The sequence below is a fragment of the Oceanisphaera ostreae genome, from assembly GCF_042676125.1.
In the GTDB taxonomy this organism is placed as follows: Bacteria; Pseudomonadota; Gammaproteobacteria; order Enterobacterales; family Aeromonadaceae; genus Oceanimonas; species Oceanimonas ostreae.
In genome coordinates this window covers 1-57,671 of record NZ_JBHTJS010000010.1, presented here as the reverse complement: position 1 = coordinate 57,671, position 57,671 = coordinate 1, and the positions used below count along the sequence as shown (strand labels likewise).

Genomic DNA, 57,671 nt, shown 5'->3' with positions numbered 1-57,671 from the left:
CGATCCGCCATATCGCATTTAACTTACTGAATTCCGATACTAGTTTTAAAGCCGGCCTTAAACGTAAGCAAAAACGGGCGGGGAGAAATAGTGACTACCTAACGCGAGTCCTTATGGGGCAAGGGGTTTCGTAATCTTGCCCTAGGGTACAAGGCTAGTCGCTACAAGAAGATAATTCAACTATCTACCAGCACAACATTCTTTTAGTTTTTTTATCCTACGTCCTACTTTTCGTACAGCTTGGAAAGAGTCCAAACGGCTAGCGTAGATACATGCCTTAAACAACAAACTTAAACTACAAGTTATTTTGATTGCGTTAAGAATATGACTATAAGAGCATTTAGAATCGGCAGCTCGAGTCATAAGCAGATAAGCAATACAGTGATTCTCCAACCGCTTACTGATGTGCCAACGTTCCTTGGAGGTCAGGCCGTTCATTTCGTATAATTGTAGAGTGGTTTGCATACAGCTCAATGCACCGTTTACATGTTTAGCATTGGGGGTCATTGTCATCGTAGAGCCTTCACGGTTTCTTCTCAGAAAAAACACCTCATCTACCACTACAAAGGTACGGCAAGCAAACAGCAAAGAGTAAAAAAGTGCTTCATCTTCCAAAAAATTTGGCCCAAATGCCAACCCTTTCGGCCCCCAAAAAGATTTTTTGGTCACATACAAACACGGCGAACAGAACAAACCTTTTGACCTGAACCCGGCGTCCAAGAATTCAGTGCGATTATTAAAAACCCCTGAAAACCCGCGCGAATAATCCATCCAACGGTTACCTTGGTAGCCATTATCGTTGAATGACTCCCCGGAAAATAGAATGATATCCTGATGCTGATTGACACAGATCTGTTCTTTTATTGATTTGATAAAATTAATAGTTAGGATGTCATCCGAATCAAAAAAATATACATACTCGGATGAGGCTAAATTCACACCAACATTCCTGGCATTTCCTTGCCCGCCATTCTTAATTGAGACGACTTGATAAGGAATTGGAAAGTAGTAAGCCTCTGCAATTTCCTTGGTCCGATCGGTACTACCATCATCAATCAAGATCACTTCATCCGGAAGCTCATCCTGCTCCTTAATTGATGTTAGTGCGGCCTCCAAGTATTTTTCTACATTGTAGGCAGGAATGATTATTGAAATTGAAGCTCTAGAGCTACCCATTTATAACCTCGAGGGGAATGCATCAAGTAATATTCCTTTATCTTCTGTGAATTTTGCAACCTTTGCTCGACTTAGCAAGTCCTTAATTATGTTAGCATCACACTCTTTTTCTCTTAAATCAATCGGCGAAGCTTCTTTCAAATCAGTAGTACTATAGTAATCCAAAAATTTAAAATCTCCTCCTATTACTTCATCGGAAAACCTCACCCAAACATTAGGTATATTGTAAGAATCAGACAATATCAAACCATGGAGCGAAGATGAAAGAATAACATCACACTCCGCCAAAGAGTCCAAGAAATCCTCAACAGGGAGCTCGACATCTATGAGCTTAGCTTTTGATTTTAAAAGAAAGTTCTTAAACGCTTCCGTTTCCTTATCCACATAATGAGGAACTATTCCTATAGAATAATATTTTTTATTTTTTGGAGTATAAAACAACGGCATTAACACTGCAGGGTCACCCATTGGACACGTAAGTTTCCCTCCAATTACTTCGCCTATTATATCTTTAGTTTTCTTTCCTCTCACTGCTGAAAAAGACATCTTCTTCAGTGTTGAATTATTGGGTATTCTTTTTGACTCAATAATACCTGTTCCCCAGGCCACACTATTCGCAGTTCCCAAATGCATAATACTTCCAATCCCTAGAACATGTTGCAACATGCCAGACTTAACTTCAAAGATTTTTCGGCCTGAAATTTTTTGGATAATATATATATTAAGAGCATCCCCGACGTTAGGTCTTGCATTAAAAAACCTAACAGGTACAACCTTCCCTCTAACAGCCGCAAGCATTACGACTTCGTAAATAAAATAAAAAAAAATCAAAATTCTCTTTACCATTATCTTAACTTTACGCACTATCACTCCAAGAAATCAAAAAAATTAAACATTCAAGATGATAAAGTATATCTCTAGAACACCAAGTCATTAAAACTTACCTAGAGTTTGTTAGTCTAAAAATAAACTTGAGGAAAGAGACAGCCTTAAACCTAACACCTAACATAACAACCATATAGAAAATTCTTAATTTCGACGCGAACCTCTCTCCTTTTAAAACATTATTTAAAACTAAAAAAAACAGACGAACTGAGCTGACTCGTGTGAACATTAATACTTGTTTAGCAAGAAGGCTATCAAATGCGGAGGTATATTTCTTACTATACATTTTCTTTAAGTGCTTTATACTTGCAACTCTTTTAAAAGTTGTACTAAACTTCTTATCAATATCTCCTAGCATTATTTCCGTTGTCGAACCGGGGACATCTACTCTATAAGCCAACATCACATCCGGTAAAATCACTACCCCCCCCCTCAACGCTCCTAACATTTGAATGCCAGAATGAAACATTACTGGTGGCATATTAGCGATCATATCCTGCTTAGACTCATTAGAAATCATTATTGAACCAAACGGTAGCATGTTACCATTATTTTTAATCAACTCTCTCGCATCAAATTTTGAAACTTGATCCACAACTAATCCTGTTAGACGGCCTAGTTCATTATTGGCCACATCAACTTCCTTAGCTGGATGACCCGATATGCTGGCTCCATACTCTTTCATTACCGAAACTTGCTTAGCAAGCTTTTCCTTATCAAACCAAAAGTCATCTCCGTGGCATAAAGCTAGATAATGACCTTTAGCACTCCTGAAGTTATAATTATTAACTACTTTCCCTTTAGAGAACTGATTCTCAGATTGATAAATTGACTTAATCAGTTTTGGATATTTTACCTCATACTCTCGGATAATGCTGGCAGTACGATCTGTGGATGCATCATCGTGAATGAGGATTTCGAACGGGAAATCGGTCTCTTGAATAAGGAAGCCTTTAAGTGCTTCTGCGATATAAGATTCATGATTATAGGTAGTACAGCAGATACTAACCACTGGCTTGTTAACATCTCCTTTCCAGTTGGAAAGTATTTCTTTTTCGTCTCTTAAGTTTCTCATGAAATTCCTTTTGGTTTTACTGATTTATTCTGTAGCAGCTCACACATCAACTCAAAGATGTATAATATCAATGATTGCCGACAATGAAATAAAATCAAATATACCGTCTCATTAAAAATTTCTCTTTAAATTTATTAAGAAAGAACTTCAAGCCTTCAGCTTTAAACAAAAAAGTAGCTAATATATAAACCGATCCCCCTAGCAGAGATCCACACATCAATCCCCAAAACGCGGATAAATGGCTTACACTGTACAAGTAGCCGACAAGCAGTGCAGCTAAAAGAGCCGACATCACCGGTATTATCGCGTCTGTCAATTGGGTTAGCAGGTTGTAATTTACTAGTCTCGCTGAAAAGTAGGTATTGGGTATTAATGCCAATACGCTGCCAATAAGCTGGCTGAGAACAATTCCAAAAACACCGTAAGGAATGGCCAAAAACAATAAGGTAAGGTTAACAGACTTTTTCAAAAGGCCCACTTTTAGTACTAGATCGGAACGGCCTTTAACATTAAGAAGACTTATATTTAAGGCATGAATTGGATAAAGCATACCAATCATACAAAGCACCTGTAGATAAGGTATTGCCCCCAGCCATTTCTCTCCAAAAAGAACATTAATGAGAGGGTGAGCCAACCCCGCCAACAACCCCATTATAGGGGCGATAATAAACATGATCAGTTGCATGATCTGCCGATATTTATGTAGCAAAGCCACATTATCATCCTGCAGTGTGGCCAGTGCCGGAAAGGTAGCTCGTTGCACAGCACCGGTAAGTTGCTGAGCAATAAGATTGCTGACTTTCCTGGCAAAGAAGTAAAGGCCTGTTATTTCGGTACTGAAAAGTCGACCTATTACCATTACATAGGAATTTTGAAACAGTACCTCAAGACTCCTTTCTATCAGCAGGTTTCGCCCAAAGCGGAACAGGCGAGTAAAGGACTCTGTACTGAACTGCCACCTTGGCCGCCAGCTGCTGGTCAGCCACAAGATAATGGCTGAAACAAATGCGGAGCTGAGCATTTGCACTACCAAGCTCCACACTCCCCAACCGGCAAAGGCAGCTGCCACCGCCAGCACGCCCGAAGCAACTACTCCAAGGGTATTGGCCTTCATCTGTGCTCTGAAGTTCATATTTCTGGTCAATACAGCGGTCTGTACCACCGTGCTGGCATTGATAAATACCACCAAGCCCATTACCTGTATAAGTGCGGCCAACTCAGTTTGTTCGTAAAAGTCCGCCACGATTGGAGCCGCTAAAAACAAAGCGATATAAACAACACCGCTTAATACCAGGTTACTTAAAAACACGGTATTCAAATCTGCCCTGGACACGGCCTTACTTCGTACCAGCGCCGTCTCTAATCCCGAGTTAACAAAGGTATTGGACAGTTCGAACACTACAGTAACCATGGCAATCAAACCAAAGGCTTCTGGTGTCAGCAAGCGAGCAAGAAATAGCATAAAGAGGGTACTGGCCCCCCTGCTCATAAACATACTGGCAAGATTCCAGAGAACACCACTACCTATTTTTTTATTTAAAGTAGCCATTTAATAATGTGATTTTCCTTTACATAAAAAAGGTTCACTGCTGAATTTTAATATATCTACTCAGCATCTGTCTGACTGTACTCTTCCAGCCGCTAACAGCTTGTATTCGAAATGATTGCTCCTCCTCATTCTACAGGAGTACTCTCCTCGCTCAGAACACCTTACTCTGCCAGATGAATAACTTCGTTATACTAGCACTCAGGATGTTGACAAAAATATTCGCACTGACTTATCAGCTTTTATGGTCAGACAAGTTAGCAATATTTTTCTATACCGAATGTTCGATAGCCGTTACTTACTTGATAAAGGTTGCAGTAGATAATGACTCTCCAAATATTTTTATTTTGAAAGCGTTCTATATAATAATATTTACTTGAGCATCCACATATAAATGCTCAAGTGTCTTACCTAAGAAGATATGAACTCAACAATTTTTTTCGGTGTATCCAGCCCATCGGCCTGATCATCCGAAATTGTTACTTCTGCTGCTTCGGCCACATCCATGATCAACAACATCAGCTCTAAGGAATCAACACCTAAGTCGGCTAGTTTTTGATCCATTTTACTTTCGGTCATCTCCAGTCCTAAAACATTTTTCTCCAGTTTAGAGTAGACAATTTTTATAGCGTCTTCACGATTCATAATTTCACCTCTTATTTAACACACTTATAAATTGCTGTGGCCCAAGACAACCCCACGCCAAACCCTGACATAAGAATAACTCCTGGCAAATTATCAATCTCTTTTTCCAATAACAACGGGATAGATGAAGAAATTGTGTTACCTGTTTCAGATAATTTTATAGGAGCTCTTTCAGTAGGGATTCCTGCGCGCTTGATAGTATTCTCAAGCATAAAACGACTCCCCTGGTGCAGAAGAAAAAGATCAATATGATCAACCGTCAACTCTGCACTTTCCAGCACCTTCTTAATTTGTTTAGGTACATCTTGCAAAGCAAAATTAAAAACAGCTCTACCATTCATTTCAAGAAGGTTATCATTTTTCTTTAGTGCCTCACTACCTGCTCCTTTGGTAGAAAACTTGGCGCTAGATAAAATATAGCGCGGCGTATCACTGACCAGTGTCACTGAAGCCGCATCGCCAAAGAGCAAGCAAGTGTTTTTATCTTCCGGGTTCAGAATTCTGGAGTAAGGATCACAGGTGAAAAACAGACCTTTTTTCATGCCATTTGCAGCCATGAAAGACTGGATCACACTCAAGCCATACACATACCCGGAACAACCTAGACCTATGTCGAAACAAGCACAGTCTTCAGACAAACCAAGCTCCGCATGAACCAGGGCAGAGTTATGGGGCAATCCACCTTCATCTGGATTTTGGGTACATAGCACCACACATTCGATCTCGGCTAGATCAAAGTTTTCTTTTTCACATAATCTCTTGAAAGCTGCCACGCTTGCACTGACGACTGAATCCTCAGCCTCAAATCTTGGCAGTGTGGAGACACCAATTTTCTGTTCCACGAATTCACGTTCTGTCTCAAATTGATCCGCTTGCAGTAAATTGTCAATCCGTCCCTTCGGAAGGTAACTAGCGACAGACTGGATTCCTAGCGTAGCTGTTTCTCTGGGTTCTGAGTTTGTCATGAGAAGTACATATCTCCAATTTTCTTGTCATTAACCAGTACATCGCTGCATGTCAGGCGAGTCCCTACCTGTTTAGTAATACGAAGTTCTACCTTATGCGGAGATGGGATGGGGAACTGGCCATCATATCGAGAGAAAACCCATTTTTTTGTATCGTCAATAAATGCCTGATGCATTTTTTTGCAGAGTGATACCAGCAGTTCAATTCGATCCTGATGATGAGGGTTTTCTTGCACAATACTATTTTCCCCTAACACGGCCCCCCTGCAAACTTCTGGCTCATCAAACTCTTGCCGAACAGTTATCCCCACGTCTGCCGCTTCATTAATACATAACGCAATAATAACTCCATCACTGCTGATGATTTTCGCAGCTACAGAGTCATCTGTGTTTGGCATTCGTTCCTCTAAGGTACAGAGAGGGTTGTGAATCATCTTTTTAAAAGAAACATTGATCTTTCCCTCAGGCAGGCCTCGTTGTTCTGCCGCGTGTTCCAGTGCATTAAACAGGCTGGTGCCATGGACATAATTTCTACTGCCTTTAAAAACAAACTTCAGCACTTCAGACATCACAACTCCTAAACTATCGCTTTGGGCCGGTTTTCAAGCCAATCATTCGCTTGGCAGGGTTCCCGAACATCGCGTGGCCTGCATCGACACTCTTGACCACGACACATCCCATGCCCAGCGAGGCTTTCTCTCCAATCACCAGGTTATCACGAACAGTCACCCCCATAGCGATAGTGGCACCGGCATGAACTTTGGTATGGCCGCCCAGTAACGTACCTACCGATATCCAAACTCCGTCTTCTACCATTGCGCCGTGACCAATGTTACACAGGTTTCCAATAACAGCCTCTTTACCGATAAAGGTTGGGCTCAGGATCCCCCCAGCAACCACACTATTGGCCCCGATTTCGCTATTGTCGCCGATAGACACTCCCGCTACGTGTGGAAATTTCAGCAGCCTACCATCTTTAGCCCGGTAGACAGTGACACCGTCACTACCGATCACCACATTTTCCCGAATAACAGTATTTTCTCCAATTCGGGTGCCTGCTTTTAACACAACACCGGCACAAATTATGCTGCCAGCTCCGACTTCCACACCCTGCTCAATAACTGCGCTGCTTGCCACCTGAACATTATTGGATATAGCTGCAGTTTTAGTGAAACCACGTCGATGGGCGTCCAAACCTTCAGACTCTATCAGCCATTCCAGAATATCCATAAACGCTGCTCTTGGATCAGACACCTTGCAAAATTGATTGTTTCCCTGAAGTGATTCATCAGGCATTTCGTCAATTATGACTAGCGACTCGCTCAATGGCTTGGTCTTATAAAATTCATCCCTGTTAGAGAAAACCAATTGCCGATGACCACCGTTACGAGAATCGCAGGTACCTTCTAATAAAACATCTGAAAAACCGGCAATCATTAATTTGCAATTATATTTTTCTTCCAGAAAAGAAATAATCTGGGTAGAGAGAACTTGACTGCTGAAAAAGGCTCCAAATGATGAATTACTCACTGACATACATCCATTATTTTTCTTGAGATATCGACAACATCTTCGTCACTCAGCCCATAATACACCGGCAGACATAATATCCGGCTGGCAATATCTTTTGAAATAGTAGGCTTTTCTTGCATACTCCCCAAGAAGTCCACAGACTCCAGCGATGGATAAAAGTACCGTCTGGCCAGCACATCATGCTCTTTGAGTGTTGCTGCCACCCGCACGGCTTGTTCTTCGGTGTTAAACATCACCGGAAAATAGGCATGGTTATAATCCAGCGCATCAGGCTTGCCCTGCAGCTGTACACTGTTTGCCAGTGCCTGCTCATAGCGATGCCATACATTGGCACGTGCAGCCAGGTTTTCTTCCATTTCGTCCAGCACACACAGGCCCATGGCCGCCTGCAGCTCGTTCATTTTGGCGTTAATACCCAGTTCTTCAATGGTTTCTGGTCCGTTAATACCAAAGTTGATCATTTTTCTAGCCCGTTCCAGGTCTTCCTTTCGCTTGAACACAATCGCCCCGCCTTCACCGGTGTGGAAAAGCTTGGTGGCATGAAAGCTGAGAGTGGCGGCATCGCCGTGTTTGAGCAGGCTTTCGCCCTTGTATTTCACACCAAAGGCGTGGGCAGCATCGTAGATAACTTTCAGGTTGTACCTTTGAGCAATATCGTCGATGGCCTCCACCTCGCAGGCGTTGCCAAACACATGCACGGGCACTATGGCTTTGGTATTGGGAGTAATGGCTGCTTCAATATTGGCCGGGTCCATGCACCAGGTGTCTGGATCTATGTCTACAAATACCGGCTCTACCCCTTCCCACTTCAATGAGCTGGCGGTGGCAATAAAGGTAAAGGGGGTAGTAATGGCTTCGGGTTGTTGTACTGCAACCTGGTCCCGTAGTCCGAGGGTATGGTAGGCAACCTGCAGTGCCAGCGTACCGTTGGAGACCAGCAAAAGGTTTTCTACCCCAAGGTAGCTTTCAAGCCGGCGGGTAAGTTCCTGTACCAGCTCACCATTGTTGGTCAGCCACTGACGCTCATAGATGCCGTCTATATATTTATTCAGTTTTTCCCGGCTGGGAAAATAGGGCTTGGTAACAGGGATCATACTTGCTCTCCGGCCAGCTCCAATAGATATTGTCCATAACCATTCTTTTTAAGGTGCTCTGCCTGTTCGAGTAGCTGTTCTTTAGTCAACCAGCCATGATTGAACGCTATTTCCTCGAGGCAGGCAACTTTGTAACCCTGCCGCATTTCAATAGTTTCTACAAACGAAGCCGCTTGTAGCAGGCTTTCGTGAGTGCCGGTGTCTAACCAAGCAAAACCTCGGCCCAATAGCTCTACATTCAAATCGCCACGTTCAAGGTACGCCTGGTTAATGCTGGTGATTTCCAGCTCGCCACGCTCGGAAGGCTGAACATCTTTGGCAATACGAATAACGTCATTATCGTAAAAATACAGACCGGTTACTGCATAGTGAGATTTTGGCTTGGCGGGCTTTTCTTCAATCGAGACGGCACGTTTATTTTCGTCGAACTCAACCACGCCAAACCGTTCGGGATCTTTTACCTGATAACCAAAAACAGTCGCGCCGCTGGTGCGGGCTGCTGCTTCTCTCAGCTTGGGGGTAAAACCCTGGCCATAGAAGATATTGTCACCCAACACCAGGCAAACATGACTGTCACCAATAAAGTCTTCACCAATAATAAAGGCTTGCGCCAGACCGTCTGGGCTTGGCTGCTCTGCGTAAGTCAGTTCAATACCAAACTGACTGCCATCACCCAGCAATCGTTCAAAACCATTTTTGTCTTCCGGAGTGGTGATAATAAGCACTTCACGAATACCGGCTAGCATCAGTACCGAAAGCGGATAATAAATCATTGGCTTATCGTAAATCGGCAGCAACTGCTTGGAGATACCCATGGTTATTGGATACAGTCGAGTACCACTCCCTCCTGCTAATATAATCCCTTTAGTATTGTGATTCACTCTGTTACTCCTAAACGTTCACGCTGATAACTGCCATCTTGCACTCGCTGGCACCACTCCTGGTTATCCAAGTACCACTGCACGGTTTTACGGATGCCGGATTCGAAGGTTTCTTGCGGCTTCCAGCCCAGTGCCCGCTCTATCTTACTGGCATCAATGGCATAGCGGCGGTCGTGGCCGGGTCGGTCACTTACGTGAGTTATAAGCTCTTTATAATGTTGAATTGGAAACAGATCGTCTAGAATTTGGCAGATGGTTTGTACTACTTCTAGGTTGGTTTTTTCGTTGTGGCCGCCGATGTTGTAGGTTTCGCCTACTTTACCTTCGGTGACTACTTTGTAGAGTGCTCGGGCGTGGTCTTCTACGTAGAGCCAATCGCGAATTTGATCACCTTTACCGTAGACTGGTAACGGCTTGCCTTCTAATGCATTTAAGATCACTAACGGAATTAACTTTTCAGGGAAGTGATAAGGCCCGTAGTTGTTTGAGCAGTTAGTAATCAACGTCGGGAAGCCATAAGTGCGTAGCCAAGCTCGTACCAAATGATCAGAACTGGCTTTGCTAGCAGAATACGGGCTACTGGGAGCATAGGCAGTGGTCTCAGTGAACAGCGGAAGCGGAGCTTTCACAGTGTTGAGTGGCTGTACAGTGTTGAGTGTTGAGTGTTGAGTTTTAAGTGTTTTATCTTCTAACTCATCACTCACCACTAAACACTCAACATTATTTTCACACTCACCACTAAACATTGAGCACTCAACACTTTCTTTCAACTCATCACTCATCACTAAACACTCAACACTCCCATCCGCAGGATGGGGAAGGTCGCCGTAGACTTCGTCGGTGCTGATGTGGTGAAAGCGAAACGCTGCCTTGCGCTTGCTGTCTAACTTGTTCCAATAGGTTCGAGCGGCTTCCAGTAGATTATAAGTGCCGACGATGTTGGTTTGAATAAACTCCGCAGGGTCGTCGATGGATCTGTCTACATGGCTTTCTGCCGCCAGGTGCATGATGGCATCGGGCTGGTGTTCGGAAAATACACGCTGCAGTTCTGTCACATCACAAATATCGACTTGCTCGAAGGCATAACGGTCGCTGTCACTTACTTCTAACAGGCTTTCCAGATTACCGGCATAGGTGAGCTTATCCAGATTAATCACGATGTCTTGGGTGTTAGTAATGATATGGCGAATAACGGCCGAGCCGATAAAACCGGCGCCACCGGTAACAAGAATTCTCATAAATCAGTCACTTCCAAATAAATCGCGGGTATACACTTTGCCCTCTACATCCTGCAGTTCTGCAGATGGCCGGTTGGCTACTATTACATCCGCCAATTTCTTAAATTCCGCCAGGTTATTGACTACACGGGAGTGAAAGAACTCGTCCTGTTCCAGTACCGGTTCATACACAACTACTTCTATACCCTTGGCCTTGATGCGCTTCATCACCCCCTGAATGGCAGAGGCGCGGAAGTTGTCGGATCCGGACTTCATTACCAGGCGGTAGATGCCCACCACAGGAGAGTGTTGAGTGTTGAGTTTTGAGTGCTGAATATTCAACCGCTTTAAAATACTGTCGGCGATAAAGTCCTTGCGGGTACGGTTGGCGTCCACTATGGCCTGAATGATGTTGTTGGGTACTTCGTTATAGTTGACCAGCAGTTGTTTGGTGTCTTTTGGCAGACAGTAACCGCCGTAGCCAAAGCTTGGATTGTTATAGTGGCTGCCAATGCGCGGGTCCAGCCCCACCCCTTCTATTATCTGGCGACTATCTAGGCCATGTGTTTCGGCGTAGCTATCCAGTTCGTTGAAGTAGGCCACACGCATGGCGAGATAGGTGTTGGAGAACAGCTTTACCGCCTCTGCTTCTGTGCTATTGGTATAAAGCACCGGCACGTCTTTTTTAATGGCGCCTTGCAACAGCAAGTTGGCGAAGGTTTCTGCTCGTACAGACTGTTCGCCTACAATAATACGGGAAGGATACAGATTGTCGTACAAGGCTTTGCCTTCACGCAGAAACTCAGGGCTAAAGATAATGTTGAGTGTTGAATGTTGGGTGTTGAGTTGTTTAGTAAAACCTACCGGTACAGTAGATTTAATAATCACTGTGGTTTGTGGATTAATAGCGGCAACATCTTGTACGACGGCTTCGACACTGCTTGTATTAAAATAATTTGTTTCTGGATCGTAGTCTGTCGGGGTGGCGATCACTACAAAGTCGGCATTGGTGTAGGCTTCTTCCTTGCTCAACGTAGCACGAAAGTTGATTTCCCTATTTTGCAGAAAATCGCTTATATCCACATCCACAATAGTGGATTGGCGATCATTCAGCATTTTTACTTTTTCGGCAACAATATCGATGGCAACAACTTCGTTGTGCTGCGCAAGTAGCATAGCGTTAGAGAGACCAACGTAGCCGGTTCCGGCAATAGCTATTTTCATAAGTTTATTTTCTTTCAAGAGGCTTGTATCTGGTCGATTGAAGTCGACCCTATGTAGTTCTGTCAATACAGGGGGAAAACCTGACCGAGTTTGAGTGGCGCGAGCATATTCAATATTGGCCTGCATTTAGCTGATCGAATGTGATATAGTGTAATTTTTAATGCGCGGCAGCTCGAATCACCTTGAAAGAATCACCTTGAAAGCTCGGTAATATCACGACCTTTTTTGTATTTCAACCTGCACCAATATCACTTGTTCTGCAACATTGAAGGCTCTCAGCTATAAACTCAATAACAAATCATTTAAACCAGCAGCAAACTTTTTCCTTTCTAAGGACAGTTCATCTTCTGAGCAAGTAAAGCTATTTAATGTCTGTATAATTTCTGGTAGTTCTCTCACGAGCTCTGACACTGAAAAAAAGGTAGGAATGGAATATATTTTTGATATTGCATTGGCACTATCCACTTGGTGGTTATTTCTATGCTCTCCATACTTAGATAACCGAGGAAACATAACAAATGGCTTCCCTTTTTCTAAACAAGTTATAACATTCCCCATTCCAGCATGAGTAATAACCAAATCTGCACTATCAAAATAAAACCTGAAGTCATCCGATGTAAATAAGTCACTAACCTTATGTAAAGGTAGTTTAGATAGTACTTCAACATTACTATCTGGACCTGACTGATAAGTAACAGACCAGTCTGGATGGATAGTTACTAATGCATTAACAACTTCGTCTAATCTTGAAAATGGAAATTGTGTGCCTGCAGTAACAAAAACATTCATAGCAAGCGCCCTAAGTATTGCACTCGACCCCTGGCTAGCTCAGGCCACTGAGTTAGCACCCGGCTAGAAAACAAACAAGAAATTCTACCAGAAAGAGAAAGCCGCTTACTATTAGCTATGCTATCGATCCATATCGTTTTTTTTCCCAGTATAAATGCCGCAAACAATAACAACACCCCAGGTGCAGCTCCCGTGCTGATCACTACATCAGGCTGGGTTTTTTTAATAATTTTAAGAGCCTTGGGGAATTGAATAAGACCTTTATAAAATTCACGAACACTAAAGTCACCAATCGAGTGCGCACTACCTTGAACCAGATTGTTTGATGTAGTGACATATGTTTTTTCATGTCCGTCAAGCAACTCAGATATACGTTTCAGTTGAACCCAGTGCCCACCGAAAGATGCCACCAACAATAGTTTCAAAATAATATCACTTTGTAAAATTCAAAAATTATAAAAATAACAGCAACACTGTCATTAATTAAATCTTGCCTTAACCTTAATGTATTTAAACAACTTAAATAACTTTATATATCCCCACACAAAAACAGCAAAAACCTTTTCTTTAAAACTCATATCTGGCCTGCGCAATAAAGAGGCAAGATCATTTATTGCAACATCAACAACTTGACGAAACCGTGCTAGCTTGTCTGTTTTCTTGTTGATCGCGACGCTACCAAGAGCTACTCGATTCGCTTTTTTTAACAATTCAGATAATGAATTTCTTGCAGGGTGCCTCACAATAGCTGCCGAAGAATAAACAATAGAAGAACCAGCAACGGAAGCTCGTCGATTCCATTCAAAATCTCCACCAGAAAGCAAAGAGTCATCAAACATTCCATACTGTTCAAATAGCTGCCGATAGACAAATAAATTTGCCGTTACCGAAACACCTTTATTTACATTACTCTCTTGACGGAAGGCGAATCCCTTTTCATAACACTCAGCTGCGGATAAAGGATATCCAGTAAAAAAAAGTTCAACCTTTCCAGCTACGCGTTCCACTTTGTCACTACTTGTAAGCGCCTTCACTCCCTCCTCAAGCCATTTTGAGTCGGGAATACAGTCAGAATCAAGAAATGCAACGACATCCCCTTTCGCAATTTTAAGCGCGGCATTGCGTGCGGCATATGAGCCAGGCTTATCTTCATCAATAACAACAGCATTCTCGGGAACAATAAAGTCAGCATTAATATCATCAGGTGCGTTATTGACAACAATCACTTCGAACCATGATTGATTATATGACTGAACAGACAACCCATTAATACACAGCTGCAGCCTATCCCAATCATGGTAAGTTGGAATAATTACCGACACAAAAATTTGCGAAGTACTCACATCGCCACCTTGCCTTTATTTAAAATCATAAAAATAAAAAATTACGGTCCAACTAGCATGCCAGATCAAAAAAGACATAATAGAGTAACAATACCCCAACCTAGATGAAATAGCGTAACGCACGCTACAAAATCTAGTTACACGGCCTCACTTCTTGATAGCAATTTTTTGGCCGTATAACAAACTTCAGGCACGCTACCGCCCGTAGGGTTCAGATGGCTAATCCCCAGGGCCGTTTTTAATGTTCTCATTTGCTAAAATTGCCTCTCTGGTGAAAGCAGTTTTAGTCAAAGGTGCGTAAGTTTACGGGATTTGATGAGTAGTTAAAACCCTATGTCTAAGATGGGTATTTTCATTGAGTACTTTACCGTCATATCGAACATGTTTGGTATCGTGTTTAGCACTTGTAGTTATGGATGACACGCCCCCTACAAACCACACCGCCCTTTGTTTAGCTTGGCACTGGGCGCTAGCACTATGTTTATGCTTCACCGTTCAAAGGTGATCCTGACGTGCGTCAGGATGACGGCATAAGTCCAAGATCCAAGCTTGCGTCAGGATGACAATATCTGCAGTTTCTGCTTTATCTGTTAACCATCAATATCTCTCTTTAATGCTATCCCTATCTTTTCGTGGATTTAGCGGGTTGCGTTGCAAAAAAGATCTTATTTTTCAGGTGGTTTCGACTACGTCGAAATGCGAGAACAAGTGTTCGCCTACTTGGTTGGTGAAGCGTGAAGGGAACAGCTGAGTGCCGGGCGCTTAGTAATAGGTTGCGGCCCCGACTGGCTGCGTCAAATTATGGAACACTCTGGGTGGCTCACCCGCCGCTAGCTGCGCTTTTAACTGCTCCACTGCCGGGGCTTTAAACAATCTTTGATGCGGATATTCCAATTGCAAACGAGCAACTAAAGCATCAGCTGCCGCAAACTTCTCAGTAGCAAATTTTTCTGCCGCCAATAAGGCCACCACATGGTTATGCAACAGCGTGGTGCGTGGCAAACGAGCAATCACGGGGTTCGACCACTCTAAATAGGCTTGAATAGCCGCAGCGTCTTGCTCAGCTAATGCCGCTTTTAACGCCACGCTATGGCGATATAACGCCTGACGATCGCCCCAAAACCACGGGTTCCATACTGCGTCTAACCGCGCAGGCTCGCTAAACTGCCCTCGCTGATACTGCGTTAACTGATAAACAGTTTGTAGACCTGTGGCCATATACAACACCGTCGTACAGCCCACCACCAGCAACCCCACTCTCAATATTGCTAAAAATATGCCGCTGGAAGCTATCTCTAACTCTCTTCTGGGCGCTGGGCGCTCGGCGCTAGGCGCTGCACTTCCCCCATCAAAATACCACACCACCACCAGTAGCCAAATCCAGTGCACACTGGAATGCCCTAACGGATATTCCGACATTAAATGGGCAAATAGCGGCAAGCATAAAGCCAGCATGGCTAACCGCTCACCGGCACTTAGCCGCCAACCAACCCGCAATACGCCCCACGCTAGCAGCAGCCACGCCAGCAGAGTGATAACGCCACCTTCCGCCCACCACATTAAAATTTCATTATGGGGGTGAGCTAGATTACCCGGCATAGCTGGTACTACGCCACTGGTGGCCAATAAGCGCCCGGCTTCGGCATAATAGGCAGGCTCAAACTGCCCATAACCCACACCGAGCCATAAATTCTGGGCAATCATCCCTAAGGTAGTTTGCCAAATTTCGTAGCGCACACCCAACTCGCCATATACCGCCAAGGCACGACGGTGTAAATCAAAGTGCAATAATAAAGCCAACCCTGCACCGGCACTACATAGTACTAGGGCTAACAACACACCACGCTGTAAGCGATTGGTTAAGCGCATCCAGCACACCGGTAATAACAAACACAACCCTGCCAGCAAGCTATATAAACCGGCACGACTTTGCAGCAATACCACTAATACTAAACCGGCAGCCGCTACCGCCGAACACCATAGCCACCAACGCCAATGTTCACGCCCTGTTCCGCCAGCGCGGCGTACCAACAAATACAACGCCAGCAATACGCCAGAACCCACAAAGCTCGACATCACATTGCGTTGCATAAAAATGCCGTAGGGGAAGCGCACCTTGGTGTTAAACATAAACCAGTTATCTGCAGGCAATACAAAAAATTGCACTAGCCCAAAGCCAATTTGTACGGTAGCCAGCATTAACAAAGTGCACAGCAAAAAATGCCGTTGCTCGGTGTTAAAGCGACACTGCTGTAATAACCAAAACAGCAGCACGCCTGCCGTTAACGCCAGCAAACGCGGCAGCGCCTGCCAATAGGCAGCACTTGACTCGTCAATAACTAGATACCGGGGCGAGCCCGGCATGACGGCAGAAGAAAACAGCGCAAACAACCAAGGCAGCCACAACACCAGTGCTGCTAAGGCAAAACATCGCCCCAGCTCACTACTCACCCACTTAGGCTTTAGAGCTCTTGTACTCGCAATAAACACTAAGCCCACGAATAGCCAGGTAATGGCATTAAACGGCAAGTCTAAATTGCTACCGCCCAAATGATGAATAAATACATGCTGGCCAACCAGCGCCCAGATAACAAAAAGGGCCAGCACCCCACGGCCCGGCCCTTGCCACACTTTATTCATAAAAACTCCAAAAGCTATTTTTGCCACGGAATCCACAGAAGAACGCGGAAAAGTGGAAACCCAACCAAGTAAATCTTATGGGTAAGACCAAGCCTTTCGAGCTACGGTAAGCTTCGGCTTTCTATTTGCAGTCATGCCGGGTTCGCCCCGGTATCTAGCTCTGGCTATTAAGACCAAGGGCGAGATCCTGATTTTCATCAGGATGACGGCTGTTTTAACCCCAATAAGATCCCTTTTCGCCCTTATCTCATCTTAATTTTTCTGTGCATCTCGTAAATAAAGAGGCGCGTTCTTCCGTGGCAAAAAATATTTAAGATCTAGATCTGCCACGGAATACACGGAACCCACGGAACAATAGAGATCAAATCTGAAAAAAATATCTTATGGTTAAGAACAGCTCTTAGATCTAAAACCTAAACCGAGATCCTGACGTACGTCAGGAAGACGGCTATAAGTACGAGCTTCTGATAATCATCAGGAAGACGGCTGTTTTAACCCAAAAAAGATCCTTTTCGTACTTGTTCCATCTTAATTTTTCCGTGCGTTCCGTGTATTCCGTGGCAAAAAAATCTTTAATTTTTAGGCGATCCACCCCAAAGCTTAATCTGTGCAATCAAACCGTTGGTGGCGCTATCATGCGCTGTTGTTTCTGTTTCGTCTGCTAAGTCGTCTATCAAGCGGGCGGCGAGTTTTTTGCCCAGCTCTACGCCCCATTGGTCGAAGCTATTAATATTCCACAGCACACCTTGTACAAAGGTTTTGTGCTCATACATCGCAATGAGTGCGCCTAGGTTATAAGGCGTTAGCTCATCACACAAAATAGTAGTACTAGGTCTATTACCGTCCATCACCTTATACGGTGCCAGCTTAGCTACCTCAGCCGCATTTAACCCTTCCGCAGCTAGCTCTTTAGCTACATCGTCATAATTTTTACCAAAGGCCATGGCTTCGGCTTGGGCCAGCATGTTGCCTAATAACTTGCGGTGATGCTCAGGGTAACCATAAGCCGATCGCGCAAAGCCAATAAAATCACCCGGCACGGCTTGGCTGCCTTGGTGTAATAACTGAAAAAACGCATGCTGCCCGTTAGTGCCCACTTCACCAAAAATAACAGGGCCAGTGTTATAGCTCACCTTCTCTCCCTGATTATTCACGCCCTTGCCGTTAGATTCCATGTTGAGCTGCTGCAAAAAGGCCGGAAAACGCTTTAAGTCTTGGCAATACGGGAACACCCCTTCGCTACGCAGCCCCAACACATTAATGTTCCAGATGCTCAGCAGCGCCATTAGCACCGGAATGTTCTGCTCGAACGGCGCGTCTCGCAGATGCTCGTCCATCGCATGGGCACCAGCCAATAACTGTTCAAACCGTTCAAAGCCCAGCGTGAGCGCTATTGGCAAGCCAATGGCCGACCACAGCGAAAAGCGCCCGCCAACCCAGTCCCAAAACTCAAACATCTGCTCGGCGCCAATACCAAAGGCTTGCACCGCCTTGGCATTAGTCGACACCGCCACAAAATGCTTGTTTACCTGAGCCGCATCGCCGCAAGCGGCCAAAAACCACTCGCGTGCCGCCCGCGCATTAGTCATGGTTTCGTCAGTTGAAAATGTTTTAGACGATACAATAAACAAGGTGCGCTCGGCATCCACTTGTTGCAACACCTGAGCTAACTGGGCGCCATCCATATTAGATACAAAATGCGCACGAATGCCCTGGTCGTGATAACAAGCCAATGCCTCAGTCACCATAGCCGGACCTAAGTCTGAGCCACCAATGCCAATATTGACTACATCGGTAATCGACTTGCCGCTAAAGCCACACCATTCGCCTGAATGTACTCGCTTACAAAATGCTTTAACACGTGCAAGCTCATGATGCACAAAAGGCACCACATTGGTGCCTTTTAGGTTAACGCAAGCATCGGCCGGCATCCGCAGTGCCGTATGCAAAGCCGCCCGCCCTTCGGTATGGTTGAAACAGTTATCGCCAAACAAGCCGTTAATAGCAGTGCCTAAATCCATATCCCGCGCCAACGCACACAACTGAGCTTTAACCTCAACCGACAAATGTTGGCGAGAAAAGTCCACTTGCATATGCTCGCCAAAGGGCACACAAAATGCAGAAAAGCGGTTTGCATCTACTGCAAATCGCTCATTCAAACTCAGTGCCCGCTCTTGTGCCTTACGCTCTTGCAACGCCAAAAACGCCGGCTGATCCAACAAACCCATCCGCAACTCTCTTTTTTATAATTAGATAAAACCTTCTTGGCCACGGAATACACGGAAGCGCACGGAAAAGTAAAGACCAAACCAAGGGATCTCTATGGGTAAGACCTTACAAAATAAAAAGTATCTTTCGGCTGTTGCTCTACTTCCGTGTCTTTCCGTGACTCTCATAGCAAAGAGGTGTGGCAAAAAATCTTTAGCTCTTAAGCTTCATTCAACATTCAACATTCAACATTCAACATTCAACATTCAACATTCAACATTCAACATTCAACATTCAACATTCAACATTCAACATTCAACATTCAACATTCAACATTCAACATTCAACATTCAACATTCAACATTACCTAGCACCGCTGCCGGTTAGTACTGTTTTTATAGTTTTAAATATAATTAATATATCCAACCATAACGAATAATTTTTAATATAATAAAAATCATATTCAAGCTTCTTTTTCATTCCATCTACTTCGGCTGCGTAGCCTTGTTCAACTTGTGCCCAGCCTGAAATGCCGGGTCTAACTATGTGCCGATAACTAAAGAAAGGGACATCTCGCTCGTACCAATCGGACAAAGACTTAGACTCTGGCCTAGGGCCAATAAAGCTCATATCACCTTTAATTACATTAAATAACTGCGGCAGTTCATCAATTCGATATTTACGAATAATTTTTCCTACTTTCGTAATACGAGGATCATCTTCACCTTCAGTAAAGCCGCGCCCTTTCAAATCTGTACGCATACTACGAAACTTGTAGACCTTAAAAAGTTTACCTCTAAACCCCATGCGCTCTTGCACAAAAAACGCAGGACCATCACTGTCTTTTTTAATCCAAACAGACACCAATAACAGCACAGGCAGCAATATCGGCAATAAAATAAATGCTAATGTCAAGTCAAAAAGTCGTTTGAAATTGGAGTAAAAAGCTGAAGGTAACAAAGAACCAAACTCGTTCTCAGATAGGTGGTTAATTCGCACTCGGCCCGTTAACGACTCTAACAATTGTTTATAGTGATATACAGGCACACCATTAAGCGTGCACTGCGCTAAAAATCGTTGCCACTCAGCAGGAATATCTGCATGTAAATCTGCAGCCACTGCATCAATACGCTCACCCGTTAAATTTGGTGTAGTGAGTGTTAACCACTCCACACCTTTTACACCATCTAATCGCGTTGCTTTACCCAAGGGCAAAAAAGCAATTTTGGTTTGATAGCGACTAATGACCAAAAAGTAACTTAAGAAGAAAAATAAACTATTTGCGGCTGCGGCAGAAAGAATATAGTAAACAGAATAATCAAGCTGTAAACCAAAAAAAACCAACATCAGACCGCCATACCAAGTAAGAATGGTCGGTAGAATGTAACCAGCAGAAAAGCACCCAGGATAACTCAACACGCGGCGCAACGTAAAAAACGCCCCCGTATAAGTAATGACCTCAAACATAAAACCGGTCACATGGCTTGCGGTGGGTGCAGTAAAGCCTTCAACACCCCAAGTCAACATTCCGGGCAGCGTGACCACTAGTAAAAAGCCGACCGCATATCGACAAAACAGGCAGTTCAACAACCGTTGGTGCCACTGCGTATGACTCTTGTTAATTATTATTTCCATGCTCTTTTCACAACTTATATAGTTAAAAATAAACTTAAAAAATTAATGTAAGATTATTAAATACAAATAGTTAGATTAGCTAACAAACTAGCATTTAATAATCAACATCACCCTTAACTCATTAATCCACCAACTCATTAACGATACAAATTATAATACCGACTAACAGTTAAAAACCTGCCACATTAAACCACATCGATTAACTTCAGTGAACCACTATAAGCTAACCAAAATCATCTTCGCCACGGCTCTTCACGATACAAGCACGAAACCCAGAAAAATAAAGATGAGATAAAATAGAAAAAACCTTATTGGAATGAAAACAACCGCCACCTTGATGCACATCAGGATCTATCTCACGCCGTCATCCTGACGCACATCCTGATCTCGTACTTTTGCCGTCATCCTGATGAAAATAAGGATCTGGTTTTTAGGCCTTAATAACAAAAGCGAGATACCGGAGTAAATCCGGTATGACGGCAAAGTGCGGTGTACGATGTTATACCGTCATCCTGATGCACGTCAGGATCTATCTCACGCCGTCATCCTGATGAAAATCAGGATCTGGTTTTAGGATCTTGATCTTGTAAACAAACGCTTACTCTCGCATTTCGACGTACTCGGAACCTCAAACCAAGATCTATTTTCGCCACGGAAGAACACGGAATCCACAGAAAAATAAAGACCAAAACAACCATTGATTAGATAAAATCTTCCATAAGATAAGTTTTTCTTGTCACGCTTCGACCGTGGTTACGGTGAATTCCGTGGCGAAGAGGTCGGAGGTTCTGAGTATTTAAAAGCAAGTTTGCGGAAAATCCACATTTATTTACGCATCAGTGCCAAAAAGATCTCGGGTGTAAATTTTGCCCTTAACATCTACCAAGTCTTCATTAAGGCGGTTAGCTACTATCACTGCACTTAACTGTTTAAATTCATTTAAATCAGTAATCACTCGAGAATGATAGAAATGAGGTTCTTTCAGCTCCGGCTCGAAGACCACGACTTCAATACCTTTAGCTTTAATACGTTTCATTATACCTTGAATTGCAGAAGCCCTAAAATTATCAGATCCTTCTTTCATTACTAAACGATAGATACCTACAATCGGACTTTCTAGACCGGCGACTTGTTTAATGATTCGCTCAGCGATAAAATCTTTACGGGTACGGTTAGCCTCTACAATAGCGCCAATAATATTATTAGGTACTTGTTCATAGTTAGCTAACAGTTGCTTGGTATCTTTAGGCAAGCAATAACCACCATAACCAAAACTAGGATTATTGTAATGATCACCAATACGGGGATCTAACCCTACCCCTTCAATAATTTGTTTGGCATTCAATTCATGCGCTTCAGCATAGCTGTCTAGCTCATTAAAATAAGCGACACGCATCGCAAGATAAGTGTTAGAGAATAGCTTAATTGCTTCAGCCTCTGTGCTATTAGTAAACAAAGTAGCAACATCTTGCTTAATTGCCCCTTGCTGCAACAAGTGAGCAAATACTTTTGCCTCTTCGGTTTGCGCCCCTACAATAATACGAGAAGGATATAAGTTATCGTACAAAGCTTTGCCTTCACGCAAGAACTCAGGGCTGAAGATAATTTTGAGTTTTGAATGTTGAATGTTGAGTTTTTCTTGCAGCTTTGCTGTAAAACCAACTGGTACGGTAGATTTTATGATCACAGTGGCACTGGGATTTAATTCTGCCACATCATCAACCACAGCTTCTACACTACTGGTATCAAAGTAGTTGGTTTTAGAGTCGTAGTTAGTGGGAGTAGCTATTATCACATAGTCGGCTTGGCTAAAGGCAAGCTGCTTATCTAACGTAGCGGTAAGATTAAGTGACTTATTTGCTAAAAAATCACTAATTTCTGTATCTTCAATAGGGGACACTTTTTTATTAAGCAGTTCTACTTTCTCGGTTATCACATCTAAGGCTACTACCTCGTTATGCTGAGCGAGTAACACTGCATTAGATAAGCCCACATAACCTGTGCCAGCCACTGCAATCTTCATGTTATATCCTTCTGTATTTTTTATACCAATCAACAAACTGTTGTATGCCATGCTCAATTTCAGTTTGTGGTTTATAACCCACAGCGGTTTCTAAACGCGTGGTATCTGCGTAAGTACGCTCCACATCGCCCGGTTGCATGTCTAACATAATTTTTTTGGCAGTCTTACCGGTGGCAGCTTCTATTGATCTAATAAATCGCGATAGCTGAATGGGCTCGTTATTGCCTATATTAAATAATGAATAAGGGATATCTCCCTCTGGCACTACATCTTGAATGCGAAGTACGCCTTCTACTATGTCATCAATATAAGTAAAATCGCGCATCATTTTGCCGTGGTTAAATACTTTAATAGGCTGATCATTTAAAATGGCTTCAGTAAATAACCATGGTGCCATATCGGGTCGTCCCGCTGGGCCGTAAACGGTAAAAAAGCGCAAGCCAGTAGTAGCAATACCGTATAACTTTGAATAGCTATGCGCCATTAGCTCATTGGCTTTTTTAGTCGCGGCGTATAGCGATACAGGGTTATCCACTTGATCGTCTTCGCTAAATGGTATCTTGTCATTCATACCATAAACAGAGCTAGAAGATGCATATACTAAATGTTGCACCTTGTTATGACGACAGCCTTCTAAAATAGTCATCATGCCTACTAGATTGCTATCTACATAAGCAAACGGATTTTCGATAGAATATCGTACGCCAGCTTGTGCAGCTAAATGAATGACTCGCTCAAACAGCTCTTCTTTGAACAAATGAGCCATGCCATCGCGATCAGCTAAATCCATTTCTACGAACCGGAAACTTTCAAAAGATTCAAGCTGCTTTAAACGCCATTCTTTGAGCGCTGGTTCGTAATAATCATTGAGGTTATCTAGACCAACTACATCATGGCCTTGCTCTAATAGTCGCTTGGCCACATACATGCCAATAAAACCGGCGGCGCCGGTGACTAGGTATTTCATGCTGTTCTCTCTAACGTTTTATAAATATTCATGTGCTGCTCTACCACCTTATTCACATCAAACACATCTTCAGCAAGTTTACGCCCTGCCTTGCCCATTTTGTGACGCAAAGCTTCATCTTCAATCAATGTTTGAATGGCATCGGCCAATGCAACAGAATCTTTTATTGGTACTAATAAACCGGTTTCATTGGGGGTGATAGCGTCACGGCAACCTGGCCAGTCAGTAGTGACGACAGCACGACCGCAAGCAGCAGCTTCAATAAGCACTTTAGGTAAACCTTCGCCATAAAAGGACGGCAAACTAACGATATTGGCTTGTGTAAACAGTTGCGGGATGTCTGTTCGGTAGCCTAAACATTCTACTAAGCCTGCCTGTTGCCACTCATCTAGTTGTTGTTGAGTAACGGTATTAGCGTTACCTGCATCTGGCTCACCAATTAGCCAAAATTTGGCTGCTACACCACGCTCTTTTAATAAACGTGATGCCTCCACAAATTGCTCAACACCTTTATCTTTTAATAAGCGTGCGGCAAAAGCGATAACAGGCTGACTATTATCAGACTCTGGTAAATAAGGATACTGATTTAAGTCTGCCCCAGCGCCTCGAATAACAGTGATTTTGCTCTCGGCCAAGTTAATCCAATCAACCAGTGCTTGTTTGTCATCTTTATTTTGAAAAATAACATTCTGGTTTTTATGACCAAACGCAACTTTAAATAACGAATATAGCACCGCGCGTAGTAACTTAGTCTTAAAATTACTCTGGCTAAAGATAATACCTAAGCCCGCCACTGCAGATACTACGCTAGGCACTCTCGCCAAACGAGCTGCTATGCTGCCATACAAATATGGCTTAATTGTTACTAAGTGCACTAAATTCGGCTGAATCGCTTTAAATATTTTAAATATTCTGGCAATTGCCAGCCATTCGGTAAAAGGATTAACACCCTTACGGCTCATCGGAGCTTGATGATAGATAAAACCATATTGTTCGAAATCAGCGGGTTTAGGATCAGGGCTTACAATATGAACTTCATAGCCTTGGTGTCTAAGCTCTTGAGCGATAGGAAGACGGTGAGAGAGAAAGTAAGTAACACCATTTAATACCATTACAAAAACTGGATTTTTTTTAATATCCACTATCAAAAACCTTTGTATAGTTATCTTTCATTGTTGCTTATTAATGCTTTAAACTGTTCAATAAAAAACTCATACTTTAAAAAGTTTTCAGCATAATACTTGCTTGATTCCTTAAACTCTGTTAGGGATGTATTTGGAGAGAGCAGACTCAAGATACCGTTAGCGATTGAATCTTCATGCCAATCAACCAAATAGCCCGAATTGGAATCAGAAACAAATTTTTCCTGCAGTGCCACACCATTACTTGCTAAAACGGCTAAACCCGCACCCATATATTCAGCTAGTTTAGTTGGAGACATCTCATAGTTTTCGTCATTAGGTGGCACTAAGCTTAATCCTACATCACAGTGCGACAAAATATTAGGTATAGCTAATCGAGATACAGGTCTAATAAAGTGAATTACTTTATCTTTAATAAGCTGTTGTACCTGACTCATTTTGACTAACCTTTCCTCATCTTCATCAGTTGCACCTACGAATAAAAATGTTGCTTCGCCACCCTGTTGTACAACTTTTTTTATTCCCCTTAAAATCACTTCTTGTTGGCGTTTCGCTGCATGCGTACCTATATAAACGAATACTGGCTTTTTCATTTCATCAAGCGGTAAAATAGAGCTATTGGTGTTACTTACAGGTAAATCACTCATTAAAGGTATATAGTGCGAATAACTCGCATTCGGACAGTATTTCTGCGCTCTTAACGTCCCAGCTGGAGACACACCTGTAACCGAATCAACATTTCGCCCTGCTATTTGATATAAAAACCGTGCAAAAAACCGCATTACATGATTACCACTATAACGCTCATGCGGATAGCTACTTTGAAATACTAATTTGCAATAGCTACCTTTTGTTATTGCTGCTGACAACAAATAGATAGGCTCATTACGAACCCATACAACCACTTTACGCTTCTTTTTCTGGTGATGCTTGACTAGTTTAGTTATCGTATTAACAGCTAAAAAAAAATTAATTACTCTACCTACACCTCTCCTCTCATAAAGCAATGGAATACAAGTAGCATTGAAATATTTTTTTGGTTTTGCATTCTCAGCGGTGCCTTTTGATACAATCAAGTTTACTTTTGCAATCTGATGTTGAGGAACTACACTTGCTAACATACCATCAACAAACGAATGTTCAGGCGGCCAAGCTTTATCAAGTAAAACAATCACTGCTGTATCAATCATTCATTTTAACCTTGTGTTTTTCTAACTCTAATAAAGTAATAGAGCGCTGATGATCAACCTTATATATTTTAACAATCGAGAGTAAAAAAATATCTAGATATATTATATCACATACTATCTCACCTTGAATCAATAACTACTTAGGGTAATAAGCAACTTTATGATAACGCTCACTATCCATTTCAAGGGAACATTTTAATAATTTTTTAATCATTATTATGTGATGTGAGTTTAGATAAAAGATTATGCATTTTATTCCCTTGCACCTCAACACTATAAGGTTCTATAAACCTTTTCGCACTCACGTTTGATTGCGCTTGTAAAACTTTATCTATCCCCCTTTGGGCTGAATATATATCTGAAGCCAAAAACCAATGCTCTAATGGACGAACAATCTCAGCAATTTCACTTGTAGGCGAGCAGAGAGCAAAGCCAGGTTTGCCTAAAGCGATAAGCTGAAATAACTTTCCGGTAACAGTTCCATCATGTAAAGGAGAGCTCTGTAATTTCTCAAGAACTAAAACACCATTACTCTCTATAACCTCTGTTGTCACAATTTTTTGAGTGGTAGGTGGTAGTATTTCTATAATTGATTTATTTGGTGAATTATTTATCAGTTCTTCAAGCTTTCCTTCCGTATTATCTCTTAGCAACCTTAACCTTAACTTTAATATCGGATATTCAGCGGTTGCTTCTAAAACCAGCTTTAATGCCGGTAGCTGATGCTCATAAATGCTGCCAGCGTAATATAAGTAATCCTGTTTTACTTTAGCTTTACCAATATCAGCTATCAAGTCATCTTGTGCCCAACCATTATAAACAGCTTCGAAAGGCATGTTATAAGTGTTTTCTAAATGACTTGCCAAGCGAGCACCAACAGTGACTCTCAATGCTGCTGATTTAAGCAGTTTTTTTTCTTGCTTTCTAGAAAGCCAACGAGCCCAGAAAAAACAGTTTAAATCTTTTGATTCAAAACTATCTCTTATATCTACAACTAGTGGCTTATTAAATTTCTTAGCTAAAAAAACACCTGCACTAAGCGGCTGCATTGGCCCATATGATGCAATCAACACATCGCTTTTTTCTATAGCGTTACAAGCAGCATCGTTAGCTAGTATTTTTTGCAACCACTTATTAGAGCTTAAGTTACGATTATAAAGAGGAATAAACGGTCTAGCCATACCTTTAATTCTTTGTTTTAAGGTAATTCTAGCTTGGCTACCTAAAGCGCTCGTTGCCTCCTGCTGATTGCTAATTGGCAAACAAATAACAGTTTCACCGTTAGCTCCCCTCGCTATACTTTCTGTACCATCACCCGCAGAAATCATCGTGCACTTGTTACCTTTCTTTATTAGCTCTGGAACAAGACCACCCCATCTGCGTGCAGCTACTCTTAAATCTGGTGGATACCTATTTGATAAGATAACAATATTCATATTAAGCCTTTTGGGTAATCTTCATATCTAATTTAACTTTAAGCTCATCTTTAAAGAGTAATGACGATAATGCAATAACAAACGAGATAGGCAAAAGTCCTAAACCACCCACATTATAAGTTCTTACGTAAGTATTTATTAAAAAGAAAACAACTATAGCCAGCTCCCACCGATTATCATAAATCCTTTCAGAATTAAAGCCCACTTTAAAAAAGATAGCACATAAAATAAAAACATAGGTTAAGGTAAAAGACACTACTCCCCCACGTAAAAGCAAAGAATAATAACCAGACTGTATTGATCCTCCTCCTATATCTACTGTAGTAAGCCGTGAAAAGGTATCCACATCACCATAGCCAAACCATGGATTTTTTAACCATAAATTATATGCTTCAGCCCAAATCATATCTCTACTGTTTAAACCTCTTTCATACCTCGAGGCTTCTTGTAAAAACTCTATATTAGAAGTAAAAAAATAAAATGCTAGCAAACTAACAATACAAAAAAACATAGCTAAAATAATTTTTATGCTTAGCTTAGACTTCAGGTAAAATCCAAAAAAAACAAAAGGCAAAGCCCCGAAAATACCAAGAGCCACCCCCCTAGAGGAACCTAAAAAATTAGACATGAACAGCAAAGCGGCAATCAAAATTACACCCAACGAAAACTTATGGTTCCTCAAACTATTTAACCACAAATAGATGAAGAAACATACAGCTTGAACAGTGCTATAATAATTAACATTAAACATTAATCCGGAAGAAGATCTTATGTTAGTTCCAAATATATACCTACCAAGCGCAACATCCTTATAAGGAAGCTTGGTAACAAGGCCGGCAATCATCAATAAAGCAAAGATTCCATTGGCAGTAGCAATAATCAAGACCAACTTAATTAAAACATCTCTATCAGCTAATAGAACTCTCCATCCAAAAAGAATTAACAATATAAAAATAAAAGAATACAATATAGATTGAAAAACAGATCCTAACTCAACTACTGTAGACTGAGTTATTAAGAATGGAATCAAAGAAAAAATTATAAGTGCAATACCATATACTATAATCAACAGACTTTTATACTTCGAAATCAAACTAAACTTTATGGTTAGTAAAAAAATGCCACTTAATGTTAACAGATAACCAACATACAGGCCTACTTTCTGCTCAGTATAAGAAACGGCACCACCTAAGAATATTAATATAAAAGAAATATTTAAAATGTTTGTTTTCATATTTTATATCCAATAGCTCTTATTTTCTAGAAGGGCCGAAGCCAACCTATTGTGGCAGACACTCTAGATGGTCAACGCCAAAATCATCTGTTTCTTCCCATCTTTCGGCGTCGCCTATAACCACCACCATCGCAAGAAACAGTATATCTGACACTTACTCTCTATTTTCCATTGCTGGCGAGGCTCTAACAAGCTGAGTCCATTCACGGTGAGAATACACATTTAAAAGACAATATATGTTCACAACTAGCATTGATCGTCAAAGCGCTAGTGTAATTAGCCCATTTTTATTTAATAAATGCGTAACTTACTATAAAAAGTAGCTACTACTGTAAAAATGAGTTGTTCGCTAAGCCACGTCACGTAGGGGTCAGGGCAAGATTACGAAGAACCGCGCCAAATAAAGGCTTTCAGCTACTTCATGACAACCACACCAAGTTAAAAGTGTTCTTTTTTAGAACACATTCTGTTCATAAACTGTTCATCTCGATGAATCGCAATAAGTTCTAAAGTTTTTTGTCCCTTTTGAGCTCTAATTTTGAAACGATAACCCCCGCAAGCCCAGTAAATCCGCGGGCTTTCGTAATCTTGCCCTGACGTAGGGGTTTTTCGTGCTCTTGCCTTGTATACTTGCCTTTTTGTATTCACTCCTAACTGCCTTGCCGCTTCTAATGTTTTATCAATCTTTTGACCACCTTTGGCGACGGTTCTTTATTTATTAGAGATAAGTAATATAAAGTCTTATATTTCATCTTTATTACTCAACCTTTTGGCGATCCGCTTAGCCGCCACGCCACCACCATACAAACTGTACTCATCTTTTACAGTACGACCAATATTTCGCATCCTTGCTTCAATTATTTTATCAGTATCTGCACCCTTAATCATCCCCTCATATGATCCGCACTACGCTTGGGGTTTGAGAGCGGAGTAGCAAGAAATGACCAAACTCTGACTGCTACCGCGCAACTTAGAAATATGGCCTCACCCTAGGTTCAATGCGGTACTCAGCGGATTTCGGGGTTAGTGCATATTTAGGTTATGCAGCTAACATGGCGCGATCTGCTATTAAAATGAGGGGATTTCTAAGATCTGCACCCACTAATTCATTAGCTCCTACTTCAATCAGTTCAATCCACTCGGTTTGGTCACGCATGGTCACACAAGCTTTGCCGAAGAAGAAGGCTTCTTTTTGCACACCGCCGCTGTCGGTGAGTACTAGGCCGGTGCGTTGTAGTAGCCAAATCATTTCTAAATAACCCACTGGGTCAATTAGGTGAACATTTAGCGTTAAGCCTTGTTCAGCGATGACTTTGCGGGTGCGTGGGTGCAGGGGTAAAACCACAGAAGCTAGGTTGGCGTGTAGGTGGTTAAGTGCTGTAACAATGGCCGCTAAGCGTTCTGGGTTATCGGTGTTTTCAGCACGGTGCAGTGTGGTAAGTATAAAGCCATCGTCAAGCTCAAAGCCTTGCGGCTGGGTAGCTTGTTGGGCAAAAAACTCGGCGCTGTCTTGCATCACATCCCCCACTTGCAACACTTTAATTGGCTTATCATTAAAGCCTTCACGTGCAAGATTAGCTATGGCGGAATCCGTCGGGCAAAACAATACACTGCTGATTTGATCAGTGAGAATACGGTTAATTTCTTCCGGCATCTGCATATTAAAACTACGCAATCCTGCTTCCACGTGAGCTACAGGAATATGTAACTTAGCTGCTGCCAAGGCACCCGCCAAAGTGGAGTTGGTATCGCCATACACCAGCACCCAATCTGGCTGCTCTTTCAACAATACCTTTTCAATTTCAATCAGCATGCGCCCTGTCATGTCACCATGACTACCGCTATTAATATTTAACTGGTAATCAGGACGTGGAATACCTAGCTGCTCAAAAAACACATCGGACATATTAGCATCAAAATGCTGGCCGGTATGGACTAACACTTCCGTTAAACCGTCGGTTTCTTGGATCGCTTTAGATACCACGCTGGCCTTAATAAATTGCGGTCGCGCGCCAATAATTGTCAATACTTTCATATAAAACCTTAATTAAGATAACCACAATGGCGGATACTATTTTCAATTACTTACATTATTTTTTAAGTTAATTTTAAGTTGCCGTTTAATGCGTGAAAACATCACTAAATACTCGCACTAACTTTCTATTACCACGTTCTGTTAAGTGATTATCATCATAATAAAGAGGATAACCATTCTCGGTACCCATACATGTATCATTTTCGCACAGGCCGTCACTGGTGTTTAGCACAGTAATATTTGGACAAGCTTGTGCTACCGCATGCTGTTTTTCAATTACAAACTGATGGCGAGCATAGTACTGCTCCAGTGAAATAGAAATATCAGCATCCTTACCTAGCCGTAGCTTGCGCGCCATCACTCGGGGCACATCAACTGGCATTTCTGGTATGGGATTAACGAGATAAACCTGACGTTTTTTTGCTAGTGTACAAGTTGTGCTCATTAAGCTTTGCTGAAACTCTTGTAAAAAATCATCCGTCGTCGCTTTGGATGGCTGACTGAAGTAAATTGAAGGTGATTGCTGGGCAGATTCAGTTATATTTTGGCTGCCAAACAAGGCTCCCGTCGTACGGTTAACAATAATTAATGGTATATGCGGTGGTATCTGTTGCAGCTTAGTGGCAATAAACTCATTAAACGCTTCACACTTAAGGTCTACTCGCTGTTTTTTCACTCCAAATAAGGTAGGACAACTGGTATAGCTACTACCATATATACCCACATTATTTTCTGTACTATCCAAGGTATTAGCTAACGACGCTTCAGCTGCCGTAAGTGCTGCGGTCATTACGGAACTAGCATGGCTATCACCGACTACAATGGCACGAATATCATTCCCACCAAAGGTACACCAAGGGAAATCATTTCCCCCCATGGAATGACACTCACCTCGGCGCAGATTTACATTATTCACCTCAGCAGCCGCTTGTTCTACAACTTTTGGCATACGGCCGGCTACGCCTTCATCTAGATAAATCCACAGAGTTGGCATTGCAACCAATGCGGCAGCTAAAGCAATACTGACCGGGGATAATATCGGTCCTTTCCCTTTAAACCAATGTCGGGTGGGGTTTTCCACAAAGTGATAGGATATCCCTCCCAACACCAACGATAAAGCTAAGCCAGCGGCGATAAAGACTGGTTCATTGTTAAGCTCTAGATATACTAAGGCAACATATACAGGCCAGTGCCATAAGTACAGGGAATAGGAGCTTAATCCCACCCACTGGACGCTTGCATATCGTGTCCAAGGCAATTGTTGCACAGCCAACAGTATAAGAGCCGTGCCCACAACGGGTAAGAGTGCGTACGTTCCAGGCCAAGCTGTACTAGCGTCAAAAACTAATATCGAAATAGTAATTAATATTAGTCCTATAACATGCATTAATCGATTAACAGAGTCTGAAAGCCTTAAGTAGGGGCTAAGCAAAAATACCATCCCCCCTGCCAACATTTCCCAAGCTCGGGTAGGCAACAAGAAAAAAGCACCCGAAGGATCTTTATTTGTTAATGAGCCAGAAGCCATTAAAGATACAACAAAACCAACCGTTACAGCTGCTAGCAACCATTTTCGGCTAGGTAAAAATCGCCAAAGTAATAACAGTGCAAGTGGCAGTAATAAATAAAACTGCCATTCTACAGAAAGTGACCAAGTATGCAGCAACCACTTTTCATGTGAAGCTGCATCAAAGTAACCCGCTTCTCGCCAAAAGCGTACGTTAGATAAAAATATCAGTGCATATAAGCTATGAGCGCTTAGTAACTTATAGTCACCTTGCGGCAGCGCCCACCAGCCAATTAGTAACAGTACCAGAATGAGTATCAATAATGCTGGAATAATTCTCTTGGCTCGCGCCATATAGAACTTCCAAACATAACCTACCCCCCCCTTATAACCATTCGCTATATCTTTTTTTTCTAGTCTTGTTACTAGAATACTGGTCATTAGAAAGCCAGAAATGACAAAAAAGACATCAACTCCAACAAAACCACCAGAAAAACCAGTAATGTTAAAATGAAAAAATACAACGCTTAGTACGGCAATGGCTCGCAAAGCATTAATGTCATGACGAAAATGGGATGTGGCAGTTTGAGCTTGCTTAGTCATTGTTATTTCTCGTACTTCGGCTGTCTAATATTTGTTTATAAAGTGTCAGATCTTCTTGGTTAGCAAAGTGGCTATTATGCCAAAGTAGCGTGAAGCATCCTTTTACCTTGCGGCATTTTTCTTTAAGTTCTAAAAACTTGCTCTCTGCTTCTTTGCCATAACCTAGCCCCATATAGCGCTCTGCGATTATTGTACATTCCATGGCGATCAATGGGCGGATTCTGATCTTTAAAATCTGCTGAGTGACAGAGTTAAACGCGGGGTACTCGTAACAGGTTCCACAACGAAATCCTGGCAAGTCGGCATAACTTAAGGTTGAGTCATAGCTCATGCCTGCATCGTTCCAGGCTTGTAAGGTCGTTGGATGTTCCCAACGCAGATAGTGCATGCGGCCACCTAATATATTCTGTGATATACCCTCTTCTCGCATTACGGCACGCAAGCGTTCGGCCTCTGCGGCAATTGCTTCGGGGGCTTGATAGGAGTTGTAGCTAGGGTGCAAGCCAATTTCATGGCCGCGTGTATGAATACGGCGCATCAGCTCTCGAATAGCAGGGTGTTCTGGTTCGTAGTCGGCATCTTTACTCGCGTCTGTACGGCCACAAATGAAGTAAAAAGCACTCACTAAGCCATGTTGTTCCGACTGCTCCATGATCCAATCAAAGGTATTGAATGGGTCAGCAGGGTGCAGTTTTTTACTGCTATTCAAGCGTATAAACGGTGCTGTTAATGCACTTTTAAAGTTTTTCCGTTTTAGTACATCACCGGCCATGCCTCTAATCATGCCTTTCGTCGAACTAAATCCGTAGCGACTGGGGGCATCCACATCATGACTCACCTTCATGCTGAACTGATGTTGCTTTAGCTCAACCTGCGGCCATTGCTTTTGGATTACCTGCCCTAATACGTGCAGCCATTCATCTACTACTGGGCGTTCTAGGTAACCGTGTTTAAAGGCGTGTGAACTGGTGGCCGGAAAGCGTCCGTGGTTATCGAGATCGGTACGGTCGATTTCTTCTACTCGGTTTAGCACCCAATAGGTTAAGCCCAAAATATCGTAGTGGATTATTGCTTGTTGGGCTTGGCGCTCAATGAGCGGCTTAGGTAGTGTCGCTACTCCAGGTGCGGGCAAAGGTTCGCCAAGCACACTCTCCCACCATTCGACGCTGGCATCCCACTGGGTAAAGGGCAAGTCGGAGCGAGATTCATGAAACGCTGCTTCTAGCTTAGGGAAGTAAATACTGCCCTGATCGTGATCAGTAAGCGTTAGCATTAATCCATCTTGGCTGGGCTGTAAGTGAAAATTCAAGCCGAAGCGTTCTTCTAAGATAAGACACAGCCAATTAAGAGCGGCGGGAGTGAAGTGAGACATAGAAATTTAAAACCTTTTAGCCAAGGAAAATAGTTTAGCCACGAAATCAACTAAAATATTTTTGCCACAGAATTACACGGAAAAAGCAACAGCGGTTTAGCCACGAAAGAGCACGGAAAAAAACTATTAGTAAAGGCTATTTTAACTGCATTACTTTTGTTGATTTCGTGGCTAGTTTTAGTAATTTTTTGCCACAGAAATGTGCGGAAATAAGAGTTAGCATTGCAGCTGTTTGAAGAACCGCTGGTAGTAATCAACACTATCAGCAATAATTTTATTGTAGAAACCACCTAGCTCTTTATTTTTAGCTTCTAACCCCAGCCTAGATGCGGTTGACTCTATACCTCTTTGGTAAGCTTGCATTGAGCTTTGTTTCTTATGAACAACACAAAAAATGTATTCAACATCTTGTGGGATAAAATCGGTCAGTAGATTTCGAATAATTACTGTACCTTTTTCAAACTTATCTTTCATGTTTTTCTTATCAATACTACTAGGATTTTGATTTTTGAATTCAATAAAATAAAATCTTTTGTCACCTAATAAAATGGCATCGGGTGATGCTGGCAACCTGCCCTTCTCAAAGTTACTCTCAACATAGCTATCAAAGTCATAAACATAATCTGTTTGACTATCATTGCAAAGATATTCATCTTTATCCATATCATAGCTTGTTTGCTTTAAAGTTGACTTATGCTCTGCAAGCTTAGCCCGCAAAAAATCCCTAATATTATATTTATTCATCCTTTAAAGACTCTTCATCCATGGCTCTGAACACATCGAAGGGTTCTGCTAGCTTTGAAAAAACAGCTTCTAAGTTATCTTTATTATCAATAGCTTTATTTTCTGCTAAATAGAAACCTGTTTCCGCCTCTAGCTCAGCATTATCTGAGTAACGCTTAAGCGCTTCTAGCATATACGGACTATGAGAAGAAATAAGTATATGTACACCACTTTTAGCTAAGCTTACTAAAAGCTTAGCTAGGTTTAATTGCCACTTAGGGTGAAGATGGTTTTCAGGCTCATCAAAAATTAATATTGTATCTTCATTTATAAAGCCATTATCAGATAACAATTGTAAAATACCAAATGCCTTCACACCGCTTGCAGTGTTTTTAATTGATAAACTCTCTTCATCTCTGATAAAAACAAAGTCTTTTAATTGTCGATCATACTCAAGCTCACCATCAATGATACTTTTAATACTACTCTTAAAGGATGAGTTGTCATTACTTTCAAGAAATGATAACAAATCATCAACAGGCAGCTCGATAAGTTTATCAAATAAATCTTTAGTGTGTAATGTAGTATAAGGTATGCCTAATCGAGAAATATGCCTCCTACTCAAATCTAAACCAGACTGACTACGAATAAGCAAGTCATGGTTATTAAGTATTAATGGTGTTTCGATAAACGTGGCATCTCTTAACTCAACTTTTTCAATATCACTTAATAACTGTATCTTATTTCCAGCTAAAACCTTAACATCTATCAGCTTAGTGTCACCATCAAAAAGCTGAATAAAACCTGCACTCTTACCATTTAACAGCACACTAGAGTCAAACTCAGAGGCAAATACCTTACGTAGTGCATTTTCAATAGATTTTTTCTTATTTTCAGGTTCAGCATGTATTTTTTTAATGTTGTCAAAAGCAGCTTTTAAATTAGTTACTGTTTCATTTTCTATACCACCTAGCCCCAAAATTAAATGCTCAATACATTCTAACTTGTCATCCAACTCATGCTCTTCACCACCAATTGCTCTTACGGCCTGTGCATACAGTTCAGGAACATGCTTAAAAGCAGCCACCTCTCGACGGAGGAAGAAAAACAGTTTAGTAAGCGCTTCATTAATTTTAAATTCTTTAGACTCTTGCAGATCTTCTTTGTAACGACTGATCGCTTTAATGATGCAGAAAACAACTTTACCAACCGTACTTTTACCGTTGTCATTTTCACCGGCAATTATGGTCAGTTTTTTTAGATCCATTTCAGCACGCTCTAGCATACCGATATTCTCTAAAATTAGTCTCATTTGAGCAACCTTGTAATGTTCATGGGCTAGCTAGCCTCAGCGCGATGGATCTTGATTTTAGCAGTACAAGACACCTGATACAAAAACTCATGGGGTTGAGGTGCAAGATTGAGCTGTTCTTGCCACTAAAGTTTTTTGCCACTGAAGGATACGGAAAAGAACAATTTTTTAGCCACGAAATTCACGAAAGAACACAAAAACGAAAGCTTTGCCACAGAAGCACACAGAAGCACACAGAAGCACACAGAAGCACACAGAAATTCACTTTAATTACTTGCTTATTATAAGCCTGTGACTTTTTGTGTGAGTTTGTGGCCATACTTATTACAACTAAGATCCGCTCATGCTTTCGTTTGAGTACTGTTGATAGTAGTTAAGATGCTCTGCTTCTGATAATTCAACTTCTTTTAGTGCTTCTACCAAGTGCACCGCCAGCACTACTAACATAGGTAGGTATTGCCCCATTAGTGATTGTTTAAGCAGGAATTTTTCTACTTTTTTAAACTCTTTATTTTCACGGCGTTTGGTGAAATAGCTTCTTTTGGGGCGGCTTAAATCTAGCTTGTAGATGGAATTAACCATCCTTACTTCTAGCTCCATCAGCAGTTCGTTTAGCTCTGCATCCAGTGCCACACCCAGTATAAGGATCAGCCGATCGGCTAGAGTATCCATCTCCTCTGGGGTTAAGAGCACGCCTGCTGGCAGTGGAATACGGTTGAATAACAACAACGATGCATTGATTGCGGAAAAATACGCCTGCATGCGTAACATTTGATGGCGCACTTTGGGATCAAGCCACAGTTTATGCTTGGCCAACAATGCTTCAAAGCCATGAAAAAACTCACGATATGCGCTAACTGAAGAAAATATAACTGCATACTGAATATGCGGATCATAAGGCAAGGCCAAGTTATGATCGAGCATCAGCTCTCTCATTACCGCTGTGGCTGGCTGTGGCATTTCTAGCTTCTGTGAGAAGTCTTCGGTGTAGCGCAAAATTTCATGCTGAGCATCGACTCGTTTTTCTAAGATCACCCCTGCTACACGAGTACTTTCGTCTTTTCGTTTTAAGTAGAAGGTGGTAACAAACGCAACCAGTAAACCGGCGACAAACAAAGATACGAAATTGGCGAGCCCTTGCCAGAGAAATACTGGGTAACCAAAGTACAAGTCCATAGGCTTACCGGATAGTTATAAATAAATGGTTATTAGCTAATATATTTTGGCCACAGAAACACACGGAAAATGATTTTTTAGTTATTATTATAAGTCTGTGTTTTTCTGTGTAATTCTGTGGCTGATTGTTAATAAATTATTTTTAGCCACGAAACCCACTAAATACACGAAAGTTTATTTGCCAAAGAAATACACGGAAACACACAGAAAAATTAATTTTATTATCTTTACCGTTATAAGTCTGTGTGCTTCTGTGGCTAACAGTTACTTACGTATTTCTTGTAAAAAACGATAGGCTTTTAGTAGTTTGGAGTTGGTTTTACTGATCGCGAAGTAAGGAGTTTGTGTTGCGCCAAAACCTCTAAAAAAACGCTCCACAGGCTCGAGCATAGAGCCTTCAAAATCAAAGCTTTTGGTTACTGTTGCTGCAAATTGGATAGCTTCCCACATACACAGGCTAGTAGCGCCACTATTACGCAAATCAGGATCACCGCCGCCCATTAAATAATAAGCTGAATTATCATCCCAAATAAGATAAATACCAGCATGATGACGGCCCTGCTCGTCCTCAGCGATAAATATTTTACAGGCTTGATTTTCGCTAGCTAGCTTATCAATACGATACACTAGATCTTTAGTGTAAGGTAACGCCATATTCTGGCGAGCAAAGACTTTTTCATTAAGAGCAAGAAAAGCATCCACATCTAGATCTGTACGTACTGTTACCCCTTCTTTATTAGATGCCTTTCGTATATCAGTGCGTATATTAGCTTCAAGCCCCTTCCATATTTCATCAATATTGGATAGGTCTTCTAAACGATAAGTATAACGGGATGTTTGCTCAAACCCCATCCAATATAAAGGCAACCAATTGGTTCTATTATAGTGCCAATTTTGCTGATAGTGGGCAAACTCTGGCAGTTGTTTGAAAAGGTTTTGCAGTAAATCTTTTTCTTGAGAAAGACGACGCGCATACTTTGCCGTGCTGGGGCGTAACCAAGGTCCCAGCGTTTGCGTAAGTTTAGGCTGATTAATAATATTTAAACCATAACGCTGACATTTAGTAAAAGGTAAAGAAGCTTGTATTTTATCCCCTTTTTCTACTAACACTACATCCCAGTTATTACCGGCAACAGAATCTAACCACCAGTCTTTACTAAAGATGGGAATGCTGGGTTCGTTTTTGCAGAGTAGGCGGTATTTATCTTTATTAGTCATTTTTCTCTCTAAAAACAGAAATAATTTTTAATTTACTCAACCCAAGCTTTAGCTTGTTCATACTGCGATCGCAACCATATCACATTGTGGTTTAATGATAGCTTGGTTTTGTCGAAAGCTTTTAGCTATTATTTGTATTTACACAATTATGGACAACCACTTTTCACCTTATCTATCAAATCACTTTCTATTTTATGGCCTAAAAAGTATATGTAGGCTGCAGGGCTAATCCATAAAAATACAGCGCCAAACAATAAATAGTAATTGTCGGGGAAAAGTAGGTGAATAGTAATTATAAAAAACAACAGGAGAAAATTAAGAAGCACAAGTAAAAAAGCATTGCCGTGTTCTCTTAAATGCTTATAACTATTAGTATCAATAAGACCTGACTGCCTGACTTTATGCAATGAGATATAAAAATTGATACTTCCCTGTGGACACAATGCTTCATGCGCTAAAAAGATAATTTGAGACATAAGAATAGTTAGAACTAATGAGTACACGGCTAACATTAACCACTTACACTCTTGATTAACAGCAGAGCCGAAGGGGTATAATATAGATAATATAACAAACGCAACAAACCCAAACCCTAACAACACAAGCCATTTGTTACATCTTATTAGCTTATTTCTATTGAAAATCCAAAACTTTCTAGTGGCATGTAATACAAGTATTGGCGCGCTTGCTATATAGTTAAACGCTAGCCCATAGATCCCCAGCAAGGCGAGTTGTGGAAAATTAAAACCATATAAATTTTGTGCTAACTGGGCTTGTACCAAACATGCTTGGCTGTTGTCGTTTATGCAGATATCTAGTAATGCATCTAGATGTAATTGAGTGATGTTGGGTTGCATTAACCAGAGTGACTTGGCATCAGCGCCTAGCGTATTTAATATAAAATACACACACATACCACCGACTACAGTGCCTACGGCATAACGTATGATATAGCCTTCCCACCAACGAGTGTCTTGCTGCTGCACATTCAGTCTTTTTTCGGCAGCACTCATACAAAACTCCAAATAAAATCAGGAAAATGTCAATCCAAAACTATCTTTTTAAACCGTATAACTCTTTAGCTCTTCAAGTGAATCAAGTCCAAAATAATCTAAATATGAATCTATCAAATCAGGATTAGCTTTAAGAAATCGATAATCTACTTTTCTAACATCACCTATACGCTTTGCTGGATTACCTGAAATTATCGAAAAGTCTTCAAACTCACCTTGTACATAAGAGAAGCCTGAAACGATACTTCCTTTGCCTATTTTTGTATTTGGCATAATAATAGCATTTGCACCAACAAAAGTATTATCGCCTATTTCAACTGAACCTTTTACACGACCTTTATGGTCATCAAAGTAAACCTCATGATATTTTTTATTGTAATATCTAATTGAGTGGTGACTACTATGTGTAAATATACCAACTCGTGTCCCAATCTGACAGTCGTTACCGATTCTTATACCGTTAAAAGTGTCAAGAGTTGTAAAATGCCAAATAAAAACATTATTACCTATATCTAATTTATCCCAATGAGAAACATCAATGATATTACTTAGATACAAACTCTTACCATTTCTATCTAAAGCATATACTTTTGGTCGGGCCTTATAAAGACCATTAAAATAAATAAAATTATTTGCCCCCATAACTACCAACCTAATAAACCGTATGGGAAATATAAATTTAATTAATTTTTTCAACATCCAAACCACCCTTAGAAAAAATATAATTTATGTACCCAGAAACAATATACATAAAAGAATAAATAGCTGAAAAAAATACAAACGCTAGCTTTATATCACTAAGATAAGCCCCTATATACATTGAAAAAACAGTCATAAAAAACAATACTATTTGCCATAATAAATCTATTTTTTGTTTTCCTGAATATATAGAAACTTGACTTACTGGGCTAGTAACAAACTTAAAAAAGTACATTGGAGTTAAAATTTGCGCATACTCACCCGCTACTCGCCATTGCTCACCGAAAACCATTTCAAAAAGATCAGGTGCTATAAAAAAAAATATAATACTAGGAACAATAGAAATCATTAATAACTTTTTAAAAGTTCGAGTATAAACATTCTTACAACTGCCTGTATTTACATATGCATAACTTGCCTCTTGCCTAAACACATCGCCTATAGCACTTGCTATTAATGTCATAGGCGCGCCCATAACTCTTTGAGATAACATAAAAAACCCTGCAGATGCACTGTTAAATAAAGAGCTAAGAAGAAAAATCGGCACTTGACCGGAAGCAGTATTAAAACCATGTGCCACGATTAGAAATTTTGGGAAATTAATATATTTTCTAGCTAGTGAGACAATGCGTAATCTTTTAACTCTTGTAATATTTTCTTTGTCTTCTTTATAAATAAAACTACCTAAGACTGCAGTTGATAATGTTTGTCCAATTAACTGCCCACCAACAAGCCCTGAAACACCAATATTATTAAATGCACCAGCTAACTGTACGGCACCAGTACCTGAACTTTGCAGCACTCTGCTTATTGCTAGTCTTCTGTAGTGAGACTTACGATTACTCCAGTAGTTTAAGCTTTGATAAACACCCATTAAAAAAGTAGATGCTGGAATCCAATAAAGCCACATAGACAATTCAGGCACGCCTATGACTTTTATTATCTGGCTATTAAAAACAGCTACCACGATTAAAAGAATTACGCTTACAAAAAAGCTTAATGCTATCGCTAGTGCAACTAAGTTCATTGCATCTCTATCTTTTTTAGGCAATAAAATTGCCATCTCATAACGACCTGTTACCAAAACTGTCAATATTGATGTGATCGCCATATAAAGTGCAAAAACACCAAACTCTTCTGGGCTGTATATACGCGTAAGTATCGGACTAATAGCAATAGGTATTGCCTGTGCTAGACCGGTACCAGTCATCAGGGTAAGCACATTTTTTGCATAAGCACTTTTAGGTAATATTTTTTTTATCATTGATTACTACTTTTAAAATGTGACTTTTTTAAATAGTTAATTCTCGCACAACTCTCTGTTGCTCTTCTGCTGTCATATACGGATGCATAGGCAAGCTGAACACGGTTTTGGCTAACTGTTCTGCTACCGGGAAATCACCTGCTTGGTAGCCTAAATCCTTAAATGCGGTTTGTTGGTGCATGCAAGTGCCGTAGTAAATCATACTAGGGACGCCCTGCTCTTTTAACTTGGTCATGTAGTGCTCGCGATTTTCTGCGACCAAAGTGTACTGTGCCCAAGAACTTAGGTAGCCATTGGGCACTTGTGGGGTTTTCAACTGATCACCCAGTTGGCTATGGTAGTGATCAGCCAAGGCATTTCTGTTTGCTAGCTCTTGTGGAAAGGCGGCGAGCTTTTCTAGCAAAATGGCGGCTTGAATGGTGTCGAGGCGACTGTTAACACCAATACGCACGTTGTCGTATTTGTCTTGGCCTTTACCGTGTACTCGATAAGATTTTATTAGCTCGGCATACTCATCGTTATTGGTAAAGATAGCACCACCATCACCATAGCAGCCCAGCGGTTTAGCGGGGAAAAAGCTGGTAGTGGCAATGTCACCAAAGCTACCTGCGCGTTGGGTATTACCTTTTAGATCAGTAATGGCACCACCAAAACCTTGGGCGGCGTCGGCTATAATTTTTAAGCCGTATTTATCTGCTACTTTTTGAACAGCAGCATAATTAGCAGGTAGACCAAACAAGTCTACGGTCATAATTGCTTTTAGGTTGAACTTGCCTTCTTGCTGTATGGTTTGAATACGCTTTTCTAAATCGACAGGACAGATATTAAAAGTATCGGGATCTGAGTCAACAAATACCGGAGTGGCGTTAGCAAAGGCCACGGTTTCTGCCGAGGCAAAAAAGGTAAAGGTGGGCACCAGCACTGCATCGCCTTCACCTATGTTAAGTGCCATCAGCGCGAGGGTTAAAGCATCGGTGCCGTTGGCACAAGTAATAGCGTGTTTTACGCCTACGTAACTGGCCAACTGGGCTTCTAGTTCTTGTACTTCTGGGCCTAGAATATATTGACCATGATCAAGTACAGTGTGAATGCGTTGGTCGATACGAGATTTTAAGTGCTGGTACTGCGCAGCCAAGTCAATGAATTGCATTTTTAAACCCTTAAGATATTTATTTGCCACGAAATCCACGAAAGAACACGAAAAAAAAATAAACTAAAGAATATGTAGTGGTAAAACCTTACAAGTATTATTTTTATGTTTATTTTCTTTAGGAGTGCTTGTAGGCTTCGAGGCTAATACATTTTAATCATAGAGCTATTCTTTTCACTATGGCTTTTGGGTAAGTGAAGTTAATTAATAGTCCTATCTTTATATTAGTTATTTTTAAGTAATTGATCAGCTGAGCTTCTGCAGCTTTCGGAAGTTCTTTCTGGGCTTTCAGCTCTAATAGCACCCTGCCTTCTACAACAAGGTCAGCTCTAAATTCACCCACTGATTCATTTTTGTATAAAACTTGTAAAGGAACTTCTTTAGCAACAGTCAATCCTTGCCTCTTTAGTTCTAGCTCTAAGGCATTTTGGTAAACCGACTCTAAAAAACCACAACCTAGCTGACGGTAAACTTCAAAAACAGCACCTTGGATTTTATATACCAATTCCTTTTCGTACATATAAGCCTCTTTTTTGCCACGAAATCCACGAAATAACACGAAAAAAATTAATAATAATTTTATATTTATTTTAGTGGGTTTCGTGGATTTCGTGGCTAAATTAGCTTTTTGTTACTATGTTGTTTTCTAGAGTGTAGGTACTGTCGGTATGCTCACACACTGCTACACCTTTGCCTTGTATGGGTAAGTCTAGCTGTTCGCCGAATTCGCTCATCCAGCCGATTTGTTTAGCGGGTACGCCGACCATTAAGGCGTAGGCGGGTACGTCTTTATTAATTACTGCTCCGGCACCGACAAAAGCGTATTCGCCGATGGTGATGCCACACACGATAGTGCAGTTAGCGCCCAAAGTAGCGCCTTTTTTTACTAGAGTGTTTAGGTACTGATCTTTGCGTTCGATAAGTGAGCGTGGGTTGTAGACGTTAGTAAACACCATGCTAGGGCCGCAGAATACGCCTTCTTCTAGGTGTACGTTGTCGTATACTGAGACGTTGTTTTGGATTTTGCAGTGATCGCCAATGGTAACTTTATTGCCGACGAAGACATTTTGGCCAAGGGAGACACCTTTACCTATTTGTGCCCCGCCGCAGACGTGAACGAAGTGCCAAACCCGGCTGCCCTCGCCTATTTGTGCACCGTCATCAACAATGGCTGATTCATGTTTTTGATAATTCATTGGTAAACCCTTTCTGCCACAAAACACACAAGAGATAAAATATTTTTGCCACGAAATCCACGAAAGAACACGAAAAACTTACAAGCCAACTAAAAATATTAAATTGGTAAGACCTTAAATTAATAACTTTATATTTTTTATTTTAGTGGATTTCGTGTATTTCGTGGCTAATATATTAATTTTTAACTTTAGCTAGTAGCGGATGCGGGTTGGTGGGGTTTTCTACTAGCTTGGCTTTGCGCATGACGTCTACGGTTTCTATGGCGGCGCGGTTGTCTTCTACGCCATAGCCATTGCCTTCTAATATGCGTAGGTAGCTTTGGTTATGTAAGTCAGTAAATCCACCGGAGAACTCTAACTCTTCGCCTTCTACATCAATGCTACGATAAGTCAGCTTTTCACCTTGAACGGCATTTTCTGGTAAGTGATTCGCATCTATAGACAAGAACCAGCGCACGTTGGCGCGTTCGTACTGTAAGAAACCAGAAGAGGTTTTCTCGTCACGGTAATGCACTTCGTTATGAGTGATGTTGCCAAAAATAAAGTGCAGCATGTCATAAAAGTGCACGCCAATGTTGGTGGCTACGCCGCCGGACTTTTCATCAAAGCCTTTCCAGGATTTTAAGTACCACTTGCCGCGAGAGGTAAGGTAGGTTAAATCCACATCAAACACTTTGCCTGCCGGTGCTGCTTGTACTTTTTCGCGTAGCGCTAAAATAGACGGATGCAAACGCAGCTGTAAAATCGAGTTAACCTTGGCACCGTATTGCTCTTGATAACGATTTAGCGTGTCTAAGTCTTTGGTATTCAGCACTAATGGCTTTTCGCAGATAACATCAATGCCGTTTTGTAAGGCAAACTTCATGTGCGGTAAATGCAGGTAGTTAGGTGAGCAAATAGCGATGTAGTCTAATTTTTCGCCCTTCTGCTTAAGATCTTCCACGAAACCAGAAAATTCTTCAAACTCGGTAAAAAATTCTGCATTAGGGAAATGGCTGTCCATAATGCCGACAGAGTCGTTGATATCCATAGCAACAACCAGATCGTTGCCTGTCTCTTTAATCGCTTTTAGATGACGTGGAGCGATATAACCAGCGGCACCAATAAGACCAAACTTTTTCATTTTAAAACCTTATAAATATTTTTTGCCACGAAATCCACGAAAGAACACGAAAAATTCAAAATTTATCTAAAAATTTTTAATTGGTAAGATCTTATAAGCAATAATCTTATGTTTGTCTTATTTTAGTGTGTTTCGTGGATTTCGTGGCTAATAGTAAGTTAGAGGCGCAGGTCGGATTCACCTTTTTTGAGGACGTATTTAACGTCATAAAGAACGTGCTTTTCTTTACCGTAACTGCGTATTTTTGCTTCGCCCCACGCTTTAAATTCGCTGTGATCCACGGCTAGTACTATTGCATCGTAACTATTAGGCGTTAACGTTTTTACTAACTCGATACCATACTCGTGTTTTACTTCATCGGGATCGGCCCAAGTATCGTGTACATCGACTTGCATATTGAAGCTTTTAAGCTCATCAACCATGTCGATAATTTTAGTGTTACGCACATCGGGGCAATCACCTTTAAAGGTAAAGCCTAAAATTAATACTCGTGCTTCATCTATATGAATTTTCTTACGAGATACCGCTTTTACCAATTGTGTAGCAGTGTAACGGCCCATGCCATCGTTAATGCGGCGACCGGCCAAGATAACTTCTGGCTGATAACCCACTTCTTTGGCTTTATAGGTCAGGTAATAGGGGTCTACGCTAATGCAATGGCCACCGACTAAGCCAGGCTTAAAGGGTAGAAAGTTCCACTTAGTACCTGCCGCCTCTAGCACTTCTTGAGTATCAATACCCAACTGATTAAATATTTTCGCAAACTCATTAATAATAGCAATGTTAAGATCGCGCTGCGTATTCTCAATTACTTTAGCTGCTTCTGCCACTTTAATTGAACTTGCGGAGTAGGTGCCGGCGGTAATAATAGAACCGTACAAATCATCTATGAATTTGGCAATTCCTGGGGTTGATCCCGAAGTGATCTTTTTAATTTTAGTTAAGGTGTTTACCTTGTCACCCGGGTTAATACGCTCTGGGCTGTAACCGGCATAAAATTCTTGATTAAACCTAAGGCCCGAGCCTTTTTCAATAATCGGTAAACATACTTCTTCGGTGGCACCGGGGTAAACCGTTGATTCGTAAATAACGATATCATTTTCTTTAATCACGGTAGCCAGCATGGCAGATGCTTTGCGCAATGGTGTTAAGTCCGGGGCATTGGCATCATCAATAGGCGTGGGTACAGTAACAATGTAAACATTACAGTCGGCAAGGTCTTTTATGTTGCTACTAAACTTCAAGCCTTTCACAGATTGTAATGATTCATCATCTACTTCACGCGTTGAGTCGTGGCCGCCAACCAGTTCATCTATCCGCTTTTGATTAATATCAAAACCAATGACATCTCTTGCTTTACCAAATTCAACGGCGAGTGGCAGCCCAACATAACCTAAGCCGATAATGGCTATTTTTACTTCACTTTGCTTAAGCATCTACTAAACCTTTTCTTTTAAAAATTATTTGCAACGAAACACAGGTAAAGGGCAATGTTGAATGTTGAATGATTCTAAAGGCAATGTTGAATGCTTTTTAAAGGCAATGTTGAATGTTGAATAAACCAAAAATATTTCTGCAACGGAATCCGCGAAACCCACGGAAAAATAGAGATCAAATCTGAAAAGACACATCTAATGGTTAAGACCTTAACAATCAATATCTTTTAGTCACTTTTCGACCTTATCCCGGCTTAATTTTTCTGCGGATTCTGCGGATTCCGTTGCAAAAGATCTTTAGAGCTTATTGCTGGCGCAGTACCCACAGATAAAGCAGCGGCTACAAAGGGCACCGCACTAGCTCTTACCAATAATACGCCCTTTTCGCTTTTATCCTTATTTTTCCGTGTATTCCGTGGCAAAATTTCTTATCTTGATCTTTTGACCTTCATTCAACATTTACAACTCAAAATTCAACATTGAATTTAAGACTTATATTCGTAGTTGTAGTAACCGTAGTTACCATAGCCATAAGCGGAAGCTTTGCGCTCGACGGCATTAAAGACAATGCCTTTAACATTAATGCCATTTTGCTGATAACGACGCTGAGCTACTTCTACTTCTTTAAGCGGGTTTTGAGCGAAGCGGCTTACCATGAGCGTAGTGCCGGCCTGGGCACTGATAATCACCGGATCGGTCACCGCTAATACTGGCGGGGTATCGATAATAACCAGATCATATTGCTTGCCAACTTCTGCCAGCAGTTTGCTGAAGTTGTCATGCATCAACAGCTCGGAGGGATTTGGCGGCACTTGGCCGCGAGCTATAAAGTGTAGGTTATCTATTTCTGCGCTGTGTACGGCTTGCGATAAATCTAATCGACCGCTTAACAGCTCAGATAAACCCTGCTCTGCTTTTTTATTAAAAATGGCATGCAAATAACCTTTGCGCATATCGCCATCTATTAGTAAGACTTTTTGGCCAGACTGCGCGCAAATGGCTGCTAGGTTAGAGCTGATAAATGACTTACCCACCTCTGGGCTTGGGCCACCAATAGCGATCACATTATTATTAGCTTCTAACATGGCAAAGTGCAAGCTGGTGCGCAGTGCCCGTAACGACTCTATCGCTAAGTCTGCGGGGTTAACTATCGCCAATAAACTGCCTTGCTCTACCCGTGCATTTTTACGTCTGTTTTTAATGGTATTTTTTTGCTGAAGTTCACTTAACGGTATGCTGGCATACACGTTAATGCCCGCTTGCTCAAAGTCTTCGGGGTTTTCTACGCCACGGTTAAGCAAACCACGCACTAGTACCAAGCCCACGCCAAACATGCCACCCAACATGGTCGCCAACACCACGATAAGTGGTTTTTTCGGTTTGACTGGTGCAGGCGCGGTAACGGCATCGTCTATGATGCGCACGTTACCTACGGTGCCGGCTTTAACAATGTTCAGCTCTTGCACCTTGTTTAACAGCTGAATGTAAATCTCTTGGCTGACTTCCATGTCTCGCGTGAGGCGTAAAATTTCTTGCTGAGTGTTAGGTAAGTTTTCTACTTTTTCAGACAATTCTTGTTTGTCTCTAGCCAATGATTGCTTTTTTTCGAGCAGCGCTTGGTAGCTGGGGTGGGCACGGGTGTATAAGCGGCTAAGTTCAGACTCTTTAAAAGAGAGCTCATTCAGCTGCTTTTCTAGATCGACTAATTGGGTTAATACGCTTTGAGTTTCTAACCCTAAGTCGACTGATTTATTTTGTTGGCGATATTGGTTTAATCGCTCTTCAGCTTGGTCTAGCTTGCCCTTAAGCTCGGGTTGCTGGTCAGATAAAAACTGCAGGCTCTTTTCAGCTTCTGCCGACTGGCGCTGAATATTTTGCAATAAATATTGCTGAGCAACGGCATTCAGGCTATTGGTAATCTCTGCGGGGTTAGCACCGGTTAAGCTTAATTCTAGAATCCCCGTCGCTTTGCCTTTTTCGCTAACGCTTAAACCAGTTTTAAGAGTAGTAATAGCTTCTAAATGGCTAGCTTTAACCAATGTAAACTCGGTGTTAGGGCGGGCGACTAAATCGGTCACTAAAATGCGAATACCGCTTTGCTCGGCCAGTTGATTCACTTGACCTTGCAGCACGACTTTGTTGTCTGCATTAAGTAGGTCGAACCCCTGCTCGGTAGTGCGCAGCGTGAGTGCTTTATTTAGCTGACTATTGGGTACGTCCAATTGGCTGACATTAATTTGCTCGCCACCCCAAGCGTAGCTACTGAACATGCTGGCATTGGCGGGTTGTTCTTCTTGATAACGACGCGCAAAAAAATTGCCAACCAGTGGGAAGCGTTTAGGGGCTACGATAATATCGCGTTTCACTTCATCAACTGCAGCGCCTAATATTTTACGCGAGGTAATAATATTAATCTCGGCATCGGCACTGCTTTTACCGCCCGAAAACATTTCGCCCATGTCGCCAAAGGCTGCCATACCGCCTGATTTTTCTTCTACTTGTAGTAGTGCGTTGGCTTTGTATTCTGGCGTGGCCAGCAAGGCGTAGGCTACGCCTAAGATCATGGCAATGGCGGTGATGCTAATGATGATCCATTTGCCATCCATAAGCAGGCCAAACAACCTGCCTAGATCTATTTCATCCTCTTGATCGCTCTGTTGCGGCCGCGAGTTAATTGCAGTTTGCTGTGTCATTACTGGTTCTCTTGTTTAAAACTAAAAAAGTTATTTTGCAACGGAATCCACGGAACCCGCGGAAAAATTAACATAACACTAAGTACGAAATTTTATGTGTTAAGAGCATTAGCGGCGCGCTTACCTTTTATATCAGTGTTTTGCTGCTGGAGCGGGTGTTGGCTGTGAGCTTAAAAACTAAATAATTTTTGCAACGGAATCCGCTGAACCCGTAGGAAAATTAAGATAGAACCAGAATAAATATCTTATGGGTAAGGCCTAAAAAACAGCAAGTGGAATCTCTGTTGCTCTTATCTCATCTTAATTTTTCTGCGCATTCCGTGTTTTTCCGTTACGAAATGGTTTCAGGGTCTATAGTTCTAAATACATAAAGGGCAAGGAGGCTCGTATGTATGAAGAAGAACTAACTTACAAAATCCGAGGCGCAGTATTTGAAGTGTATCGACAGCTCGGCTCTGGTTTTTTAGAAGCAGTTTATCAAAAGGCCTTGATGCACGAACTCATAGCCCAAGGTCTTGCAGTAAAGTGTGAGCCACAACTTATCGTGTACTACAAAAACCATGAGGTAGGCGAGTATAGGGCCGACTTAATAGTCGAGGACAAAGTGTTGCTAGAGCTAAAAGCCCAAACCAGCTTACATCACTCATCAGAAGCACAAGTAATCAACTACTTAAAGATTACCGGTTTGAAACTAGGACTGTTAATCAACTTCAATTGGCCCAAGGCGACTATCAAACGCATAGTACATAACCACTAGGGCTTTTTCGCAACGGAATCCACTGAGTCCGCGGAAAAATAGTGATCAAATCTGAAAGTGCGTACTTAATGGTTAAGACCTTACCAATAAGATCCCTTAGTCACTTTTCGCTCTTATCTCATCTTAATATTTCCGTGGGTTCCGTGGATTCCGTTGCGAAGGCATTTTCCCTGTGTCACTTTCCGAGTTTCTCGGCCCAGAGTTTGCTGTTTTTGGCGATAAGTTCGTAGACGTGCTGGAACGCTTCTTCGCTTTTTTTGTATGGATCGGGTATTTCTTGGTTGCTGTTCCATTGGCCTAGCAAGAAGGTTTTGCCGCGGGCTTCGGGGGCTAGCCTAGTGATGCTTTCTTTGTGTTTGCTTTCCATAACCAAAATAACGTCTGCTTCTCGGCATAGTTCTTTAGTTAGCTGGCGAGCGCTGTGTGTCGGGCACGCTACATCGTGCTGCTCGGCTACCTTTTTGGCAGTAGCATCTATGTCGTGATCAACCAAAGCGCCTAAGCCCGCTGAGTGCACGGTTTTATTGGGCAAGGCTTGTTTTAGCAAAAACTCAGCGGTAGGGCTGCGGCAAATATTACCCACGCAGACCACTAAAATATTATTAAACATTTTAACACCTAAAAGATGAAATATTTTTCGCCACGGAATACACGGAATCACACGGAATCACACGGAAAAAGATCCAAACAAGTGATCTCTATGGTTAAGACCTTACATAATAAAAGTCTCTTTGGCTGTTGGGTTGTTGCCCTACTTCCGTGTTGTTCCGTGACTCTCGTAGCAAAGAAGCGTGGCAAAGAGCACTAGTGTTGAATGTTAGTTTTTGACCTTAACTCAACATTCAACACTCATAATTCAACACTAAATCTATTCGCCTACGCGGGTGCCGGTGTATACGCCGGATAGGGTTGGTAGTAATTGGCCTACTACGCGGTTCCAGCGGGAGATGGGGGCGGCGGTAACAAATACGATGTCTCGTTCTTGCAGCTTAAAGCTGTCGGCCAGCACCAGGGCGGCGGCATTTTTGGCATCTAGCTGATACACATCGGCAATGCGGCCGCTCTCGGTGGGGGCGCGCCTAAACACAAACACCCCGGTGGCGTCTGAGGTTACTTGGCTCATGCCTTCTGCATCGGCCAGTGCTTCGGCCAAGGTTTTACCGTTGCGGCCCATAGGTAGGGTTTGTTGCTTGCCCACTTCGCCCAGTACAAAGACTTTGCTGTCGTCGTTACGGTTAATATTGATCACATCATTAGGCTGCAACAAAATATTTTGGCTTACATCACCGTCTTTATAGAGATCGCGCAGCGAGAAACGAAAGCTTTGCTCGCCGCGGTTTAGCACCACGGTTTGCCAGTCGGCAAACTCAGTAACACCACCGGCTTTGCTGACGGCATCTATTAACGTAAGGGGGATGTTAGTAATAGGCAGGGTGCCGGGGTTTTCTACCTCACCTGTTACATACACCCACTTAGAGCGAAACGCCGCTATGGTGACATCCACTTGCGGGCTTTCTACGTAACGGGCTAGGCGCTTGCTAATTAAATCACGAACTTCACTTACCTTTAAGCCGGCTACTTGAATATTGCCAATGTAGGGATAAAACATGGTGCCGTCGGTGTGCACCCAGTTACCGGCTTCTTCTGAGCTTCTGTATTGGCCCGCAGGAGTAGTCAGCTCAGGGTGATCCCATACGGTAACACTTAATACATCACCTGGGCCTACACGATAATCATATTCGGCAATTTGTTCGCGCAGGGCTTGATCGCTAGCTGGCACCACGGCAGGGGTCGCCGATTGCGCCATTACAGATGCTGCGGTAATGGGGTAAATATCGATGAGCTCACTCAAGTCATCATTTTTGTCGTGATATTGATCCACAACTGTGCCGTACGAGTCTGAAAAATGAGAGCCGGGGATCACGGTGCAAGCACTGAGTAGTACTGTGCTTAATAATAGAACTGGAATTGAATAAGCATATTTCATTAAGTTATATCTACTGTTTAATAGGTAAGAAACAATAAAAGCAAGTGTGCTTAGTGAATGGGCGACTAATTTAGCCTAAACAAATTACTACGCTGGTAATTAAGGGCGATGGCTGCGTAAAGCGGGGCTAACTAGGTGAGTGAAGTGCTCTATTAAACTTAGCTAAACGTTAACAGAGCACACCCAACTTGCCTTAAAAATAAACAAACTGCTAGATGGTTAAAAAACAGCCACTTAATTGCTGTAATTTTAAATAGGCACGCTACCGCCACAAGGTTGCAGCCCCTCGATGCTGATTTAAAACTATTTATACCTTTGATTTTTAATGGTTTTTTAATTTTAAAATCAAAGGTAATTTTGAGTCCTTAGCCCTTTATTCTTAAAATGCGTTGCAATTTAAAATGAGTGACTAAGAAAAATTTGGACGTATGCTACCATAAAAAAGTGTGAGGTGTAGTACCCAATTCGACTGACATAAATACCAATCTTTTAGCATTAGCATTTAATAATATACTTAAGTCGGGATCCAGATTAAGTTTTCGTTACCTAACTGGCTTTTAAATGGTAAATTACACGCCATTATGTATCATTTGAATACATTGCTAGCGTCGGTTTAACATAACCATACAGTTTACTGTGCTAGGTTGTAAAAACTAACTACAAGGAGAATAAAGATGAAAAAGGCAGCTATTGCTTTATTACTGGGTGCAGCTTTTGCTTTGCCCGCACAGGCACAAACAGTAACGGGTACTGGCACTGCAACTACAGGTGCCGCTGGTACTGCGGGCGCGGGCACTGCAGCCGGTGGCGTTGCTGCTGGCTCTGCGGTAGGTTTGGGTACTGCTGCTGTGGCTGTGGCGGGTGCTGTTGCTGCCGCTGCCGCAATTGCTGTTGCGGTGTCGGCTAACAGCAGTGATGACAATAGTACTCCTGGTACTACACCTGGTACTACTCCAGGTACTACTAACTAAGCGCAGTTAGCTTGATTATCAATTAAGGGGCTTAGCCCCTTTTTATTTGCTTTTTTCTTGCTGGTAAATTTTATGCAAACCGCGTTTTATGCAGGCGTTGCTCGGGCGGTGGCGTTAACAGCTGCGCTGTTGCTCGCTGGCTGTAATCAAAGAATCGCCGACGTTAATGCCACCTTGCAACTGGCGGCCTTAGGCTATAAAGATGTGGCCATCACTAAAGAATACGTTGCAGCCCTGCCCTATGCCGCCATTCAGTTTAAATGGGGCCACGGCCCACGCGTGCTATCTGCGTTAGCGTTTGCAGAAGGTGAGGAATTGAAGTGGGTGACTCAAGATAAAGCCATGATAGTGACGCAGCATGGCCGTTTGGTGCGCACGCAGGGCTTTAGCCACAATCTTACTTATACCGCCAATATCAATAATGATCCTTTGCCACAGCTGCTGCAATTATGGCAACAAGGCAACCCTGCGTTACTGCGCTGGGGCACAGAGCACGATTGGCAACCCGGTTACTTTAGTGGTTATAAGGCGATATCTCGCTTTGAATACCGCGGGCCAGAGCAAGTGACTATTTTGAATGAGCCCGTCACTTTAGTAAAATTTAGTGAGTTGGTAATTTATCCCAAGTTAAATATTGAACAAGAAAATACCTTTTGGTTAGCTACCGACACCGGTGCCGTTATTAAAAGTCGGCAGTTTATTGGGCCGGGCTTGCCGGCAGTAGAAATTACTTTACTTAAGCCTTATCAACCATGAAACATCTAGCTATTCGTATTTTTACATTACTTGCCGTTTTGTTATTACCCAGCATGTTATTTAATGCACCTTTAGCGGCCACGGCCAACCCCCTACCCGCCAACCCTGTGAACATAGCGGTGCGCACTCCAGCAACGTCTAGCGTCTTGCAGCTGCAATTTAATCAGCCGGTGCGTTGGGAGCAAGTGTTAGCGCAATTGCAAGCCACTGGCTTAGATGCCCGCTGGGGCCAGTTAACTAAACCCAGTGAACAAATAGAGCTGGAAATACTACGCACCTTGGTGATAACCGACTTAGAGGTATTGGGCCAGCGCTGGGGGCGCCAAGGCAAACACGGCTTGCTGCGTGCCAGCGTAGAGCTGATTGCGCAGTTAAAAGCGCTTCCCTTAGTACCACGCCAGCCAGTGAGCATGAATATTGATCAAGTGCGACTGTATGCCCGCTTTAATCCTTTATTAAGTGGCGATTACCAATTGCATTTGCCGCCCCGCTCTAATGTGGTGTGGGCCCAAGGCTTAGTGCATTTACCGGGTAAACGACCTTTTGTGGGCGGTGGTTTTGCTTATGATTATGGTCGGCGGTTAACTTTACTGTCTGGCGCAGAACAACATCAAGTTTGGATTATTCAGCCAGACGGCAAAATAATGAGCAGCCCTGTTGACCCGTTTGCCCCGGTCTTTGTGGGTGTGGCGCCTGGGGCCACCTTGTATGTGGGCTTTGCCAACTTGCCAACACAGTTTGCCGATTTGAACCAACGCATTATGACTCTTTTTGCCAACCGAGAAATTTAATGAAACAGCTTTTTCATTACCGCGCCTTGGGGTTAGCCATGGCGGCTGTATTACCTGCACCTGCCTTTGCTGAACCGTTAACGCCTTTTGTGCCGATGCCGTCGCAGTCGGACTTTGGTGGCGCCGGGTTAATGCAAATGCCTTCTGCCCGCATGAATAAAGAAGGTGAATTTAGCCTTAACTATTTTGATACCGACCAATATCGGCGCTATTCATTGTCTTTACAGTTGTTTCCTTGGCTGGAAACCACCATACGCTATGTGGATGTGCGCACAAAAAAGTATGGTGGTAATGGTGATTTTGGCGGCGATCAAACCCTTAAAGATAAGGGTATAGACGCCAAGGTAAGATTACTAAAAGAGCGCCAATGGCTGCCCGAGCTAAGTGTAGGGGCGCGCGACTTGGGCGGCACTGGCTTGTTTGCTTCTGAATTTATGGCGGCCAGTAAACGACTTGGCCCATTAGACTTAACGCTGGGTATGGGTTGGGGTTATTTAGGTACTCGCGGCAACATCAGTAACCCTTTTTGTGAAGTGGCAGACGGCTTTTGCGATCGCCCTATTGGCACGCTGGGCAGCGGCGGTAAGTTTGATGCTAATAAAATGTTTCGTGGCACCGCGGCCTTGTTTGGTGGCGTAGAGTATCAAACGCCTTGGCAACCGCTGCGCTTAAAGATGGAATATGACAGCAATAACTATGTAAATGATGTAGCGGGTAAGCTAGACGTAGACTCCCCCATTAACGTAGGTGCGGTTTATAGGGCTTTTGATTGGTTAGATTTGCATGCCGGACTTGAGCGCGGTAACACCTTCAACTTAGGCATTACTATGCGCACCAATTTTAATGAACTTACGCCGAGCTGGAACGATGTGCCGCATCCTGAATATGCCTTTAGGTCTGCCTCTACTGAAGCAGCCAGCGCTTTGGCACCAGAGCAGGCCGATTGGGAACGTTTACAAGGCGATTTAGCTAGTAATGCGGGCTATAACAATGCGGATATTTATCGTACTAATAATGAGCTGATTATTAAGGCCGAGCAGGGTAAGTATCGCGACCGTAGCGAGGCTCAACAACGTGCCGCTATGCTGCTGGCTAATCAGGTGCCAGACGATATTACAACGGTGCACTTAATTGAACAGAAAAAAAGCTTACCTCTTACTGAGCAAACCTTTGATATGCCAGCCCTGCGCTTGGCGGCCAACAATGCGTATGTGGGCGCTGAGTTAGGCGATTCCTTTAGTACGCACGAACCGGGTAACTACCAAAGCGCCACTGCGGTTGCTGAGGCCAATAATCGGCTGCGCTTTGGTTTGTCACCGGTATTACAGCAGTCGTTTGGTGGCCCAGAATCGTTTTATATGTATCAAATTGGTTTGCTAGCGGGTGCAGAAGCTAACGTAACTGACCATTGGCTGGCTTCTGCTGCCTTATATGTGAACTTGTTAGATAACTACGACAAGTTGGATGAGGGCTATCGCGGTGGAACAGCAGTACTGCCGCCGGTGCGTACTAATATTCGAAAATATGTGAAAGACAACCCAGTGCGGCTAGAGAACCTGCAGTTAACTTGGCTAGACCGAGTAGCGCCTAATTGGTATGCCCAAGGTTATGGTGGTTATTTAGAGCTGATGTTTGCCGGTGCGGGTGGCGAGGTGTTGTATCGCCCTACTGATACTAATTGGGCACTGGGTGCCAACGCTAACTGGGTGAAGCAGCGTGATTATGACTCCCAAATAGGTTTGTTAGATTATTCGGTTAACACCGGCCATGTGAGCGCGTATTACGACATACCGGGCCTGCAAAACACGCTGCTGCAAGTGCATGCAGGCCAATATTTAGCCGGTGACAAAGGCGCCACCTTTGATATTTCACATAAATTTGACAGCGGGATTATTGCCGGCGCGTTTGCTACTTTTACTGATGTGTCGAGCGAGGACTTTGGTGAGGGTAGCTTTAACAAGGGGTTTTATTTGTCGATTCCGTTCGACATTATGACGCTTAACCCCAGCACTAGTCGCGCCAATATCAGTTGGGTTCCGCTAACCCGAGACGGCGGCCAAATGCTCGGTCGCAGATACGGTCTATACGGCCTTACCGACGCTAGAGCACCCTATTTGGGGCTTTAATAAAATCAGCGCCCGGCGCCCAGCACCAAGCGCCCAGTAAAACAGAAAGCCCTGAGTCAGATGACTTGGGGCTTTTTTATTGCCACTAGATACAAACCTAAAGCCATATCTGCCACGGAATCCACGAAACCCACGGAAAAATTAAGATGGGATAAGAGCGAAAAATGACTAAGGGATCTTATTGGTAAGAGCAAGCATCCCGCAGCTTTACGCCCTACGCTATACGCTATACGCCGTAAGTTAAAGATAGACACCGTTCTGGTAGCCTCGGTAAGACGGCATGGGCTTGATCTTACCCATAAATTATCTTTTCAGATCTGATCTCTATTTTTCCGTGTTCTTCCGTGTATTCCGTGGCAAAAAAGTTTTTAATCTTTAATGGCGAGATACCGGGGCCGTCATGCCGAGCCTGACCCTATACCGGTAAGGCTGCATAGGGCTCGATCTTACCTTAAATCTATTTTTGCCACGGAATCCACGAAACCCACGGAAAAATAAGGATAAGATCTGAAACGAGCTTCTGACTGTAAAAGCAGACACAAAGCCTGCAAGTATGTAAGCCTTGCCCTTACCATTAAGGCTTTTTCGATCTTATGTTGATCTTTTCGTGGGTTTCGCGGTTTTCGTTGCAGATATATCTTTAGGTTTTAAAGACTTCTGCCTAGGCGCAATGACGAGAATATTGCCACTACGCCCTACGTCGTCATTGCGAGCGCAGCGAAGCAATCCATTCTGCAAAGCCGCACAGTGCCTAAACCTAGATTGCCGCGTCGCTACGCTCCTCGCAATGACGAGAGTATTGCCACTACGCCCTACGTCGTCATTGCGAGCGCAGCGAAGCAATCCATTCTGGAATGGCCCCGAATAAGTAGACACTTCTTCAGAGTGAGGAAGTGTATGCAATACCGAACCAAA

Annotated in this window: 48 protein-coding genes and 1 pseudogene (1 of these 49 running past the window's edge); 6 read left to right on the top strand and 43 right to left on the bottom strand. The window is 42.3% G+C overall.

From position 1 onward, the window contains the following. A pseudogene (locus ACFQ1C_RS03915) lies at positions 1-134 on the top strand (ISAs1 family transposase); its annotated part reaches 373 nt to the left of the window's first position; the annotation flags it as partial. Between the two features lie 46 nt (positions 135-180). On the opposite strand, the gene ACFQ1C_RS03910 reads toward ACFQ1C_RS03915, so the two are convergent. The 41 genes from ACFQ1C_RS03910 to ACFQ1C_RS03710 all read right to left on the bottom strand — a co-directional run bounded on the left by ACFQ1C_RS03910 (position 181) and on the right by ACFQ1C_RS03710 (position 49,368). After that, a complete protein-coding gene (locus ACFQ1C_RS03910; RefSeq protein WP_379557229.1) occupies positions 181-1,176 on the bottom strand; it encodes a glycosyltransferase family 2 protein in 996 nt (331 codons plus the stop codon). Then, on the bottom strand, positions 1,177-2,040 hold the full coding sequence (locus ACFQ1C_RS03905; protein WP_379557228.1) for a polysaccharide pyruvyl transferase family protein: 864 nt from the start codon (positions 2,038-2,040) through the stop codon (positions 1,177-1,179). It lies immediately after the preceding gene. Positions 2,041-2,116: 76 nt separating this feature from the next. Continuing rightward, on the bottom strand, positions 2,117-3,136 hold the full coding sequence (locus ACFQ1C_RS03900; RefSeq protein ID WP_379557227.1) for a glycosyltransferase family 2 protein: 1,020 nt from the start codon (positions 3,134-3,136) through the stop codon (positions 2,117-2,119). Positions 3,137-3,230: 94 nt separating this feature from the next. Further along, on the bottom strand, positions 3,231-4,685 hold the full coding sequence (locus ACFQ1C_RS03895; protein ID WP_379557226.1) for a lipopolysaccharide biosynthesis protein: 1,455 nt from the start codon (positions 4,683-4,685) through the stop codon (positions 3,231-3,233). 408 nt (positions 4,686-5,093) lie between these two features. Continuing rightward, positions 5,094-5,327, bottom strand: a complete 234-nt coding sequence (locus ACFQ1C_RS03890; RefSeq protein ID WP_379557225.1) for a phosphopantetheine-binding protein — start codon at positions 5,325-5,327, stop codon at positions 5,094-5,096. An 11-nt stretch (positions 5,328-5,338) separates the two neighbouring features. Beyond that, the gene (locus ACFQ1C_RS03885) at positions 5,339-6,169 is read right to left on the bottom strand and encodes a ketoacyl-ACP synthase III (protein ID WP_379557224.1); all 831 of its coding nucleotides are present in this window, start codon (positions 6,167-6,169) and stop codon (positions 5,339-5,341) included. 119 nt (positions 6,170-6,288) lie between these two features. After that, complete coding sequence (locus ACFQ1C_RS03880; RefSeq protein WP_379557223.1) at positions 6,289-6,861, bottom strand: hypothetical protein; 573 nt, start codon at positions 6,859-6,861, stop codon at positions 6,289-6,291. Positions 6,862-6,874: 13 nt separating this feature from the next. Next, positions 6,875-7,822 (bottom strand): DapH/DapD/GlmU-related protein, encoded by a 948-nt coding sequence (locus ACFQ1C_RS03875; protein ID WP_379557222.1) that lies wholly within the window; start codon positions 7,820-7,822, stop codon positions 6,875-6,877. Beyond that, positions 7,819-8,919, bottom strand: coding sequence for a DegT/DnrJ/EryC1/StrS family aminotransferase (locus ACFQ1C_RS03870; RefSeq protein ID WP_379557221.1), 1,101 nt, complete (start codon positions 8,917-8,919; stop codon positions 7,819-7,821). Before ACFQ1C_RS03870 ends, ACFQ1C_RS03875 begins: the two co-directional genes overlap by 4 nt. Continuing rightward, a complete protein-coding gene (gene rfbA, locus ACFQ1C_RS03865) occupies positions 8,916-9,800 on the bottom strand; it encodes a glucose-1-phosphate thymidylyltransferase RfbA (protein WP_379557220.1) in 885 nt (294 codons plus the stop codon). The genes ACFQ1C_RS03870 and rfbA overlap by 4 nt, the downstream gene beginning before the upstream one ends. Further along, positions 9,797-11,038 (bottom strand): GDP-mannose 4,6-dehydratase, encoded by a 1,242-nt coding sequence (locus ACFQ1C_RS03860; protein WP_379557219.1) that lies wholly within the window; start codon positions 11,036-11,038, stop codon positions 9,797-9,799. Before ACFQ1C_RS03860 ends, rfbA begins: the two co-directional genes overlap by 4 nt. A 3-nt stretch (positions 11,039-11,041) precedes the next feature. Further along, complete coding sequence (locus ACFQ1C_RS03855; protein WP_379557218.1) at positions 11,042-12,241, bottom strand: nucleotide sugar dehydrogenase; 1,200 nt, start codon at positions 12,239-12,241, stop codon at positions 11,042-11,044. Positions 12,242-12,520: 279 nt separating this feature from the next. Continuing rightward, entirely contained in the window at positions 12,521-13,030 is a 510-nt protein-coding gene (locus tag ACFQ1C_RS03850; protein WP_379557217.1) for a glycosyltransferase, read from the bottom strand. Further along, on the bottom strand, positions 13,027-13,455 hold the full coding sequence (locus ACFQ1C_RS03845) for a hypothetical protein (protein WP_379557216.1): 429 nt from the start codon (positions 13,453-13,455) through the stop codon (positions 13,027-13,029). Before ACFQ1C_RS03845 ends, ACFQ1C_RS03850 begins: the two co-directional genes overlap by 4 nt. Before the next feature lie 54 nt (positions 13,456-13,509). After that, the gene (locus ACFQ1C_RS03840; protein WP_379557215.1) at positions 13,510-14,373 is read right to left on the bottom strand and encodes a glycosyltransferase family 2 protein; all 864 of its coding nucleotides are present in this window, start codon (positions 14,371-14,373) and stop codon (positions 13,510-13,512) included. Positions 14,374-15,135: 762 nt separating this feature from the next. Continuing rightward, positions 15,136-17,013, bottom strand: a complete 1,878-nt coding sequence (locus ACFQ1C_RS03835) for a PglL family O-oligosaccharyltransferase (protein WP_379557214.1) — start codon at positions 17,011-17,013, stop codon at positions 15,136-15,138. Between the two features lie 572 nt (positions 17,014-17,585). Next, a complete protein-coding gene (gene pgi / locus ACFQ1C_RS03830) occupies positions 17,586-19,241 on the bottom strand; it encodes a glucose-6-phosphate isomerase (RefSeq protein ID WP_379557213.1) in 1,656 nt (551 codons plus the stop codon). Positions 19,242-19,584: 343 nt separating this feature from the next. Further along, positions 19,585-20,748: an exopolysaccharide biosynthesis polyprenyl glycosylphosphotransferase gene (locus ACFQ1C_RS03825; RefSeq protein ID WP_379557212.1), complete on the bottom strand. Its 1,164-nt coding sequence runs from the start codon at positions 20,746-20,748 to the stop codon at positions 19,585-19,587. Between the two features lie 937 nt (positions 20,749-21,685). Next, complete coding sequence (locus tag ACFQ1C_RS03820; RefSeq protein ID WP_379557211.1) at positions 21,686-22,879, bottom strand: nucleotide sugar dehydrogenase; 1,194 nt, start codon at positions 22,877-22,879, stop codon at positions 21,686-21,688. Between the two features lies 1 nt (position 22,880). Then, positions 22,881-23,846, bottom strand: a complete 966-nt coding sequence (locus ACFQ1C_RS03815; RefSeq protein WP_379557210.1) for an NAD-dependent epimerase — start codon at positions 23,844-23,846, stop codon at positions 22,881-22,883. After that, positions 23,843-24,988, bottom strand: coding sequence for a glycosyltransferase family 4 protein (locus ACFQ1C_RS03810; RefSeq protein WP_379557209.1), 1,146 nt, complete (start codon positions 24,986-24,988; stop codon positions 23,843-23,845). The genes ACFQ1C_RS03815 and ACFQ1C_RS03810 overlap by 4 nt, the downstream gene beginning before the upstream one ends. A 20-nt stretch (positions 24,989-25,008) precedes the next feature. Continuing rightward, positions 25,009-26,178 carry a glycosyltransferase gene (locus tag ACFQ1C_RS03805; RefSeq protein WP_379557208.1) on the bottom strand — a complete coding sequence of 390 codons (1,170 nt, stop codon included), beginning with the start codon at positions 26,176-26,178 and terminating at the stop codon, positions 25,009-25,011. A gap of 206 nt (positions 26,179-26,384) precedes the next feature. Beyond that, positions 26,385-27,614, bottom strand: coding sequence for a hypothetical protein (locus ACFQ1C_RS03800; RefSeq protein ID WP_379557207.1), 1,230 nt, complete (start codon positions 27,612-27,614; stop codon positions 26,385-26,387). Position 27,615: 1 nt separating this feature from the next. Then, positions 27,616-28,848 (bottom strand): O-antigen ligase family protein, encoded by a 1,233-nt coding sequence (locus ACFQ1C_RS03795; protein WP_379557206.1) that lies wholly within the window; start codon positions 28,846-28,848, stop codon positions 27,616-27,618. Between the two features lie 741 nt (positions 28,849-29,589). Continuing rightward, positions 29,590-29,736: a hypothetical protein gene (locus tag ACFQ1C_RS03790; RefSeq protein ID WP_379557205.1), complete on the bottom strand. Its 147-nt coding sequence runs from the start codon at positions 29,734-29,736 to the stop codon at positions 29,590-29,592. A 151-nt stretch (positions 29,737-29,887) separates the two neighbouring features. Further along, a complete protein-coding gene (wecB, locus tag ACFQ1C_RS03785; protein ID WP_379557204.1) occupies positions 29,888-30,883 on the bottom strand; it encodes a non-hydrolyzing UDP-N-acetylglucosamine 2-epimerase in 996 nt (331 codons plus the stop codon). An 85-nt stretch (positions 30,884-30,968) separates the two neighbouring features. Continuing rightward, complete coding sequence (locus ACFQ1C_RS03780; protein WP_379557203.1) at positions 30,969-32,993, bottom strand: acyltransferase family protein; 2,025 nt, start codon at positions 32,991-32,993, stop codon at positions 30,969-30,971. Further along, positions 32,986-34,365: a polysaccharide deacetylase family protein gene (locus ACFQ1C_RS03775; protein WP_379557202.1), complete on the bottom strand. Its 1,380-nt coding sequence runs from the start codon at positions 34,363-34,365 to the stop codon at positions 32,986-32,988. The genes ACFQ1C_RS03780 and ACFQ1C_RS03775 overlap by 8 nt, the downstream gene beginning before the upstream one ends. 216 nt (positions 34,366-34,581) lie before the next feature. Then, positions 34,582-35,109 (bottom strand): hypothetical protein, encoded by a 528-nt coding sequence (locus ACFQ1C_RS03770; RefSeq protein WP_379557201.1) that lies wholly within the window; start codon positions 35,107-35,109, stop codon positions 34,582-34,584. Beyond that, entirely contained in the window at positions 35,102-36,400 is a 1,299-nt protein-coding gene (locus tag ACFQ1C_RS03765) for an AAA family ATPase (RefSeq protein ID WP_379557200.1), read from the bottom strand. Before ACFQ1C_RS03765 ends, ACFQ1C_RS03770 begins: the two co-directional genes overlap by 8 nt. A 330-nt stretch (positions 36,401-36,730) precedes the next feature. Next, complete coding sequence (locus tag ACFQ1C_RS03760; RefSeq protein ID WP_379557199.1) at positions 36,731-37,576, bottom strand: hypothetical protein; 846 nt, start codon at positions 37,574-37,576, stop codon at positions 36,731-36,733. Between the two features lie 264 nt (positions 37,577-37,840). Further along, positions 37,841-38,794: a GNAT family N-acetyltransferase gene (locus ACFQ1C_RS03755; protein ID WP_379557198.1), complete on the bottom strand. Its 954-nt coding sequence runs from the start codon at positions 38,792-38,794 to the stop codon at positions 37,841-37,843. Positions 38,795-38,940: 146 nt separating this feature from the next. Further along, complete coding sequence (locus ACFQ1C_RS03750) at positions 38,941-39,807, bottom strand: hypothetical protein (RefSeq protein WP_379557197.1); 867 nt, start codon at positions 39,805-39,807, stop codon at positions 38,941-38,943. A 48-nt stretch (positions 39,808-39,855) separates the two neighbouring features. Next, positions 39,856-40,506 carry an acyltransferase gene (locus tag ACFQ1C_RS03745; RefSeq protein ID WP_379557196.1) on the bottom strand — a complete coding sequence of 217 codons (651 nt, stop codon included), beginning with the start codon at positions 40,504-40,506 and terminating at the stop codon, positions 39,856-39,858. Beyond that, positions 40,487-41,770: a lipopolysaccharide biosynthesis protein gene (locus ACFQ1C_RS03740; RefSeq protein ID WP_379557195.1), complete on the bottom strand. Its 1,284-nt coding sequence runs from the start codon at positions 41,768-41,770 to the stop codon at positions 40,487-40,489. Before ACFQ1C_RS03740 ends, ACFQ1C_RS03745 begins: the two co-directional genes overlap by 20 nt. A gap of 28 nt (positions 41,771-41,798) precedes the next feature. Then, positions 41,799-42,920, bottom strand: coding sequence for a DegT/DnrJ/EryC1/StrS family aminotransferase (locus ACFQ1C_RS03735; RefSeq protein WP_379557194.1), 1,122 nt, complete (start codon positions 42,918-42,920; stop codon positions 41,799-41,801). Positions 42,921-43,077: 157 nt separating this feature from the next. Next, positions 43,078-43,440, bottom strand: coding sequence for a GxxExxY protein (locus ACFQ1C_RS03730; RefSeq protein ID WP_379557193.1), 363 nt, complete (start codon positions 43,438-43,440; stop codon positions 43,078-43,080). Between the two features lie 100 nt (positions 43,441-43,540). Continuing rightward, the gene (wbpD, locus tag ACFQ1C_RS03725; RefSeq protein WP_379557192.1) at positions 43,541-44,116 is read right to left on the bottom strand and encodes a UDP-2-acetamido-3-amino-2,3-dideoxy-D-glucuronate N-acetyltransferase; all 576 of its coding nucleotides are present in this window, start codon (positions 44,114-44,116) and stop codon (positions 43,541-43,543) included. 175 nt (positions 44,117-44,291) lie between these two features. Then, positions 44,292-45,239, bottom strand: coding sequence for a Gfo/Idh/MocA family protein (locus ACFQ1C_RS03720; RefSeq protein WP_379557191.1), 948 nt, complete (start codon positions 45,237-45,239; stop codon positions 44,292-44,294). A gap of 158 nt (positions 45,240-45,397) precedes the next feature. Further along, a complete protein-coding gene (tviB, locus tag ACFQ1C_RS03715; protein WP_379557190.1) occupies positions 45,398-46,675 on the bottom strand; it encodes a Vi polysaccharide biosynthesis UDP-N-acetylglucosamine C-6 dehydrogenase TviB in 1,278 nt (425 codons plus the stop codon). A gap of 485 nt (positions 46,676-47,160) precedes the next feature. Then, complete coding sequence (locus ACFQ1C_RS03710; RefSeq protein WP_379557189.1) at positions 47,161-49,368, bottom strand: polysaccharide biosynthesis tyrosine autokinase; 2,208 nt, start codon at positions 49,366-49,368, stop codon at positions 47,161-47,163. A 388-nt stretch (positions 49,369-49,756) separates the two neighbouring features. Between ACFQ1C_RS03710 and ACFQ1C_RS03705 the strand changes: the two genes are divergently transcribed. Beyond that, positions 49,757-50,125 (top strand): GxxExxY protein, encoded by a 369-nt coding sequence (locus ACFQ1C_RS03705; RefSeq protein WP_379557188.1) that lies wholly within the window; start codon positions 49,757-49,759, stop codon positions 50,123-50,125. Between the two features lie 175 nt (positions 50,126-50,300). Here the strand turns inward: ACFQ1C_RS03705 and ACFQ1C_RS03700 are convergent, their stop codons facing one another. Next, positions 50,301-50,735, bottom strand: coding sequence for an arsenate reductase/protein-tyrosine-phosphatase family protein (locus tag ACFQ1C_RS03700; RefSeq protein WP_379557187.1), 435 nt, complete (start codon positions 50,733-50,735; stop codon positions 50,301-50,303). Positions 50,736-50,993: 258 nt separating this feature from the next. Then, entirely contained in the window at positions 50,994-52,112 is a 1,119-nt protein-coding gene (locus ACFQ1C_RS03695; RefSeq protein ID WP_379557186.1) for a polysaccharide export protein, read from the bottom strand. 674 nt (positions 52,113-52,786) lie between these two features. Here ACFQ1C_RS03695 and ACFQ1C_RS03690 point away from each other — a divergent pair. The 4 genes from ACFQ1C_RS03690 (at position 52,787) to ACFQ1C_RS03675 (ending at position 56,756) form a co-directional block, all read left to right on the top strand. Next, on the top strand, positions 52,787-53,083 hold the full coding sequence (locus ACFQ1C_RS03690) for a hypothetical protein (RefSeq protein ID WP_379557185.1): 297 nt from the start codon (positions 52,787-52,789) through the stop codon (positions 53,081-53,083). Between the two features lie 72 nt (positions 53,084-53,155). After that, the gene (locus ACFQ1C_RS03685) at positions 53,156-53,839 is read left to right on the top strand and encodes a YjbF family lipoprotein (protein WP_379557184.1); all 684 of its coding nucleotides are present in this window, start codon (positions 53,156-53,158) and stop codon (positions 53,837-53,839) included. Then, a complete protein-coding gene (locus ACFQ1C_RS03680) occupies positions 53,836-54,630 on the top strand; it encodes a capsule biosynthesis GfcC family protein (RefSeq protein WP_379557183.1) in 795 nt (264 codons plus the stop codon). The genes ACFQ1C_RS03685 and ACFQ1C_RS03680 overlap by 4 nt, the downstream gene beginning before the upstream one ends. Next, positions 54,630-56,756 (top strand): YjbH domain-containing protein, encoded by a 2,127-nt coding sequence (locus tag ACFQ1C_RS03675; RefSeq protein WP_379557182.1) that lies wholly within the window; start codon positions 54,630-54,632, stop codon positions 56,754-56,756. Before ACFQ1C_RS03680 ends, ACFQ1C_RS03675 begins: the two co-directional genes overlap by 1 nt. The last annotated feature ends 915 nt before the right edge of the window (positions 56,757-57,671 follow it).

What these genes read in the sequence shown, in the direction of transcription:
- ACFQ1C_RS03910 (WP_379557229.1), bottom strand. Translation starts at nt 1,176, where the DNA reads ATGGGTAGCTCTAGAGCTTCAATTTCAATAATCATTCCTGCCTACAAT.
- ACFQ1C_RS03900 (WP_379557227.1), bottom strand. Translation starts at nt 3,136, where the DNA reads ATGAGAAACTTAAGAGACGAAAAAGAAATACTTTCCAACTGGAAAGGA.
- ACFQ1C_RS03895 (WP_379557226.1), bottom strand. Translation starts at nt 4,685, where the DNA reads ATGGCTACTTTAAATAAAAAAATAGGTAGTGGTGTTCTCTGGAATCTT.
- ACFQ1C_RS03890 (WP_379557225.1), bottom strand. Translation starts at nt 5,327, where the DNA reads ATGAATCGTGAAGACGCTATAAAAATTGTCTACTCTAAACTGGAGAAA.
- ACFQ1C_RS03880 (WP_379557223.1), bottom strand. Translation starts at nt 6,861, where the DNA reads ATGTCTGAAGTGCTGAAGTTTGTTTTTAAAGGCAGTAGAAATTATGTC.
- ACFQ1C_RS03870 (WP_379557221.1), bottom strand. Translation starts at nt 8,919, where the DNA reads ATGATCCCTGTTACCAAGCCCTATTTTCCCAGCCGGGAAAAACTGAAT.
- ACFQ1C_RS03860 (WP_379557219.1), bottom strand. Translation starts at nt 11,038, where the DNA reads ATGAGAATTCTTGTTACCGGTGGCGCCGGTTTTATCGGCTCGGCCGTT.
- ACFQ1C_RS03855 (WP_379557218.1), bottom strand. Translation starts at nt 12,241, where the DNA reads ATGAAAATAGCTATTGCCGGAACCGGCTACGTTGGTCTCTCTAACGCT.
- ACFQ1C_RS03850 (WP_379557217.1), bottom strand. Translation starts at nt 13,030, where the DNA reads ATGAATGTTTTTGTTACTGCAGGCACACAATTTCCATTTTCAAGATTA.
- ACFQ1C_RS03835 (WP_379557214.1), bottom strand. Translation starts at nt 17,013, where the DNA reads ATGAATAAAGTGTGGCAAGGGCCGGGCCGTGGGGTGCTGGCCCTTTTT.
- pgi (WP_379557213.1), bottom strand. Translation starts at nt 19,241, where the DNA reads ATGGGTTTGTTGGATCAGCCGGCGTTTTTGGCGTTGCAAGAGCGTAAG.
- ACFQ1C_RS03825 (WP_379557212.1), bottom strand. Translation starts at nt 20,748, where the DNA reads ATGTTGACTTGGGGTGTTGAAGGCTTTACTGCACCCACCGCAAGCCAT.
- ACFQ1C_RS03820 (WP_379557211.1), bottom strand. Translation starts at nt 22,879, where the DNA reads ATGAAGATTGCAGTGGCTGGCACAGGTTATGTGGGCTTATCTAATGCA.
- ACFQ1C_RS03815 (WP_379557210.1), bottom strand. Translation starts at nt 23,846, where the DNA reads ATGAAATACCTAGTCACCGGCGCCGCCGGTTTTATTGGCATGTATGTG.
- ACFQ1C_RS03805 (WP_379557208.1), bottom strand. Translation starts at nt 26,178, where the DNA reads ATGATTGATACAGCAGTGATTGTTTTACTTGATAAAGCTTGGCCGCCT.
- ACFQ1C_RS03800 (WP_379557207.1), bottom strand. Translation starts at nt 27,614, where the DNA reads ATGAATATTGTTATCTTATCAAATAGGTATCCACCAGATTTAAGAGTA.
- ACFQ1C_RS03795 (WP_379557206.1), bottom strand. Translation starts at nt 28,848, where the DNA reads ATGAAAACAAACATTTTAAATATTTCTTTTATATTAATATTCTTAGGT.
- ACFQ1C_RS03790 (WP_379557205.1), bottom strand. Translation starts at nt 29,736, where the DNA reads ATGATTAAGGGTGCAGATACTGATAAAATAATTGAAGCAAGGATGCGA.
- wecB (WP_379557204.1), bottom strand. Translation starts at nt 30,883, where the DNA reads ATGAAAGTATTGACAATTATTGGCGCGCGACCGCAATTTATTAAGGCC.
- ACFQ1C_RS03780 (WP_379557203.1), bottom strand. Translation starts at nt 32,993, where the DNA reads ATGACTAAGCAAGCTCAAACTGCCACATCCCATTTTCGTCATGACATT.
- ACFQ1C_RS03775 (WP_379557202.1), bottom strand. Translation starts at nt 34,365, where the DNA reads ATGTCTCACTTCACTCCCGCCGCTCTTAATTGGCTGTGTCTTATCTTA.
- ACFQ1C_RS03770 (WP_379557201.1), bottom strand. Translation starts at nt 35,109, where the DNA reads ATGAATAAATATAATATTAGGGATTTTTTGCGGGCTAAGCTTGCAGAG.
- ACFQ1C_RS03765 (WP_379557200.1), bottom strand. Translation starts at nt 36,400, where the DNA reads ATGAGACTAATTTTAGAGAATATCGGTATGCTAGAGCGTGCTGAAATG.
- ACFQ1C_RS03760 (WP_379557199.1), bottom strand. Translation starts at nt 37,576, where the DNA reads ATGGACTTGTACTTTGGTTACCCAGTATTTCTCTGGCAAGGGCTCGCC.
- ACFQ1C_RS03755 (WP_379557198.1), bottom strand. Translation starts at nt 38,794, where the DNA reads ATGACTAATAAAGATAAATACCGCCTACTCTGCAAAAACGAACCCAGC.
- ACFQ1C_RS03750 (WP_379557197.1), bottom strand. Translation starts at nt 39,807, where the DNA reads ATGAGTGCTGCCGAAAAAAGACTGAATGTGCAGCAGCAAGACACTCGT.
- ACFQ1C_RS03745 (WP_379557196.1), bottom strand. Translation starts at nt 40,506, where the DNA reads ATGTTGAAAAAATTAATTAAATTTATATTTCCCATACGGTTTATTAGG.
- ACFQ1C_RS03740 (WP_379557195.1), bottom strand. Translation starts at nt 41,770, where the DNA reads ATGATAAAAAAAATATTACCTAAAAGTGCTTATGCAAAAAATGTGCTT.
- ACFQ1C_RS03735 (WP_379557194.1), bottom strand. Translation starts at nt 42,920, where the DNA reads ATGCAATTCATTGACTTGGCTGCGCAGTACCAGCACTTAAAATCTCGT.
- ACFQ1C_RS03730 (WP_379557193.1), bottom strand. Translation starts at nt 43,440, where the DNA reads ATGTACGAAAAGGAATTGGTATATAAAATCCAAGGTGCTGTTTTTGAA.
- wbpD (WP_379557192.1), bottom strand. Translation starts at nt 44,116, where the DNA reads ATGAATTATCAAAAACATGAATCAGCCATTGTTGATGACGGTGCACAA.
- ACFQ1C_RS03720 (WP_379557191.1), bottom strand. Translation starts at nt 45,239, where the DNA reads ATGAAAAAGTTTGGTCTTATTGGTGCCGCTGGTTATATCGCTCCACGT.
- tviB (WP_379557190.1), bottom strand. Translation starts at nt 46,675, where the DNA reads ATGCTTAAGCAAAGTGAAGTAAAAATAGCCATTATCGGCTTAGGTTAT.
- ACFQ1C_RS03710 (WP_379557189.1), bottom strand. Translation starts at nt 49,368, where the DNA reads ATGACACAGCAAACTGCAATTAACTCGCGGCCGCAACAGAGCGATCAA.
- ACFQ1C_RS03705 (WP_379557188.1), top strand. Translation starts at nt 49,757, where the DNA reads ATGTATGAAGAAGAACTAACTTACAAAATCCGAGGCGCAGTATTTGAA.
- ACFQ1C_RS03700 (WP_379557187.1), bottom strand. Translation starts at nt 50,735, where the DNA reads ATGTTTAATAATATTTTAGTGGTCTGCGTGGGTAATATTTGCCGCAGC.
- ACFQ1C_RS03695 (WP_379557186.1), bottom strand. Translation starts at nt 52,112, where the DNA reads ATGAAATATGCTTATTCAATTCCAGTTCTATTATTAAGCACAGTACTA.
- ACFQ1C_RS03690 (WP_379557185.1), top strand. Translation starts at nt 52,787, where the DNA reads ATGAAAAAGGCAGCTATTGCTTTATTACTGGGTGCAGCTTTTGCTTTG.
- ACFQ1C_RS03685 (WP_379557184.1), top strand. Translation starts at nt 53,156, where the DNA reads ATGCAAACCGCGTTTTATGCAGGCGTTGCTCGGGCGGTGGCGTTAACA.
- ACFQ1C_RS03680 (WP_379557183.1), top strand. Translation starts at nt 53,836, where the DNA reads ATGAAACATCTAGCTATTCGTATTTTTACATTACTTGCCGTTTTGTTA.
- ACFQ1C_RS03675 (WP_379557182.1), top strand. Translation starts at nt 54,630, where the DNA reads ATGAAACAGCTTTTTCATTACCGCGCCTTGGGGTTAGCCATGGCGGCT.